At 73.1% G+C, this 57671-nt stretch carries 25 protein-coding genes and 3 pseudogenes; 22 read left to right on the top strand and 6 right to left on the bottom strand.

Features of this window, described 5'->3' with window-relative positions; translation table 11 throughout:
* Window positions 1-88 precede the first annotated feature (88 nt).
* A complete protein-coding gene (locus ACWD0J_RS12700; RefSeq protein WP_451495778.1) occupies window positions 89-1240 on the bottom strand; it encodes a mannose-binding protein in 1152 nt (383 codons plus the stop codon).
* Window positions 1241-1726: 486 nt separating this feature from the next.
* On the opposite strand from ACWD0J_RS12700, the gene ACWD0J_RS12695 reads away from it, so the two are divergent.
* The 4 genes from ACWD0J_RS12695 (at window position 1727) to ACWD0J_RS12680 (ending at window position 7649) form a co-directional block, all read left to right on the top strand.
* The gene (locus ACWD0J_RS12695) at window positions 1727-2551 is read left to right on the top strand and encodes a type VII secretion system-associated protein (RefSeq protein WP_451495816.1); all 825 of its coding nucleotides are present in this window, start codon (window positions 1727-1729) and stop codon (window positions 2549-2551) included.
* Window positions 2548-2940, top strand: coding sequence for an RICIN domain-containing protein (locus ACWD0J_RS12690; protein ID WP_451495777.1), 393 nt, complete (start codon window positions 2548-2550; stop codon window positions 2938-2940). Before ACWD0J_RS12695 ends, ACWD0J_RS12690 begins: the two co-directional genes overlap by 4 nt.
* 150 nt (window positions 2941-3090) lie before the next feature.
* Window positions 3091-6405, top strand: a complete 3315-nt coding sequence (locus tag ACWD0J_RS12685) for a right-handed parallel beta-helix repeat-containing protein (protein WP_451495776.1) — start codon at window positions 3091-3093, stop codon at window positions 6403-6405.
* Window positions 6402-7649 carry a S8 family serine peptidase gene (locus tag ACWD0J_RS12680; protein WP_451495775.1) on the top strand — a complete coding sequence of 416 codons (1248 nt, stop codon included), beginning with the start codon at window positions 6402-6404 and terminating at the stop codon, window positions 7647-7649. Before ACWD0J_RS12685 ends, ACWD0J_RS12680 begins: the two co-directional genes overlap by 4 nt.
* A gap of 95 nt (window positions 7650-7744) precedes the next feature.
* On the opposite strand, the gene eccCa is transcribed toward ACWD0J_RS12680, so the two are convergent.
* Window positions 7745-11785 carry a type VII secretion protein EccCa gene (eccCa, locus tag ACWD0J_RS12675; protein ID WP_451495774.1) on the bottom strand — a complete coding sequence of 1347 codons (4041 nt, stop codon included), beginning with the start codon at window positions 11783-11785 and terminating at the stop codon, window positions 7745-7747.
* A 455-nt stretch (window positions 11786-12240) separates the two neighbouring features.
* Here eccCa and eccD point away from each other — a divergent pair, with 455 nt between their 5' ends.
* The 10 genes from eccD to ACWD0J_RS12625 all read left to right on the top strand — a co-directional run bounded on the left by eccD (window position 12241) and on the right by ACWD0J_RS12625 (window position 42121).
* Window positions 12241-13641: a type VII secretion integral membrane protein EccD gene (gene eccD / locus ACWD0J_RS12670; protein ID WP_451495773.1), complete on the top strand. Its 1401-nt coding sequence runs from the start codon at window positions 12241-12243 to the stop codon at window positions 13639-13641.
* 118 nt (window positions 13642-13759) lie between these two features.
* Window positions 13760-15361: a type VII secretion protein EccB gene (eccB, locus tag ACWD0J_RS12665; protein ID WP_451495772.1), complete on the top strand. Its 1602-nt coding sequence runs from the start codon at window positions 13760-13762 to the stop codon at window positions 15359-15361.
* 540 nt (window positions 15362-15901) lie between these two features.
* Window positions 15902-16237 (top strand): hypothetical protein, encoded by a 336-nt coding sequence (locus tag ACWD0J_RS12660; RefSeq protein ID WP_451495771.1) that lies wholly within the window; start codon window positions 15902-15904, stop codon window positions 16235-16237.
* Window positions 16238-16327: 90 nt separating this feature from the next.
* Window positions 16328-16636, top strand: a complete 309-nt coding sequence (locus ACWD0J_RS12655; protein WP_451495770.1) for a WXG100 family type VII secretion target — start codon at window positions 16328-16330, stop codon at window positions 16634-16636.
* Window positions 16637-16789: 153 nt separating this feature from the next.
* A complete protein-coding gene (locus tag ACWD0J_RS12650) occupies window positions 16790-17260 on the top strand; it encodes a type VII secretion system-associated protein (RefSeq protein WP_451495769.1) in 471 nt (156 codons plus the stop codon).
* Window positions 17261-17390: 130 nt separating this feature from the next.
* Window positions 17391-21146 (top strand): AAWKG family protein, encoded by a 3756-nt coding sequence (locus ACWD0J_RS12645; RefSeq protein ID WP_451495815.1) that lies wholly within the window; start codon window positions 17391-17393, stop codon window positions 21144-21146.
* Window positions 21147-21368: 222 nt separating this feature from the next.
* On the top strand, window positions 21369-21827 hold the full coding sequence (locus tag ACWD0J_RS12640) for a YbaB/EbfC family nucleoid-associated protein (RefSeq protein WP_451495768.1): 459 nt from the start codon (window positions 21369-21371) through the stop codon (window positions 21825-21827).
* A gap of 2 nt (window positions 21828-21829) precedes the next feature.
* Window positions 21830-22207, top strand: a complete 378-nt coding sequence (locus ACWD0J_RS12635) for a hypothetical protein (RefSeq protein WP_451495767.1) — start codon at window positions 21830-21832, stop codon at window positions 22205-22207.
* A gap of 81 nt (window positions 22208-22288) precedes the next feature.
* On the top strand, window positions 22289-40924 hold the full coding sequence (locus ACWD0J_RS12630; protein WP_451495766.1) for a WXG100-like domain-containing protein: 18636 nt from the start codon (window positions 22289-22291) through the stop codon (window positions 40922-40924).
* A gap of 69 nt (window positions 40925-40993) precedes the next feature.
* Window positions 40994-42121 carry a winged helix DNA-binding domain-containing protein gene (locus ACWD0J_RS12625; RefSeq protein ID WP_451495765.1) on the top strand — a complete coding sequence of 376 codons (1128 nt, stop codon included), beginning with the start codon at window positions 40994-40996 and terminating at the stop codon, window positions 42119-42121.
* Window positions 42122-42388: 267 nt separating this feature from the next.
* Here the strand turns inward: ACWD0J_RS12625 and ACWD0J_RS12620 are convergent, their stop codons facing one another.
* The 3 genes and pseudogenes from ACWD0J_RS12620 to ACWD0J_RS12610 form a co-directional block, all read right to left on the bottom strand.
* Window positions 42389-43180 (bottom strand): S1 family peptidase, encoded by a 792-nt coding sequence (locus ACWD0J_RS12620; protein ID WP_451495764.1) that lies wholly within the window; start codon window positions 43178-43180, stop codon window positions 42389-42391.
* 268 nt (window positions 43181-43448) lie between these two features.
* Window positions 43449-46259 (bottom strand): AAA family ATPase, encoded by a 2811-nt coding sequence (locus ACWD0J_RS12615; RefSeq protein ID WP_451495763.1) that lies wholly within the window; start codon window positions 46257-46259, stop codon window positions 43449-43451.
* Between the two features lie 155 nt (window positions 46260-46414).
* Window positions 46415-46612 (bottom strand): annotated as a pseudogene (locus ACWD0J_RS12610) (LuxR C-terminal-related transcriptional regulator); the annotation flags it as partial.
* 130 nt (window positions 46613-46742) lie between these two features.
* Between ACWD0J_RS12610 and ACWD0J_RS12605 the strand changes: the two are divergent.
* The 6 genes and pseudogenes from ACWD0J_RS12605 to ACWD0J_RS12580 all read left to right on the top strand — a co-directional run bounded on the left by ACWD0J_RS12605 (window position 46743) and on the right by ACWD0J_RS12580 (window position 54803).
* On the top strand, window positions 46743-48413 hold the full coding sequence (locus ACWD0J_RS12605; protein ID WP_451495762.1) for an AMP-binding protein: 1671 nt from the start codon (window positions 46743-46745) through the stop codon (window positions 48411-48413).
* A pseudogene (locus ACWD0J_RS12600) lies at window positions 48410-48699 on the top strand (AMP-binding protein); the annotation flags it as partial. The gene ACWD0J_RS12605 and the pseudogene ACWD0J_RS12600, both read left to right, overlap by 4 nt.
* A gap of 131 nt (window positions 48700-48830) precedes the next feature.
* Window positions 48831-49853: a LacI family DNA-binding transcriptional regulator gene (locus ACWD0J_RS12595; protein ID WP_451495814.1), complete on the top strand. Its 1023-nt coding sequence runs from the start codon at window positions 48831-48833 to the stop codon at window positions 49851-49853.
* Between the two features lie 267 nt (window positions 49854-50120).
* Window positions 50121-51248: a GH12 family glycosyl hydrolase domain-containing protein gene (locus tag ACWD0J_RS12590; RefSeq protein ID WP_451495761.1), complete on the top strand. Its 1128-nt coding sequence runs from the start codon at window positions 50121-50123 to the stop codon at window positions 51246-51248.
* Window positions 51249-51412: 164 nt separating this feature from the next.
* Window positions 51413-53587: a glycoside hydrolase family 3 protein gene (locus ACWD0J_RS12585; protein WP_451495760.1), complete on the top strand. Its 2175-nt coding sequence runs from the start codon at window positions 51413-51415 to the stop codon at window positions 53585-53587.
* Window positions 53588-53705: 118 nt separating this feature from the next.
* A complete protein-coding gene (locus tag ACWD0J_RS12580; protein WP_451495759.1) occupies window positions 53706-54803 on the top strand; it encodes a lytic polysaccharide monooxygenase auxiliary activity family 9 protein in 1098 nt (365 codons plus the stop codon).
* A gap of 183 nt (window positions 54804-54986) precedes the next feature.
* Here ACWD0J_RS12580 and ACWD0J_RS12575 read toward each other — a convergent pair whose 3' ends face one another.
* Window positions 54987-55673 (bottom strand): hypothetical protein, encoded by a 687-nt coding sequence (locus tag ACWD0J_RS12575; RefSeq protein ID WP_451495758.1) that lies wholly within the window; start codon window positions 55671-55673, stop codon window positions 54987-54989.
* 157 nt (window positions 55674-55830) lie between these two features.
* On the opposite strand from ACWD0J_RS12575, the pseudogene gcl reads away from it, so the two are divergent.
* Together gcl and ACWD0J_RS12565 are read left to right on the top strand one after the other, a co-directional pair.
* Window positions 55831-57576 (top strand): annotated as a pseudogene (gene gcl, locus ACWD0J_RS12570) (glyoxylate carboligase); the annotation flags it as partial.
* Between the two features lie 16 nt (window positions 57577-57592).
* Window positions 57593-57671 (top strand): glutamine amidotransferase-related protein (locus tag ACWD0J_RS12565; RefSeq protein ID WP_451495813.1); only part of this gene is annotated, 79 nt, incomplete at its 3' end.

The following is a 57671-nucleotide window of genomic DNA, read 5'->3' as shown; positions in this document are numbered from 1 at the left end:
AGCTCCACCCGGATGCGGCTCTGCGGCTCGCTCCGCGCTGACCCCCGGCCGTTCTCCTCCCGGTGGGGCACGCGCCGGTCACCCGGGGTCAGGTCGACCAGACGACCCCGCCGTTGTGCACGATGACCACCTTGGCGTCGGCGCGGAGGACCAGCTGGGCGCCCTCGTGGCCATGGCTCTTGGAAGCCCAGATGGGGCGGTCGGCGGCGTTGTGGATGACGAGGTTGCCGTCGCTCTGGAAGATCGCCCGGTGGTTCTCGCCGAAGGTCATGGACGCCCAGACGGGCTTGCCCTTCTCGTTGTAGACGACGAGGTTGCCGTCGGTCTGCATGACCATGCGGATGCGGTTGGTGGTCCAGGCCTGGTCGACCTCCAGGACGCTGGTCGCGGAGACGGTCTCGGTGCTCCAGTCCGGCTGCGGGGTCGCCTTGGGCGTGGGCTTCTTCGTGGGCGAGCGGCTCGGCTCGGGCTTTGACGCGGGTGCGGGCGCGGCGGGCCTGGGGGCGGCGGACGTGGGGACGGCGACCTTCGGGGCCGCGCTCTTCGTCGCCTTCGCCTTGCTCGGGGACGGGCTGGGCTTCTCGGCCACGTAGTCGTCGAGGGCGGCGGAGGAGGGGTCCTGGTTCAGCACGGTGTCGGAGCCCTGCCCGGCCACCCCCTTGGCGGTGTCCGGGCGCGCCTCGTCCTTGGCGCCCCCGGCCAGCAGCAGCGGTACGGCGATCAGGGCGGCGCCGACGATCGCGGCCCCCGCCAGGACCGGCTTGCGGGGGCGTCCTCCGTCGACGCCGGTGCCGGCCTTGACGCCCGGGGGAGCGGTCGCGACGGCCGTCGCCAGGCCGACGCCCGCTGCGGGGACCGTGCTCGCTGCGGGCGTCTCGGATGCCTCGGGTGCTCCGGGTGCCTCGGTGGTCCCGGGTGCCTCGGTGGTCCCGGCGGCGGGCGGGGGCGGGGCTGCGGCTTTTCCGGTGGGAGCGGCGCCTGATTTCGCCTCGGGGGCGGCGGCTGATTCCGCCTCGGGGAGGGTGCCGGACTCCGCCTCGGGGACGGTGCCGGATTCCCGCTCCGGGGTGGCGCCGGACTTCGCCTCCAGGGTGGCGCCGGACTTCGCCTCCGGGGTGGCGGCAGGGCTCGGCGTTTCCTCGGGCGGTGTGGAGGGCGCGGGCGCGGACCCGGGCTCCTCCGCGTGGGGGGCGGCGGCCGCCTCCGGGTTCGCGCCGGCGGTGGGGGGCTGGGGGGACATGCGGTTCCTCCTCCTCGGTGGCGGAGCTCTCGGTGGTGGGCAGAGGGCCGCCCGCGCAGCGGACGGACCGGACGAACGCCGGTGAACGGGACGGGCGTCGGGTCAGCGCCATGTCCGGGTGAGCAGTTTCGTCCCGTCCCTCGCTGTCCGGTTCCGCGTGACCCCACACCTGCGTCGACAGGTCCGACGGCGTGTCCAACGTAACCCCTCGTGGAGAGGACAACCGCCCCAACTGCCCCTACGGACCCGTTCCTTTGTCCATCGTCGCCTCACTGCTCCCGGTACGTTCTCCAACCGGGCGGCAAACGGGCACGTCGGCGCCCGATACGGATCTTCCGCGGGCCCCCACGGACAGGGCTCGTGTGGCATTCTGTGGGCTCCCCGACTGGTCAGCGTCGGCGTGTGCGCATGCCGTTCGGCACCTTCGGCACCTTTCGGCACCTTCGGCACCCAAGATTTCGTACGGATCCAAGAGTTCAGGTGGAGATGCGGCCCGGAGAACGGCAAGAGGCCACGCTTGGCGCCCCGCCGGTGTCGCCCGAGGCATCCGGCCCGGCCGCCGCCGGCGCCGCCGAGGCCGCCGACACCCCTGAAACACCCGAGATACCCGAGGCCGTGCGGGCCGCTGCCCGCCGCGCGCCAGGGCACTGGATCGGCATGGTGGACCCGGAGTGGACTGAGGAGCGGACGCCGCCGGAGTGGGCGGTGCTGGGGGAATGGCAGTCGGACGAGAGCGGGGGCGTGGGGGAGTACCGCGCCAACCCGGCGTACCGGCCCTCGGCACGGGTGCTCGGCTGGCCGGAGCCCACCGACCCGGTGGACGCGGCGGCGCAGCGGGCCGCCACCGGCTACGGCTCGGTGGACGAGGCGCTCGCGGCGCTCGCGGAGGCGGAGGTGTCCGTGGTGCGCGGCCCGGACGGCGGGCCGCTCACGGCCGCCGGGCGGGACGGGGCGCCGGTGGTGCTGTTGTTCACCTCGCCGGCACACGCGTTCATGTCCGCGGCACTTCACCATGACACGGTTCCCGCACGGGAGTTGGCCCGTTCACTGAGTGGTGCCGGCACCCTGCTGATGGTCAACGCCGGGGCCGCGGCCCCCCTGCTCGTCCCGGCGGACAGTCTTCCCGGCCCCGGCCCCGGCGCGGGCGACGAGGGAACGCCCGCGGCGGACGCCGGGACGGAGACGAGCCCCGGCGCCCCCTTAGACCCGGACCCGGTGGACCGTACCGGCCCTCCAACCGCGGGCCCCTCCACGGACCGGACCGACAGCCCTTCCGCACCCTGGCCCCGCACCACAGAGAGGACCCCGTGACGCGTCCCGCCGAGCAGTCCCCCACATCCCCGGCGGCGCGCGCGGAGTCCGGTTCCGAGGGCGGGAACACGACGGCCGTCGCGACCGCCGTGAACGTCGCTCAGGCCGACCCCGATCCCGAGCCCGAGTCCGATGCCGCCGCGGCGGCCAAGAGCCGGCTGCCCGCGCTCGTGCGGACCATGACGGTGACCGCGATCGACCGGCCGCAGCAGCGGACCCGACCGGTGGGGCGGCCGGGCAGGGCGGTGCTGGCCGGGGCGGCGGTCGTGGGAGCGCTGCTCGTGTCGGTGCCGTTCCTGGTGCTCGACGACAACAACCGGGACAACGGCGCCTGGCTGCACCTGTGGAGCTGCGCGGGCACCGACAACCAGAAGTGGAGCGTCGTCTGACCGGACGCCCCCGGACCGGGAGCATCGTCCCCGGCATTCCCGCCCCGCCCGACGGGCGCGGCATGATGGCACCGTCGGCTCGCCGACCCGCGGCCCCCGGCGAGACGGGGTGCCCGTTCCAAGACGCCGCCGAAGCAAGGAGGTTGGTGCGTGTCGCGCCAGGTACTGACGGTCGGTCCCGGGGACCGGGACCGCTACCGGACCATCGGTGAGGCGCTCGCGGCGGCCCGTACCGGCGCGCTCATCAGCGTCCGGCCAGGGACGTACGCGGAGAACCTGGTGATCCAGACCCGGGTCACCCTCACCGCCGCCGAGGGGCGGGGCACGGTGGAGATCCGCCCGCGCTCGGGCAGCGTGCTCGCGCTGCGTGCCGACGCCGTGATGCTCTCCGAACTGACCCTGCGCGGCGGCGACGCCGAGCAGCCGGCCGTGGACGTGCGGCGCGGGCAGGCCGCGCTCGACGGCTGCGAGATCGTCGGTGCCGCCTGGACCGCGCTGCTGGCCGGCGGCACCGGTTCGCTCGCGCTGCGGGACTGCCGGGTGAGCAACCCGCAGGGCGCGGGCATCGTGGTCACCTCGACCACGCCCAGCACCGTGGAGTCCTGCACCTTCGAACACCTGGGCACCAGCGGCCTGGTCCTCGCCGAGCAGGGCGAGGCACGCGTCCGCGGCTGCACCGTGCGCGACGCGCGCGGCAACGGCCTGCTCGCCAACGGCGAGGCCCGCGGCACCGTCGAGGACTGCGACATCTCCTCCACCGACAAGCCCTCCCTCGCCCTGGAGCAGAACTGCTCCCTCTCGGTGATCCGGACCGTGGTGCACGACACCAGCACCGGCGTGCACCTGAGCAGCGCGGGCCGTACGACGCTGGAGGACGTCCGGGTCACCGGGGCCTCCGGGAACGGCATCACGCTGGCCGCCGGCACCGACCCGGTGCTGCGCCGCTGCCGCGTGTCCCGCACCCGCGGCCACGGCGTGCTGGTCACCGACCGGGCGCGCGGCACCTTCGAGGACTGCTGGGTGGACGGCGCGCAGGGCGTGGCGCTGCGGGTCGCCGGGGCCGCCTCCCCGGCGCTGACCGGCCTGACGGTCCGCGACTGCCACGAGACCGGGCTGCTCCTGGAGGAGGACTCCGCTCCGGAGCTGGACCGCCTTGAGGTGATCGGCGGCTCGCCCGCGATCGCGGTGCGCGGCGGTGCCAACCCGCTGCTGCGCCGGGCCCGGCTGGTGGAGCCCTCCGGTGACGGCATCACGGCCGCCAAGGACGCCCGCGGGCGCGCCGAGGACTGCGAGATCGTCCGGCCCAAGGGCGCGGGTGTGCGCGTGGCCTCCGGCAGCACCCTCTACCTGGCCGGCGGCGGGGTCTCCGACACCGGCACCAACGGCCTGGTGGTGGAGGACGGCGGCAGCGTCACCGTCCGCGACTTCCGTATCGAGATGTCCGGCGAGGAGGGCGTGGTGGTCGCCGCGGGCGGCGAGCTGACCGCCAACCGCACCCTGGTGCACGCCCCGCAGGGCCACGGTTTCCTGCTCTGCGAGGGCGCGCTCGCCTCGCTCAGCGGCTGCGAGGCCACCGGCGGCGCCCAGGACGGCTTCCGGGTGGAGTCCACCGCGCCGGTCTCCCTGGTGAACTGCCTCGCGCGGGAGAACGAGGGCGGCGGCCTGGTGCAGACCGCGCCCGGTGAACGGCTCGCCGTGGAGGGCCTGAACAGTGTCGGCAACGGCAAGCGGGACGCCTGGGGCACCGGCAGCGCCGAGAACACCGACCCGGCCGGCTCCGGCGCCGCGGACGCGCCCCCGCCGGACCGTGCGGACGGCCCGCTCGGCGCCCTGAACGCGCTGATCGGCCTGGAGAACGTCAAGCAGCAGGTGCGCACCCTGGTCAACCTGACCCAGCTCGCCCAGCGCCGCGAACAACTCGGCATGTCCGCCCCGCCGATGAGCCGCCACCTGGTCTTCGCCGGCCCGCCCGGCACCGGCAAGACCACCGTGGCCCGCCTGTACGGGGCGATCCTGGCCGAACTCGGCTCGCTGCGCAGCGGGCACCTGGTGGAGGTCTCCCGCGCCGACCTGGTCGCGCAGATCGTCGGCGGCACCGCGATCAAGACCACCGAGACCTTCCAACGGGCGCTCGGCGGCGTGCTGTTCATCGACGAGGCGTACACCCTCACCGCCGACAGCGGTCACGGCGGCGCCGACTTCGGCCGCGAGGCGGTGGACACCCTGCTGAAGCTGATGGAGGACCACCGCGACGACGTGGTGGTGGTCGCGGCCGGTTACTCCCGCGAGATGCAGTCCTTCCTCGGCTCCAACCCGGGTCTGGCCTCCCGCTTCTCGCGGACCGTCGAGTTCGAGAACTACTCGGTGCCCGAACTGGTCGCGATCATGGAGAACATGTGCGCCCAGCACCAGTACGAGCTGGGCGAGGGCACCGCGGCGGCGCTGGCCGCGCACTTCGAGGCGATGCCGCGGGACGCCGGCTTCGGCAACGGCCGTGCCGCGCGCGGGGTGTTCGAGGAGATGGTGGACCGGCAGGCGGTCCGGCTCGCCGGCCAGCCGCAGGTCGGCGAGCACGACCTGCGGCTGCTGCTGCCGGAGGACGTCTCCGCCACGGCAGCCGCGCAGGCGACCGCGACCGCCACCCCGGAGAACGACCCGCTGACCCGCCTCGGCGACATGGTCGGCCTGGCCGAGGTCAAGCGCGACGTCGCGGACCTGGTCAACCTCATCACCACCGCCCGGCATCGGGCCGCCGCCGGGCTCCCGGTGCCCTCGCTCAGCCACCACATGGTCTTCACCGGCCCGCCCGGCACCGGCAAGACCACCGTCGCCCGCCTCTACGGGGAGATCCTGTCCCAGCTCGGCATCCTCGAACGCGGCCAGCTGGTCGAGGCGGCCCGCGCCGACCTGGTCGGCCGCTACATCGGCCACACCGCCCAGCTCACCCGCGAGGTCTTCGAACGGGCCCGTGGCGGCGTGCTGTTCATCGACGAGGCCTACACCCTCACCCCGCGCGGCGGCGGCGCCGACTTCGGCCAGGAGGCGGTGGACACCCTGCTGAAGCTGATGGAGGACCACCGCGACGAGGTGGCCGTCATCGTGGCCGGCTACACCGAGGAGATGGAACGCTTCCTCGCCTCCAACCCCGGCCTGTCCTCCCGCTTCCCGCGCCGGGTCGCCTTCGCCGACTACTCCTCCGAGGAACTGGTCACCATCGTGCGCACCCAGGCCGCGAGCATGGGCTACGAGTGCGGACCCGGCACCGGCCCGCTGCTCAAGGAGTACTTCGACGCGCTGCCCCGGGACCGCTCGTTCGGCAACGCCCGCCTGGCCCGCCAGGTGGTCGAGTCGATGGTCACCCGCCAGGCCGGGCGGCTCAGCTCGCTGGCCGCGCCCACCCTGGACGACCTGCGAGTCCTGCGCCCCGAGGACGTCACGGCCGCGGCCCCGAAGGCGGCCCGGTGAGGCCGCCCGCACGCAGGGCGGCCCGCCTGCTGTCCGGTGCCTCACTCGCCGCTGCCCTGCTGCTGCCCGGGGCCGGTCCGGTCCAGGCGGCCCCCGTGCCGGGCCCGCCCACGGCCGACGGGACCAAGGGCCAGGAACTGCCCGGGATGCCCTCCGCGTTCGATCCGGACGCCGAGCAGGTGGCCTGCACCCCCGCCTCCCGCCGGCAGGCGGAGAAGCAGGACTGGTCGCGCCAGCGCCTCGACCTGGACCGGCTGCACCGGCACGGCACCGGCGCGGGCGTGACCGTGGCCCTGATCGACACCGGGGTCGCCCCTGACGCCGCCGGGCTCGACGGCCGGGTCACCGCCCAGGGCGCCGCCGGTGACGACTGCGTCGGGCACGGCACCTTCCTGGCCGGGCTGATCGCCGGGACCGGCGGGGACAGCCCGAGCCTCGCCGGGGTGGCCCCGGCGGCGAAGATCCTGGCCCTGCGCGGCACCGACGCGCGCGGTGCGGCCGACCCCGCCCTGGTCGCGCAGGCAGTGCGCGAGGCGACCGCGGCCCGGGCCGGGGTGATCGCCGTCGCGGTGGCCCTGCCGCGCCGCGACTCGGCGCTGACCCGCGCGGTCGCCGACGCCCGCCGCGCGGGCGCGGTGGTGGTCGCCGCGGCCGCCCCGGACCCGCCGCCCCGGGGCGGCACCGACGAGATCGCGCCCCGCACGTACTGGCCGGCCGGTGAGCCGGGCGTCCTCTCGGTCGCCGACATGCTCCCCGACGGCGCCCGCCCGGACGGCTCCCTGCCCACCGACGGCATCGACCTGGCCGCCCCCGGCGCCGGAGTGGTCTCCGGCGGCCCGCGCGGCGACGGCCACTACCTCGGCGGCGGCGCCTCGGTGGCCACCGCCTACGCCGCCGGGGCCGCCGCGGTGGTCCGCGCCGTCCGCCCCGGGGACTCCCCGGACGCCGTCACCCGCCGTCTGACCGCCACCGCCTACCCCGCCGACCTCCCCCAGCTCGACCCCTACGCCGCCGTCACCACCGTCCTCGGCGACCCGGCCCCGCCCGCCGGTGCCGATCGCGGCTCCGCTCCGGTCGTCCTCCGCGACACCTCCGCGGCCGACCGGGCCACCGACCGCGCCACGCTCGTCGTCCTGTTCGGCACCGCCGGCGTCCTCGCCGTCCTGTGGGCCGCCTACGCCGTTCCGCGGGCCCGCGCCCGGGGGTGGCGTCCGGCGGGAGAGGGCGCAGCGGGGCCGGAATGACCGGAATCGCCGGGATCGCCGGAATGAACTGAGGGCCGGTGGGGCCACTTCAGGTGGTCCCGCCGGCCCCGCGTCGTGTCCGTTCCCGTGTCCGCTCAGCCGCCCTGCCCCGGGCTCTCCTCCACCAGTGCCGTCTGCATCAGCCGCTCCCGGCGGCGGGCGATGTGCAGGGCCCGGCCGGGGGGCAGGTTGCGGGGTTTGGCGTTGCCGAAGAGACGGCCTTCGGTGGGCGGGCAGGACAGGAGGACGGCGGGGTTGTTGGCCTCGTCGAGGCGGCGCAGGAGGCCGTCGCCGAGGCCGCGTCCGGCGCCCATGGCGCTGCGGGCGACGATCAGGTGCAGGCCCATCTCGAAGCCGAGGGTCAGGTGCTCGAAGAGCGGCTCGAAGGGGCTCTGGAAGGAGTTGCCGGAGACCATGTCGTAGTCGTCGACCAGGATGAACAGGCGCGGGCCGGTCCACCAGTCGCACCGGCGCATCCGGCCGGGGGCGATGTCGGCGCCGGGGACACGGGTCTTCATCGCGCGGGCCGCGCCCTCGATGGTCTCCTTGAGGTTGTCCAGGGAGATCACGTGCCCGATGCGGTACTCCTCGGGGACGGTGTCCACCAGCGTGCGGCGGTAGTCGACCACGATGATCTTCGCCTCGGTGGGGGCGTAGCGCGCGGTGATGCCCTCGGTGACGCGGCGCAGCAGGTTGGTCTTGCCGCTCTCCGTGTCGCCGACCACGAGCAGGTGCGGGGTGCGGCTGAAGTCGTGCCAGACCGGTTCCAGGGCGTCCTGGTCGATACCGAGCGGGAGGCGCATGCCGCCGCCCTCGGTCGCTTCGGGGGCGGGGAGTTCGGCGAGCGGGAGCCGGTGCGGCAGCATCCGGACCTGCGGGGCGGACGGGCCGGACCAGTGCCGGGAGACCTCGGTGACCAGGTGGGCGACGCCCTCGCCGAGGTCGTCCAGGGAGCCGCTGCCGTCGAGGCGGGGCAGGCCGGCCAGGAAGTGCATCTTGCTGTCGGCGGTGATGCCGCGGCCGCCGCTGCGTGGCACCGAGCGGGCCTTGCGGGTGTCGATCTCGGAGTCCATCGGGTCGCCCATCCGCAGTTCCAGGCGGGTGGCGGCCTGGTCGCGGACCTGGGCGGACAGCTCCACCCAGCGGGTGGTGGTGACGATCAGGTGGATGCCGTAGTTGAGGCCGCGGGCGGCGAGTTCGTTGAACTTCGGGATCAGGTCGTCGTAGTCCTGGCGGACCGTGGACCAGCCGTCGACCACCATGAACACGTCGCCGAAGGGCTCGTCGGGGAACTCCCCGGCGGCCCGGCGGCGGCGGTAGGACTGCATGGAGTCGAGGGTGTGGTCCACGAAGAACTGCTCGCGGCGGGCGAGCAGCGTCATCACCTCGGCGACCGCCCGGTGCACCCGCTCCGGGTTGAGCCGCGCGGCGACGCCGCCGACGTGCGGGAGCGCGGCGAACTGCGAGAGGCCGCCGCCGCCGAAGTCGAGGCAGTAGAACTGGATCTCGGCGGGGGTGTGGGTGAGGGCGAGGGCGCCGATCAGGGTGCGGGCGAGGGTGGACTTGCCGCTCTGCGAACCGCCCGCGATGGCGACGTGGCCGCCGGCCCCGGACAGGTCCACGATCAGGGGATCGCGGCGCTGCTCGAAGGGCTTGTCCACCAGGCCGACCGGGACCCGCAGCCGGCTGGTGCCGGGCCAGCCGGCGGCGGTCAGGCCGCGCTCGGGGTCGGGGGCCAGGCCGGGCAGCAGGGCGTCCAGCGGGGACGGCTCGTCCAGCGGCGGCAGCCACACCTGGTGGGCGGCCGGGCCGGAGTCGCGCAGCCGGTCCAGGGCCACGTCGAGCAGCGTCTCCTCGTCACCGGCCTCCTCGGTCTCCGGCTCAGGTTCGGGCGCCGCCTCCAGGGTGCGCGGCACCACCCAGCCGCTGGTCCACGGCACCACCTGGCTGGCCACCCGGGCCCGGACCACCGCGCCGGTGCGGCGCCGGTAGGTGCCGGAGGAGTAGGCGGCGCGGAACCGGGTCAGGGACTCCACACCGGACTTCAGGTAGCCGTTGCCGGGCTGGGCAGGGAGCTGGTAGGCGTCCGGCACGCCGAGCACACCGCGGCTCTCCATGGCGGAGAAGGTGCGCAGGCCGACGCGGTACGACAGGTGGCTCTCCAACTGGTGCATGCGGCCCTCGTCCAGGCGCTGCGAGGCGAGCAGCAGGTGCACCCCGAGGGAACGGCCGAGGCGGCCGATCATCACGAACAGGTCCATGAACTCCCGGTGCGCGGAGAGGAGTTCGCTGAACTCGTCGACCACCACGAACAGGCTGGGCAGCGGCGTGAGGCCGGCCCCGGCGGCGCGGGCCCGCTCGTACTCCAGGGCGGAGGTGTAGTTGCCGGCGGAGCGCAACAGCTCCTGGCGCCGCATCAGTTCGCCGTGCAGGGCGTCCTGCATGCGTTCCACCAGGGCGACCTCGTCGGCGAGGTTGGTGATGACGGCGGAGGTGTGCGGGAGTTCCTCCAGGCCGAGGAAGGTGGCGCCGCCCTTGAAGTCGACCAGGACGAAGTTGAGGGTCTCGGAGGAGTTGGTCAGGGCGAGGCCCAGCACAAGGGTGCGCAGCAGTTCGCTCTTGCCGGAGCCGGTGGCGCCGATGAGCATGCCGTGCGGGCCCATGCCCCCTTGCGCGGACTCCTTGATGTCGAGTTCCACCGGGCGGCCGTCCACGCCGACCGCGACCGGCACCCGCAGCCGGGCGGAGCCGGTGTGCCGCTCGAAGAGGGTGCGCGGGTCGTGGCGGTGCAGGTCGGGGATGCCGAGCAGGGTGGTCAGCTCGACGTCGGTCTCCAGCGGCTGCGCGATGTCGGTGCCCAGGCTGATCCGGCGGGAGGTGAGCAGCCGGGCCAGCGACTGAGCGCCGAGCGGGCCGAGCCGGTCCGGCCGGCCGAGCGGCACGGAGCGCTCCTTGCGGCTGCGGTCGGTGCGCACCAGGCTCACCAGGTCCGGCCCGACGGTCAGCCGCAGCGTGTTGCGGCCGGGCCGCCAGCGCAGCGCCCCGGAGACGTCGAGGACCACCGCGTTGCGGTAGCCGTGCCCCTCCCAGCGGTGCCCCTCGGGGACGCTGACGCCGTCCAGCACGACGACGGTGTAGGGCTCGTCACGGCCGGGGCGGGCGTCCGGGTCGAAGCCGGGGCGCTCGGCGAACTCGGCGCCGAGCAGGTCGTCCAGCTCGGTGAGGTCGGCGGTGATCCGCCGGACCTGGCCGGCGCCGTCCTCCTCGTACGGATGCAGCGCGTGCGGCAGCCACTTGACCCACTCCCAGTCGGGCCGCCGCTCGTCGCTGACGCAGACCGCGAGCCACAGCTCCTCGGGCGCGTGGAACACCGCGAGCTGGCCGAGCGCGGCGCGCACGAGGGCGCGTACGGCGTCGGCGGCGGCGGGGTCCGCGGCCGGGGCGCCGCCTTCGGCGCGGGTCTCGCCGTTCGCTCCGTACGGCGGGACGCCCGGCTCGGCGGACTCCTCGCCGGCCGCCCCCTGCGGGCGCAGCAGGACCCGGGCCGAGGAGCGCAGGTAGAGGCCCAGGGGCTGTTCGGGGATGGTGGAGTAGGCGCGGATGAAGCGGCGCAGGGCGTGCGCGCAGAGCGGTTCGAGGTCCTCCACCGGGCGGGTGGAGACCGGCTGCAGGGTGAGCGCGAGCTGCTGTTCGCCGACCGCGAGCCGGATCTCCCCGAAGTCCTCGTCGGCGGGGCGGCGTTCCCACAGCCGCGAGGTGCGGGCCAGCGAGCGCAGCGAGGCGGGCTCCGGGTGACGCCAGGCGAGGGCCCGCTGCTGTTCCACGATGGTGGCCCGGACCCGCTTGCGGGTCTGCGCCAGGTAGCGGAGGTAGTCGCGGCGTTCGCCCTTCAGGCGCTGCTTGCGCTCGCTGGAGCGGCGCATCAGCTGCCCCAGCAGCATGGCACCGGCGGAGAGCGCCATGACGCCCATCGCCAGATACATGAAGACGCCGTTCCCGCCGCCGGGGCGCAGGAACATCAGCATCATCGACACCGACATCAGCGCCATCGGCAGATACGTCCATATCGCCGAGGTGTCGGGCACCGTCTCGGCGAGGACCGGCGGCTCCTGGAGGGTCAATTGCCCCTCGGGCATCTCCGGTCCGCGTCTGCGGGCCGGCCGGCGAAAGAGCACCACACTCAAGGAACAGAACCTCCGGGTTCACTGGGCTTTCCGCCCCGCACCGAATACCGCCGCGCCCAGTGCCGGGAAAGTGCCGCACCGTACCGACTCCGGCGGTTTCCGGGCAGCGGTGAAATCCGGGTGAACGTTCCGGGCGAAAACCGCGGGGGCGGGCAACTCTCGTAGCGGTCGGCTCCGTACCGGGCGTGAGTCCGGTCCGCAGCACAATCCGGCGGGCATCGGCAGTAGTCTGCATCCACGGAACGCGACCTGTCCACGTGGGAAAGGCAGTTGCCGGGCGCACGGGCCCCATCCCCTTGCGCTGACCCGTGACTGGCCCCGCGTGCCGTCCGTACTCTTCGCCCATTCCCCCTTTCCCGGGGGAAATCCACCTGCCAAGCCCTCCACGGAAGACGAGAGTTCAGCTGATGACCGACAGCGCGGTGGCCGAACTGTGCCGCCTGACCGTACGCGCGCCGAGCGTCTCCGTCGATCTGGCCGTACCCGCCGACGTGCCGGTCGCCGACCTGTTGCCCACGCTGTTGCGCTACGTCGGGGAAGAGGCCGAGGAGACCGGACTCGACCATGCCGGCTGGGTGCTCCAGCGGCTCGGCGACGCCCCGCTCGACGAGGAGGCCACCCTCGCCCTCGCCGGGCTCGCCGACGGTGACGTGCTCTATCTGCGCCCGCACACCGAGGCGCTGCCCGAGGCCCGGCTCGACGACCTGGTGGACGGGATAGCCGACACCGCGGGCCGGCGGCTGCACAACTGGCACCCCGGCGCGGCCCGCGGCCTGCTGGTGGGCACCGTGGTGGCGACCGTGCTGACCGCCCTGGTGCTGGTGTTCTGGCCCGGGGTGCCCGCCTCGTCCCGGGCGGCCTTCGCGGGCGTGACCGGACTGCTGCTGCTCGCCGGCGCGGGCTCGGCCAGCCGCGCGGTGGGCGACCGGCTCTCCGCGACCGCGCTCGGCCTGCTGGTCGCGCCCTGTCTGGCACTGGCGGGCTGGGTGCTGCCCGGCGGCGACCTGACCGGCCCGGACGCGGCACGGGTCGCGGGCGCGCGACTGCTGGCGGCGGGCGCGGCCGGCGCGGGCGGCGCGGTCCTCGCGCTCGCCGCCACCGCGGTCGGCGCCCCCGCCCTCCTGGCCACCGCGGTGGTCGCGGTGGCCACCGCCGTCGCCGGGGCCCTGATGGGATACACCGCGCTCGACGTGCCGGCCGCGGCGGCGCTGGTGGCGACGGTGATCGCGCTGGCCGCCGGGGCGGTGGTGCCGTTCGCCTTCAAGCTGGCCGGGATGCGGCTGCCCGCCCTGCCGTCCTCCGCCAGCCAGCTCCAGGAGGGCATCGAGCCCTACGCGGGCGGCGAGGTCGCCGAGCGCACCGAACTGGCCGGACGCTGGGTCACCGCGCTGTTCGGGGCCACCGGCACCGTCGCCGCGGCGGCCCTGGTCGTCCTCGCCGAGCGCCCGGGCCTGCCCGAGGTGCTGACCGCCCTCGCGCTGAGCCTGCTGCTGCTCCTGCACGGCCGCGGCCTGGTGCACATCGCGCAGCGGCTGACCCTGGCGGTGCCCGGCATCGGGGGGCTGCTGCTGCTCGCCCGCGCCTGGGCGGTGGACAGCGACGCCGACGGGCGTGCGGTGGTCTTCGCGGTCCTCCTCGGAGCCGCGGCCGTACTCGTGATCGCCGCATGGACGGTGCCCGGCCGCCGGATGCTGCCGTACTGGGGCCGCGCGGCGGAACTGGCGCACACCGGCTTCGCGGTCGCGCTGCTGCCGCTCAGCCTGTGGGTGGCGGGCCTCTTCGGCTGGCTGCGCGGCCTGTTCGGCTGAGCGCACCCGTCACCCGTACCGGAACACCCGTACCGGAACACCCGTACCCGAACGCCCGGTCACCCGGTCACCCGGTCACCCGGTCACCCGGTCACCGAGAGCGAGTTGAGGAGAGGCTGTGCAGTCCAAACGCGACCAGGTGCAGGCCCACGGTTTCATGATGGGCAGGCTCAGCTCCGGCCTGCTGATGGCCGACCCGGACGCCCCCGAGAGCCCGCTCGGGCGCACCACCCGCGGCGTGATCTTCGGCGTGCTGGTCACCGTCCTGATCGGCGCGGGCGCCACCGTCTACGGGCTGCTGCGCCCCGGCGGCAACGACGGCTGGCGCGACGGCGAGCACCTGGTGGTCAACCGGGACACCGGCGCCCGCTACCTGTGGACCGGCACCGACGGCGTGCTGCACCCGGTGCGCAACTACGCCTCGGCGCGGCTGATCGGCGGCTCCGACCTGGCGACCGAGGACGTGGGCACCGCCTCGTTGGGGGACACCCCGGTGGGTGCCCCGGTCGGCATCCCCGGCGCCCCGGAGACCGTGCCCGAGCCCGGCCGGCTCGACGACGGCGCCTGGCACATGTGCGTCACCGGACCGGACGGAGCGTTGCCCAGCACCTCCGGCGCGCGGGTGAGCACCGAGGTGAACGAGCCGGGCGCCACCACCGTGGTCGCCGGGGCGCCGCTGGACTCCCGTGGGATCGGCGGTGACCGCGGGGTGCTGGTCCGCGGCCCGGACGGCACCGAGTACCTGGTGTGGCGGGGGAGCAGGCTGCCGTTGGACCGCGCCTCCGACGCCCGCAACGCGCTCGGCTACGGCTCGGAGCGCCCCATGCCGGTCTCCGCGGCCTTCCTGGACGCGCTGGCGCCCGGCCCCGTCCTGAGCCCGCCCGAGGTGCCCGGGCGCGGTGAGAAGGGCCCCCAGCTCGGCGGCGAAGCCAGCCGGATCGGCCAGCTGTTCAGGATCAGCGTGCCCGGCGGCGGCAGTACGTACCACCTGCTGCGCCGGGACGGCCTGGTGCCGCTGACCCGGCTCGGCGCCGCCCTGGTGCTGGGCGATCCGGCCACCCAGAAGGAGGCCTACCAGGGGCAATCGCCCGAGGTCCGCTCGGTCGGCGCGGCCGTGCTGCGCGAGCACCGGGCGAAGGACGCGGGCCAGGCCGGTTCCGCGGAGCTGCCGGACGCGCCGCCGGTCCCGCAGTCCGCGCCCCGCGGCACCGCGCTCTGCGCGAAGGTGGACGGCGGCGACGGCGGCGCCCGGATCAGCTCGGTGCTGGCCCCGCTGGCCGGGCTCGCCCCGGTCACGGTGCCGGAGGGCACCGACCAGCCGCTGGAGCAGGCCTGCACCCCGCCGGACGCCGCGGTGGTACGGCCCGGGCACGGCGCCCTGGTCCGGGCCCTGCACGCGAGCGGCGCCGCGCACGCGGGGACCACCTACCTGGTGGCGGACAACGGCGTGAAGTACCGGGTCTCCTCCACGGACGCGCTGGCCGCGCTCGGCTACGAGACCGGGGACATCGGCTCGGTCCCGGCGCCGCTGCTCGCGGCCTTCCCGACCGGCGCGGACCTGGACCCGGCCGCCGCCTCGGGCGCCACGCGGGCCGAGGTCACCGCTCCCCAGTGCGGTACCGCCGAGCGAACGGAGGAACGCGCGGCGGCCGGCGAGGCGGCCGGGACCGGCACGGCGGGCGCTGCCGGCTCAGCCCGCACAGCGGGCACAGCGGGCTGAGCCGGACCAGGGGCACATAAAACGCCCAACGAAAAGGAAAAGGGCGGGAGCGGGGGAACATCGGCCGAACCCGGCGCCGACGGTGCGGAGTCGGCCCGTTTCGTCACGGGCCCGGGTGCGGGGAATCCCCCGCTGTGGGGCCCGCACCCACCGGAGGGCGGCGGCAGGAATGCCGGGAGCGCGCAGGGAAACCTCAGAAAAAGCTCAGAGAATACGGTGGCCCGGTCCCGCGGAATCCCCGCCGGCGGCGCGGACATTGCGGAAACGGGCGGCTCCGGTGACCGTTTCCCTTCTTCGCGCGCCCGTTTCCCGCCCGCTTCGCGGCGCCCGCGGGGACCGTACACGTACCGCTTCCCCGGTGGGTGAAGCAGGCTGTTCACCCCGGTGAAACCCTCGGACAACTTCCGTGGTACGCAAGCATTTTGACGAGCTGTCCGGAAGCTCAAATTTTCCCTGCACGCGTTGCGCGGAACACGTGCTTCTCTTTAGCCTCAGCGGGCAACGCTGCGACGAGACTCGCTCGAACGAAGGGAGCGCGACATGGCGGACAGTGCCGCGAGGAAAGCGGATTATGCCAAGGGCTTGGGGGGCGTCTCGTCCCTGGAGTCGGCCCGGGACCGGGTCGAGAAGATCCAGAACAACGTCGCGGAGATCGCGGCGCGTTCGGGCGTCGGCGGCGACGAGGGCCAGGCCCTGCTGAAGCTCTTCCGCAGCTGGAACGGCGAGGCGCAGAAGGTCGTCATCCAGATCAGCAAGATGATCGACGCGCTCCAGGAGAACGTGACCTCCGCCGACCGCCTGGCGAAGGAGAACCAGGACCTGACCGAGGTCCTCAACAGCAAGACCACCCAGGGCGTCTTCGAAGCACTGCTCTGACCCGCCCCTTCCGGCGCCGGCCCTCTTCGGCGAGGCCGGACTCCGTGAGCTTCCCGGGCCCCGGCGCCCGGCCACCCGAGAGGAGACGTCATGGCTGACGGCATCATCGACGTGCAGTACCCCGTGGTCCAGAACGCCATCGAGGAGCTGAAGAACCAGACCCAGCAGATCATCACGACCCTCAACAACCTGGAGGACGAGCTGAAGCCGCTCGTCAGCTCCTGGGAGGGATCGGACCAGCAGATGTACATCCAGGTCCAGGCGGAGTGGGACCAGGCCACCAAGAACATGGCCATGCTGCTCGGCGACAGCGGCGAGCTGGTCCAGAGCATCCACGACAACCACTCCCGCGACGAGCGCAAGAGCGCCGACAACTGGGGCAACGTCAGGGCCCGTTAGTACCGGCCCGGCGCCGCACCGCGCGCCCGGCTGAGGCCCGCCGGTCCGGCCGTCCGCGCACCCGGCGCCGGCCGGTCCGGCGGCCCCTCGCCCTCCCCGTCTCGCCCTTCCCGTCCCGATCCCCGTCCGGCACCCAGCGCAGGAGGACGTCCCATGGCCGGTGAGAAGGCCGACGTCAAGCATTTCGACCTCAAGCAGATGGAGAACTTCCGGGACAACGAGGTGCAGCCGGTGCACACCGCCGCGAAGAAGCACCGCGAGGTGGGCGACGGCTCCCACATCCGTCCGCTCGGCCACCTCATCGACGGGCACACCACCCCGGAGAACCTCGCCCAGGACAAGCAGCTCCTGCGCATCGGCAAGATGGTCACCGACCCTCTGGTCTCGGGACCGAAGCTGATCGAGGACGTCCGCGCGGCGGCCGAGTCGATCGACAAACTGCTGGGTGACCAGATGGAGCTCTTCAAGGAGCTCAAAGAGGCACTCACCGAGACCATCGACGCGGCCAACAAGACCAAGGAGAAGAACCTCGACGCGATCGACGCGCAGACGCTGCTCACGACGCTCGACGAGGTCGACACCCTCACCGCCGGCGGCACCGGCGGCACCGACGACGACACCTGAGCCCGTGCCGCGCGGGCCGGCCGGGACCACGACCGCCCGGCCCGCCCGCGCTGGACCGCCCGGCCGCACACCCGCGTGAGGACGCCGTGCGCCGGCACGGATGACAGGCACCGACCAGAAAGGGCCCCCGGTGGCCGACCGCTACGATCCCAACTCCGTCGCGAACCTCGACGCGTTCGACAACTCCGGCGACCCGTCCACCGACACCTGGGCCACCCTGGTCACCCACATCACCGGCTATCCGGTGCCGGACCGCGCCACCGTCTTCGACACCCTCCGCTCCGACCACGGCGGCAAGCTCTTCCGGATGGACATCAAGGAGCGCAGCCTCAGCCTGCTCGTCAAGGACTCCGGCTTCCTGACGAACAACGGCGAGGACTACGACATCTGGTTCTTCGACCGGGGCAAGAAGACCAAGATCAAGCAGGCCCGGATCGTCTTCGAGGGCCGCGTGAAAGCCGGCAACGAGATCACCTTCGCCGGTCCGGGCACCGACAACGTCCACGACGCCCAGGTCCGTGAGGGCAACGAGTTCACGGACTACAACAAGGCCAAGATGAGCACCGTCCCCCTCGCCCGGTACATGAACGGGCCGCGGGCGGCGCTCCTGGCCCTGCTGGGCGGCAACACCCAGGACGCCCGGTTCAGCAACCTGGGCGTGCCCCCGACCGACGCGGTGGACCTGAACTCCTTCACCACCACCGGGGAGTCCTTCGACTACGCGGCGAAGTTCTTCAAGGACCACGCGGTGGTGCTGAAGGACTGGGAGGACCGCTTCGGCCGGGACGACGCGAGCTGGAAGGGCGAGGCGGCGGAGGTCTTCCGCAACCTGCTGAAGAAGATCCGCGAGAACTACGACGCCTATGTCGAGACGTTCAACGCCACGGCCGGCACCGGCGACCAGCACGGCACCGGCGGCACGGTCTACTCACGCGCCCTGTCCCTGGGCCGCACCTACCTGGCGAACGCCGCGAACACCCTGTTGCAGGCATGGCTGGACTGGGCCAAGTCCCCGTACTACGACCCGCATCAGGTGCTGCGCTACGTCCTGGACGACCTCGCCCAGTGGGTGGACGCGAACAACGTCGCCAAGACGGAGATCCAGGTCTCCTCCTCCCGCTACAGCAGCTCCACCTACCACACGCCCCAGGCCGGCTTCCTCCAGGAGCACCCGGAGTACGGCGACCTCAACGACGTCGCGAACTGGGCGAAGGTCGGCGACAAGGCGGCCAGGATCTGGAGTCAGGGCATCGACAGGTATCTGGGCAAGCCGGCCGCCCAGGTGCAGTCGGCACTCAACAACCAGTTCCTCGACCTGGGCAAGGACTTCTCGGAGAACCTGCCCGAGCCGAAGTCGACCACCACGGCCGCCGACGACTACGAGAAGAAGAAACTGGAGGACGAGAAGAACGAGATCAACCAGCAGAACGAGGACAACCGCAAGTACCAGGACGAGCTGCGCGCGGAGCAGGCGCGGCAGCGCGAGGAGGACCGCAAGTACCAGGAGGAGCTGCGCAAGGAGCAGGAGCGGCAGCGCGAGGAGGACAAGAAGTACCAGGACGAGCTGCGCAACGAGCAGAACCAGCAGCGCGACGAGGACAAGAAGTACGCGGACGAACTGCGCGACGAACAGAAACGCGAGCAGGAGGAGGCCAAGAAGTACCAGGACGAACTGCGCGCGGAGCAGGAGCGCGAGCAGGAAGAGGCCAAGAAGTACCAGGACGAGTTGCGCGACGAGCAGAACCAGCAGCGCGACGAGGACAAGAAGTACGCGGACGAACTGCGCGACGAACAGAAGCGCGAGCAGGAGGAGGCCAAGCGCGAGGCCGAGGAACAGCGCGTGGCCATGGAGGAGAGCCTCGGAGGCCTCAACGATCCCGACGCGGTCACCACACAGGATCTCGGCGACCTCGGGAATCTCGGCAACCTCGACGAACTGCTGAATCAGAACATCCCGGTCACCGAGAGCCTGGGCGATCTCGGGGACGTGAACAGCCAGGGCGGCGGCGACCAGAACTCCACGACCGAGGTGCCGCCGATCACCCAGAGCCTGGGCAGCCTCGGCGGCCTCGGCGGCCTCAACAGCGGTGCGGGCGGCGCCCTCAGGACCCCGAGCGGCGGCACCACCCAGCTCACCGACTCCAAGCTCACCACCGGCTTCCCGGACGGCAGCAGTACCTCGTTCGACCCGGACAGCGGGGTGCTGACCACGACTCACCCGGACGGTTCGGTGACCACGGAGAGCCTGGGTGACGGCGTCAAGGTGACCAACCCGGACGGTTCGGTCACCTCCCTCGGTGAGGACGGGAAGCTGACGACGACCTTCCCCGACGGCACGACCCAGACCGTCGACCCCACCACCGGCCAGGCGACCACCACCGACCCGGACGGCACCGCCACCACGACGGATCTGGGCAGCCTCGACGGCCTCAACGCAGGCCTCGGCGGCGGCGACGGCGTGCTCGACACCCCGACCGGCGGCACCACCCAGCTCACCAGCGGCGGCGATCTGACCACCGATCTCCCGGACGGCAGCAGTACCTCCTTCGACCCGGACAGCGGGGTGCTGACCACGACTCACCCGGACGGTTCGGTGACCACGGAGAACCTGGGTGACGGCGTCAAGGTGACCAACCCGGACGGTTCGGTCACCTCCCTCGGTGAGGACGGGAAGCTGACGACGACCTTCCCCGACGGCACGACCCAGACCGTCGACCCCACCACCGGCCAGGCGACGGTCACCGACCCGGACGGCACCACCACCACCACCGAGAACCTCGGCAGCCTGGGCAATGTCAACGGCCAGAACACCGTCGGAGGTCAGGGCGACTTCGGTGACCTGGTCGACATCCCCTCCGACCTGCCCACCGAGTCGATCGGCGACCTGGGCGACCTGGGCGACCTCGGCGGTCTCAACAGCGATCAGCCGGGTCTTGAGACCCCGACCGGCGGGTACACCGCCCTCGACGACGGCGACTTCACCACCACGTTCGCGGACGGCAGCAAGGCCACCTTCGATCCGGACAACGGGATGCTCACCACCACCCGCCCGGACGGCTCCACCACGATCACCGACCTCACCCACGGAGCCGAGGTCACCCATCCGGACGGTTCCACCACCGTCCTCGACAACGGCCAGCTGACCACGACCTTCCCGGACGGCAGCACCCAGGTCATCGACCCGGACACCGGGATCGCCACCGTCACCGACCCGCAGGGCAACACCGAGACGGTGGACCTGCACGACCTCAACTCGCCCGGGGAGTTCGACAGACCGGACTTCCTGGACGGCCTCGGCACCGTCGGCGACGGCGGCGGCACCACCTCCCGGGACGTGCCGCTCTCCGAGCTGGGCCTCGGCGGCGGCAACGGCGCCGGGACGGGCAACGGGAGCACCGCGGTCCCGGTCGGCGGCGTCTCAGGGGTGGGCACCTACTCCGCGGACGGCTTCGACGGGGCGGGTGTCGCCCCGCTCTCGGACGGTGCCGCCGGCAGCGCGGCCACCGCGCTCACTCCCGCCGCCGGGGCCGGTACGCCCGGTACCCCCGGCATGCCCGGCAGTCCCGGCATGCCGATGGGCGGTGGCATGGGCGGCATGGGCGCGGGCGGCGAGAAGGGCAACGGCGAGCGGGTGCGCGCCGTCCTGGTCGACGCGGCGGAGGAGAGCGAGCGCCGCAACCGCCGTCGGCGCAGCCCGTGGAACCGACAGGAGGACAGCGACACCTTCCTGGCCCCGGCCTCCCGGGTGGCGACCACCGGCGGCGACTCGCCCGAGCAGGAGGCGGAACCGGGCCGCAGGCCCACCAGTTCCGCCGACTACCTGGAGGAGGACGCGGACGTGTGGGGCACCGACGAGGGCGGCACCCCGGCCGTCATCGGGCGGTGACCCAGCGCGGAGAGACGCATACCGTCCGGCCCCGGCTTTCGCCGTGGGCCCCTCACCGGGCAAGATCAGCGGGGCAGTTGACCGACCGGAGACCAGGCCCGGACGCACGGACCGGACATCCGCACACCGGACATCCGCACACCGGACATCCGGACGTACGAAGAGACCGACAGACCGACAGACCGATAGACCGACAGACCGACGGAGAAGGGCGGGGCGGGCGTGACGGAACCGCTGGAGAAGCGCCTGGAGAAGGCGATGGCCGAACTCCAGTCAGCCCAGGAGGCGGTCGCGCGCACCGAGCGCGAGCTGCGGCAGGCGTCGTTCGCGGTGCTCTCCTCCGACCGCGCGGTCCGGGCGACCGTGGGTCCGCAGGGTGAGCTGACCGGGATCGAGTTCCTGGAGAACAAGTACCGCGAGATGTCCCCCCAGGAGCTGGCCGCCAGTGTGCTGGAGGCGGCGAGCGCGGCGCGCCGGAAGATGAACCGGCACGTGATGAAGGCGATGGCTCCCTTCACCGAGCCCAGCAGCAACCTGCCTGAACTGAAGGGCTTCGAGCTCGACTGGGAGCGGATCTTCGGCCCCGACGTGCTGCGCGAGGACGAAGAGGACACCGCACGCGCCGGCCAGGAGGAGACGCCTGTCTGGCGCGACGCGCTCGGCGAGGACGGGGAGGACTGACGGTGGGACAGCGGTACTACGTGGACCCGCACCGCATCGAGGCCCTGGCGGGGCAGCTGGAGGAGATCGGCTCCCTGGCCAGGAGCATGACCGAGGAGTTCCTCGACGAACTGGCCCCCACGGTCAACTGGCCGGGCACGGAGGGCGAGTTCGCCGAGAAGGCCAGGCCGCAGGAGCAGAAGGAGCGGCAGACCACCAAGGACACCATGATGTCCATCCGCGACGCGGTGGTGGCCATCAGCGACGCCACGGTCAGCCAGGTCCGGATGATGAAGGACACCCGCGACCGCAACATCGAGGACATCGAGCAGGGCAACAGCCGCATCGAGACCGACGGGCTGAACGGCGAGGGCGGTTCAGGCGGGCATGGCCGCCGCTGACCTCCGCACCGCCGGCCGCTCCCGCACCGTGCCGGGAGCGGCCGACCCGTGCTGCCCGCGTGACCTGGAGGACGGCCCCCGATGAGCATCATGGCGTCGCCCGTGGTCAACGCGATGATCTTCATCCTCACCGGGGAAAAGCTGATCGACGCGGACGAGGACCTCGCCTACGACAGCCGCCGGCCCTACTCCGGCCTGGGCCGCAAGCTCGACAAGCTCTCCTCGCTGATCGACAAGTCGATCCACGACATCGCCGAGTCCATGCCGGACGATCTGGCCAAGTCGTACGCCAAGGCGATGGGCATGCTCATCGACGACGGCGGCAGGAACTACCTGCGCGAGTTCGCCGAGCAGCTCGACAAGATCGCCGAGGGCCGGCGCAAGACCTCCATGGACATCATGGAGTCCAAGTGGCAGGTCATCGCCGAGGTCATCCGGCTGCTCATCGAGATCGCCATCTACCTGGCGATGTCCTTCTTCACCGGCGGTGCCTCGGCCAGCCAGATCATGATGGCCAAACTGCGCAGCCGGTTCATGATCCTCACCACGCTCAGCCACCTGCTCCAGCGGCTGCACCTCGCGCCCGCGCTGACCGAGGCGTTCGCCGAGGCGTTCACCACCTTCGCGGTGCGGCTGGCGATGATGAACTTCGCCCCGGACGGCCGCCGCCCGGACGGCTTCGACTGGAACGACATCCTCAAGTCCGCCGCGTTCGGTGCCGCGGCGGGCTTCCTCACCAGCGTCTTCGACGACTTCGCGAGGAGCATCGTCAGGAGTTACGACAACAACTTCCTCAAGAACGGCCCGGACCTCGACTTCAAGTACAACCCCAACCCGCGGAACACCCCGAACCCCGGCCCCGGCCCCGGGAACAACTCCCCGAACCCCACCCCGAATCCCGGCCCCACCCCGAACCCCCACCGCGACAACTCCCCGAACGACCGCCCCGACCCCAGCCCGTACGGGAACAGCCCCCATCCGGCGAACAACACCCCGCTCACCTTCCGCGACACCCCGCTGTCCTTCCGGAACAACCCCGAGCTGTGGCGGAACAACCAGCTGCTGCGGTACAACGCCGACCGGCCGGGCGCACTGGCCGGGCACTACGGGCTCAAGGGGACCGCCGACTTCCTCGCCGCCGGCTCCGGCGAGGCGCTCGCGGAGATCCTGATCAAGGGCGCCTTCGACGGCGACTGGTCCACCAGCTGGTCCACCTTCGTCGGCGCGGGCATCAGCAGCCAGGTAGAGGCGACCCTCACCGACGCCGCCGTGAACAGTGGCGCCGAACTGCGCCACGCCATCGACAAGTTGCGCGTCCAGCCGGCCACCGTCTCCGGCGGCGACAGCGACGCCGGCGCGCGGGACTCCGCCGGCTCCTCGCGCTCCCGCGACGGCGACGGTGCCGACCGTACCGACGGTCCTCCGCGTACGGACACCACGGGCGGTGCCGGCATCGCGCCCGTCTCGTCCCCGCCTGTCACCCGGCAGACCACCGGACAGGGCGATGCCACCGGCAGCGAGTCGCCTCCGCCCTACGCCGGTGGCAGCGAGATGCCCCCGCCCTACGCCGGCAGCGAGATGCCCCCGCCCTACGTCGGCAGCGAGATGCCCCCGCCCTACGTCCCGGAGAACCCGCCGCCGTACTCACCGGGCCCGCTGCCGGTGACCGCCGCCGAGAACGAGCTGTGGCAGCAGGTCCACAACGGCTCCGCCGAGGTCCGCGAGCAGGCGCTGCGCGACCTCGGCGCCCTGCGCGGCACCCAGGCGCCCGGCAGCAACGAGATCGGCGTCCGCGACAGCCTGCACGGCAACCTGTCGCAGCTGCCCGAGGTGCGGGTGGTGCCCGCCGGGGACGGCCCGGCCGCCCGGGTCGACACCGACGCGGTCCGCCGCGCCCTCGACGGCTTCGGCACCCCGATCACGGTGGAGACCCCGCTCAGCGCCGGCCCGGGGTCCTCCGGCGGCACCTCCACGACCACGGTCGACCCCGCCGCCGGCGCCCTGTCTGCGGAGAACGCCGTCGGGGACTCCCCGCAGAGTGCGGTCGAGGACTCCCCGGAGAACACCGTCCGGAACTCACCGGACGAGAGAGCCGAGCAGGACGACCGTACCGCTGCGGGGCAGGGGCAGGGGCAGGGGCAGGGGCAGGGCCAGGGCCAGGGCCAGGGACTGGGACAGGGGCAGGGACAGGGGCAGGGCGCCGGTGGTCCGGTTGCCTCCCATGCCCCGAGCACCCCCGGTACTGGCAGCACTCCCGGCACCTCCGCCACGCCTGGCACGGGCGCCGGCACCCGGGCGGGTGGTGTTCCGGCCGCCGGAGGCACCCCGGCTCCCTCCGCCACGCCGTCCCAGGGCACCCGTACCCCGGACGGCACGGCCTCGGCGGACGACGCACGGATCACGACGACGGACGGCTCCGCGCAGCCCTCGCAGTCTCCGGACACCGCGGCCTTCCCGGAGACCAGCACCTCTGCGGAGACCAGCACCTCTCCAGAGACCGGCATCTCCCCGGAAGCCCTTACCTCTCCGGCGAGTGCCGCCTTGTCCGAGAACGACAACTCCCGTGCTGTCTCCGGAACTTCGGGCGCGGCCGAGAGTATCCCCGCCCCGGCCGTCGACATCGCCCCCGCCCCGTCGAAGGTCAGTACCACCGGTTCGTACGCCGACATGGACGCCGACATGGACACCGGCGCCGTACGCGACACCGGCGGTCCGAACGGCACCGGCGGGGTGAGCGAGGCGAAGGCCGGTCCCACTCCGGCCGGGACCCTCGCGCCCGCCCAGGCGCCACCGCTGACGATCGTGGTCTCGGAGGTGCCGCCGCCGGGGGAGGGGGCGCCGGAGGCGGCCGAGCTGCTGGACCGGGCCGGGGCCGACCGGGCCGTGGTGCTCGGGCCGCCGGTCGCGTCGGACGGGGCGGGGCGTCCCGTACGCGCCGCCGTCGAGCTGACCCGCGAGGGACCGGGCGCCCCCGTCCGGGTCCGCCCGCTCGCCGGCCCGCCGCCCGTTGTGTCGCCGGACGGCATCGCGACCACCGCGGACGGCGCCTTCCCCGGCGCTGACGTGCTGCTGCCCCTCGCCGACGCCCTCGGCCCGGCCCTCGCCACCCCAGCACCCGCCACGGACGCCCCGGCGCCACGCCCCGCGACCCAGAGCACCGCGACCACCGACAGCGATCCGGTCACCACCCCGACCACGCGCCCGAAGGTGCTCTCGGATGCGCCAACTCACGTATCCCGCAACGGAGCAGGTACGGACGTCACGGTCACCACCACTCCCGCCGCCGCCAAGCTCGCCACCTTGTCCCGCCCGTGGACCGAGACGGCCACCGACGTGCACCTGGAGTCGGGCAACGGCAACGGCAACGGCAACGGCCACGAAACCCGTAGCGGCGACGAAACCGAAACCGGCGACGGAACCGGCGGGCACGTTCCCGGCCTCGGCGGTGGACGTGCGCCCGGGAGCGGTGGCACCACGCCGCCGCCCCCGCCCCCGCCTCCGCCCGCCACACCGGACAGCTCCCCGCAGACGCCTCCCGTGGCGCCCCCGCCGCCGGGGCGGATCGTCGTGCGGCCCGCGGACAGCGGCCGCACCTCCGACGACGGAGACGGCCCCGCGCGGCTCTGGGGCGCGCCGGTCGTCATCACCCTGGACGGCCACACGGTGCCCGTCGCGCAGCTGCGGCGCTGGGTGCCGGACGCGGCCGTGAAACCCGGACCGGGGCGCGCGGTACAGACGTTGACCATCTCGCAGAGCCCGGCAGAAGACGGTACGAGCCAGAGTGCGGGCCGTCGCGCGCTGCTTGGCCAGGACACCTTCCGCGGTGTGCGCACCACCTCCGCTTCCCCGGCCCCGGCGACGGCCACGGCGCCGCCCGCCCCCCGTACCTTCTTCACCGGCCCGCCGGCCGCGCTCCCCGGTTTCGGCACCGAGCAGGGCGCCGACTACTCCGTGCAGCACGGCACCTCCCGTACCGTCACACTCGGCACCGACGACGCGGCGCGCCCCACCGTGAAGCTGAGCGGCGTGCAGTTCGGCGAGGTGCTCAAGTTCTGGGCGCGCGACGGCGATCAGAACCGGCCGCTGGTCCTCTTCTCCTGCGAGACCGGGCGGCAGCCGGAGGTGGCGGGCCTGCCGGTGGCACAGCACGTGGCGAACCGGACCGGACGGCCGGTGTACGCGCCGACCACCGAGGTGGGAACGGCCCGGGACCGGGACGGCGAGGTCCGCGCCGTGCTGGCCGAAGGGCCGGACGGGCCGGGCCGCTGGCGGCTCTTCACCCCGGAGCCCTCCGGTGCCGACCTGGACGCGCTGGCGCGCGACGCCGGGCTGCACGCGGGCCCGGAGCCGGCCGACGTCTTCGCCCGGGCCCGTACCCTCCAGCAGATCCGTACCCTGCGGGACGCGCTCGGCCCGGACGCCGAACAGCGTTTGGAGAACCGGGAGTTGCTCGCCGGGCTTGCCTTCGTGGACGGCCTGCGCTGGCTGACCCCGGACACCGCGGCCCGCTACGGCGACGGCCGGATGACCCCGGACCTGCTGCGCCGGATGGTCACCGACTGGCGTACCGCGACGGGCGGCACGACCACCGGTCCGGAGACCGGCGCCACCACCGGTCCGGAGACCGGCGCCACCACCGGTCCGGAGACCGGCGCCACCACCGGTCCGGAGACCGGCGCCACCACCCACCCGGCGACCGATCCCACCGCTGACCCGGCGGCCGGTCCCACGATCGACCCGGCGGCCGAACCCACCCCCGAGGAGTACGCCGGATTCCTGCGGGCCGCGGCCGGACTGCGCTCCACCGCCGGGCCCGACACCACGCTGGACGCCCTGCTGCCCCCGCCGCCGCCCGCGCTCCCGCCGACCACGCTGGTCTCGCCGCAGGACGTGCGCGGCCTCTCCTACGCGCCCTCCGCGCAGATCACCTGGTCCCTCTCCAGCGCCCCCCTGCCGCTGTCCGAGCTGGCCCTGAGTCCCGAGGACGCCGCCGAACTCGCCCGCCGCAGGCCCGACCTGGCGCCCGCACCGAGCCGACCGGAGAGCCACGCCGAGAATCTGGCCCTGTTCAGCGAGGGCGCCACGACGCCCGGCCCGGCGGACACGGTGCACGCGGACGGCCTGGCCCTGCGGCGCTTGCGCACACCGGGCGGCGGCAACTGTCTCTTCCGGGCGCTGCTCGACAGCGCGCGCAGCCGGGACGTACCGCCCGCCTGGGCCGCGCGGAACGTCGCCGGGCTGCGCGGTCTGCTGCGCGACCGGATCGCCGGGTCCGAACTGGGCGCCGCCGCGGTCACGTTGATCCCGGATCCTGTGTACACCGTGGTGGACGACCTGCGGGTACGCGCCCTCGCCGGAGTGCGGGACCCGGACGAACGCAGCCGGATCACCGACGAGTGGAACCAGCTCGCGCGGGCGGTCGTCACCGACGGCGACCCCGACCGGTGGCGGCAGATGCTCCGGGACAGCGACTATCCGCAGCTCGCCGAGGTGGCACCCACCCCCGCCGAGGCGCGGCGGCTCGGCTCCGGTGCCCTGCTCGCCGCAGCCGCCGGGCGCCCCGAGCTGTGGTCCTCCCCGTTCGCCGACCTGCTCCCGGAGGCGCTGGCGCACACCCTCGACCTCGACCTGCGGCTCGTCGGCGCCGACCCGCGGTCACCGGGCAACACCCTCGTCACCTCCCTCCACCCGGGCGGCCGGAGCGGCACCCTGCACCTGGCCTACAACGGCACCGACCACTACGACGCCTTGGTCCCGGCGTCCGCCCCGGTCACCGACGAGCCGATCCAGCCCATCGCCCAGGACCCGGCCCCGCAGGACCCGGCCCCGCAGGACCCTGGCGGGTCCGACCCCTTCGGGGAGTGGCTGCGCGGCATGGGCGGAGTCACCGACCTGTACGGCCCCGACACCGAGATCCCCGACCGGGGCGACCCGGTGCCGCTGGAGACCCAGCTTGAACGGCATCGCCCGGCACGGCTGCTGACCGGCGAGGACGTCCGTCCGCCGGGCCCGGTACCGCGCACCGTCACCTTCGACGACGGCAGCCGGCTGCCCACGACCCTGATCAGCCCGGACGCCGACCCGGCCGACGGCACACCGGGCGACGGCACACCGGGCGGCCGGACGGACGGGACCGCGCCCAGTCGTCCGACCGGACTCTTCACCGGCCCCGGCAAGACCACCCTGCGCTCGCCCGAGCAGGTGGCCGAGGAGATCCTGAGCAAGCTGCCGAAGAAGCTGCGCGCCCAGTTCGACGAAGTGGAACTGCTGCGTCTGCTGACCGAACAGCCCGGCGCCTTCACCGCCCCGCGCGGCGCGCGCTTCGTGGGCCGGGAGAAGTCCGGGGTCGGCCACGAGATGACGGTCGAGGCCATCCCGTACCACCGCTGGGAGCGCTTCTCCGACGTGAACGGCGGAACCGTCCGGCTGGACACCATGCGACGCGGCCAGGCCGGTACGGGGGGCGGGCGCAGCGTCGGCTTCGGGCGCCGGATCGCCGGGGGGCTGAGCATGGGCCCACCGCTCAACTGGCTTCTGAAGATCGGCGTTTCGCTGGGCTGGACCCGCAGGACCGACCATGCCCTGGGCACCCAGGCGTACAACCAGTCCGAGTGGCGCGCCCACGAGGGCTCGCACCTGCACCTGGACGACGTCTACTACCGGGTGCGGGTGGACCGTGTCACCGAGGCACCGAAGACCACCCGCCAGGACCCTCCGGATCGCTCCAACCCGGTCGGCCGGGGCGGGGTTTCGGGCAACCAGCCCCACACGTCGCCGCCGCAGCCTCATTGGCAGCGTGCGCAGGTGCACTCGGCCGAGTTCGCGATGCGCGACGGACTGAGCTGGCGGCTGCCGGACGACCTCACCGTGCCGTACAAGGGACCGCGGCGGGCACCGAAGACGCTCACCTTCCCGAACGGCGTCGAGCCGCGGATCACCGACACGACCGGGCTGCACCTGGTGGACCCGCCGGAGGACGTGGCGCTGGCCATCTCCGGGGCCCGGCCCGGGAGTTCGGCACACCGCACGCTGGTCTCGTACGTCCGTCCGGGGCGGCTGCTCGCCCTGTTCGGCCGGTTCTCCGGGCCGGTCACCGGGCCCGAGCTGACCCGGGGCAGCGGACAGCATCCGCTCGGGCACCTGATCGTGGAACGGTCGGTACCGCACCGGGCCACGCTGGTCACCGAGTCGGTCAAGGCGGAGTTGCGCGACCTCACCCAGACCACCTACCAGAACGAACGCGGCCACGTCCGTGACACCCGCCTGGGCATCCAGGTCACCGCCGGGCCGAACTACACCCTGGTCGGCCCGGAGACCGACGTACGCCTCCAGGGCGGTCCGCTGGTCCGCGCGGACCTCAGCGCCGGGCGCGGCCACTACCTCGGCGTCGACGCGGCCCGCAAGACCACCGGCCGGGTCCGCAACCACCCGATCGCGCTGTACCGGGTGGAGCGCACCCTGATGGTGCGCAAGCCCGGCGAACCGCCGTCGGCGGCCCGCCCGGTCCGGGTGGTGAGCCTGGACTGGATCTCCACCCAGGACGCCCGCCGCCTCGCGGGCTGGGACAGCCGCACGCCCGGCCAGGCGGGCCCCGACCCGGACGCCGAGCCGCCGGTGCCGTGGTACCTCACCCGTCAGGACCCGGTCCACCTCAGCGGTCAGGTCCGCGCCGAGGGCTTCCGTCCCGTCCGCCCACCGACCCAGGCGCAGCCGCAACCCCTGGGGCAGACCCACGTACAGCCGCAGCCGCAGCCGCAGAGCCAGAATCAGGCGCAGAGCCAGAATCAGGCGCGGCCGCAGGCCCAGCCGTCCGTTCCCCAGGACCCGATGCGGGCCTTCGCGGACACCGTCCTGGACACCCTGCACCGCTCCTACCCGTCGCTGTTCGTCCCGCCGTTGATGCTGCGGCACCCGCGGCTCGCCAAGTTCTGGTACGGCGACGGGCGGATGCGGACCGCGCTGCACAACGACCGCCAGGTGCGCGAGGCGCTGAACCGGCCCAGTCTGGCGCAGAGCCTGGACGACCTGACCACCACCGGGGTGCCGGTCACCCTCACCGAGGACGGCAAGGTGCGCCGCGGGCACCACACGCTCATCCTCCGGGCGCGCCTCACCGACCGGCAGTTCGAGACCACCATGAGCGAGCGCTCACTGCGCAACGCGGTGATCGGCACCGAGGTCTCGGGCCAGGGGCAGCAGGCGTCCCTCACCCTCTCCGGAGGCGTCGAACTGGGCGTCTCGCCGCGCGACCACGACAAGGTGCCCGACGTCGGACTGCCCCGTCAGGCCGGCAACGTGACCGTCGGTGTCCGGCACGCCAGGACCGACCAGAAGGCCACCAGGAACACGGTCGCGATCACCCACGACCATTTGATGTTCCAGACCGGCGCCGACCTCTACAGCTACCAGGTGGAACTGGGCGCCTCCTTCGAAGGCCACCGCCGCCCGCGCGGCTGGGCCCGGCTCGCCTCGGTCGGCCTGCTCGGCGCGGGCGTCTTCGTCAGCAAGGTCGAGGAACGGCCGCTGTTCACCCGGGGCAACGAGACCGTGGGCCGGGTGGAGCTGGCCGTGCCCGCCGCGCACGGCTCCGACCGTTACGCCCCCGCCGACCCGCCGCCCACCGGGCCGGCCCCGGCGCCCGCGCCCGTACCGCAGCAGCTCTCCTCCACCGAGGCGGACCAACTCCTCGACGGCACCCGCCCGTTGCCCGGGACGGACTCGCCCGACCGGCGACTCGCCACGAGGCTGCTGAGCGTCCCGCACGTGGTGCTCAGCGCCGAGGGCGGCCCGCAGCGCCAGCAGCTGATGCAGGACACCGCCGACCGTGCGTCGGGCACCTCCTGGCACGTCAGCGCACCCGGCGCCCCGGTGCGCACCGCGCTGCGCCGGGCGATGGCCAACCTCAGCGTCGCCGGACAACTGGGCCAGTACCTGGGCCCGTTCGGCTCCCGCGTCGCCGGACTCAACGGCGCCGGACCGTTCCGTACCCACTACCTCAAGGCGGCGGTCCGCGGCGAACTGGGCAACTTCCGGGTCATGAGCGACCCGAAGCCGGCCAGTCTCGAGGCCACCATCGGCAACGAGCACCGCGTCACGGGCAGCACGGGCACCGTCTCGCGGACCACCGTCGGGCTTCAGGGCGCCGACATGCCGCTGCAGCAGGCCCCGGGCCGGGCGGCGGTGGTCGGTTCCTACTCGACCGCCCTGCAGTACGCCTGGGGCAAGGGCCACAGCGTCTCGCAGACCCTCACCCGGGGACGCAACACCACCCTCGCCTTCGCCGGACGCATGTACCTGGTGGTCGCCGACGCCGCGGAGACCGTCGCGGTACGGGACCGCTGGACGGCCGCCCTGGGCACGATGGGCACCCGCGCCGGGGCCCGGATCAGCTCCGCGGCCGGGCGGCTCTCCGGGCGCCTCGGCGACAGCCTCGCCCCGCGCCGGGCCGCCGCCGCACTCCAGCGCGTCCGCGACGCGGTGATGTTCCACCTGCCCATGCAGGACGTCATCGAGGCCGGGCTCGCCCCGGACGGCCTGGGCACCGACACCCCGCACAACCTCGGCGGCGGCTACCGGGTGCCCCCCTACCTGCGCAACCGCCGCTTCCCGAGCCACCCCAGCGGCCAGCTCGACGCCGGCCCCGCGGCACAGCGGCTGATGGGGCAGCTGGAGAAGATCGGGGTGCCCTCGCACGACCGGGAGCAGGTCCTCCAGCGGCTCTCCCCGGACTTCCTCCGCGGCCACCTGCACGAGCTGACGACCGACGGGATGAACCTGCCGGTCCGCTACCGCGCCTGGTCCAGCCCGCACCACCTGCCGGTCGGCGGCAGCCCCGGACAGGTCCGGTTCGAACTGACCCCGGTCACCACCACCGTGGACAGGCTGCGTACCGGCTTCGAGCTGGAGGACTACCGCACCATCGCCCGCGACGACGCCGACGGCACCTCCCAGGACCGCGGCGCCGACGTGACGCTCAGCGCCGGCCAGCGCGCGGCGGAGAGCGGCATCCTCGTCGCCAACCCCTCGCTCCAGGGCACCGCCGCCAAGCAGCGGTCGAGCGCCCGGACCCGGACCGCCGGCACCACCGCGATGCCGAACATCGCCACCACCCAGGCGCACGCCGAGATCGTCACCAGCTACGTCCTGACCGTCACCATGACGGACACGACCGGCGATCCGCTCACCCCCGGCGTCACCACCCCGGTCGGCAGTCTCCACGAGATCCTCCCGGTGAACCTGCTCACCCCGGACGGCGACGGCGCCGACGGCGCCCTCACCGAGCAGGACGTGCCGGAACCCGAACGCGCGGTGAAGATGCTGACCGCCGCCCAGGCCCGCCCCGAGGGCGTCGCCGCCTGGCGCACCTCGACTGCCGCGGACGGTACCGGCGGCGCCGACCCGGACATCCTGCCCTTCGACGACCGGATCGGCTCCGGCATCCTCGCCGTGGACATCCGCGGTGCGGCCAACGTCCGCGACGCCCTCACCCTCGCCACCGCGCGCGCCGACGGCCTCGGCGACAGCGACCTCGGCAAACGGCACACCGGCAAGGTCCTCGACGCACGCGTGCGCATGGCCCGCCAGACCCCGCTCACCGGCCTCGGCACCGCGCCCGCCCAGGCCCAGCAGGAGGCCACCGCGCAGGGTGCTCTGACGGCCGGTTTCCGCGAGGCGCTCGGCGCCGACGGCTCACCGCTGCCCGCCCAGGCCTCCGCGCGCCTCTTCGGGCAGTACCACACCGCCGACTCCCGCCTCTACGCGAAGATGCACCGCCGCGGCGCCCGTCTGCTCGCCGTGGAGAACAAGCCGCGTATGGAGGCCATGCAACGGACGAAGACCTCCGACGCGCTGGAGGCCGGCATCACCGACAACGTCGAGGGCGCGGTGGGCACCGCGCCGATGGCGGGCAACAGCAACGCGGGCGTGACCAACCCGGGTGCCACGGTCCCGATCGGCGGCTCGAACGACGGCACCGTGCTCAAGGGCACCGCGGACACCACTCTCGGCACCCACGTCAAGGTCGTCACCGACCGGAGCATGCTCTTCGCGCTGCCGGTGAGCTGGCTGTCCGTGGCCGAGGCGGACCACCGCATCACCGACAGCCGTCCGCTGCACGCCCTCGGCAAGGCCAAGCGCGGGCCGCGCGCCGCCGAGGCCGAGACCACCGCACTGGTCTGGCTGCGCGAGGACATCGCCCGCGACCACGGCCTCCTGGACGACGCCACGTTCCCCGACGCGGTCCTCGCGGCCTGGGACGACCTGTCCAAGGCCGCGGGCGACCTCGCGGCGGCCGAGAAGGGCTACTACGACGCCCGGGCGCGGGCCCGGGAGACGTGGCTCGACCTGACCACGGAGGAACAGGCCGCGCTCGGCGACGACAACTCCGGCCCGCCGGCCGATCTGCCACAGGACATGGTCTGGTCCCCGGCCGTCGTCGCCTGGCAGGCCGCCCGCCAGGAGGTCCACCGGTGGGAGCTGCGCACCGACGCCGCCGCCCGGGACCACCACCGGCTGCACTTGGCCGCCTCCCGCCTCACCGCCCACCACCAGGGTTCGGCCGCGGTCACGGTGCCGGACCGGCCGCAGGAGTACACCGAGCCCCAGTGGCGCTCCGAGGCACCCGAGCCGTACGCCGTCGCCGACGGGGCCGATTCCGCGCCGCGCACCATCACCTCTCCCGACGGCGCCACGGTGCGCGAACTGCACGACGTGCCGCACGACGGCGCCTCGTTCTTCCACGCCCTGCTCGCCGCCGCCCAGGACCGGGGCCGGCTGTCCCAGCTGCTCGGCGGCGACCTCGCCGACCGGTTCGCGGCCGACCCCGGCGATCCGGTGGTCACCGCCGAGGCCATCGGCACCGCCCGCGACCGCCTCGCCTGGGCGCTGGGCGAGGACGGCAACGAGGATCTGCTCGACGCCCTCGCCCTGGACGCGGCCGACACCTTCACCCAGGACGAACTCGACGCGGCGGGCGTGCAGTTCACCCCGGAGCAGCAGGCGGAGTTCGACGCCCTCGGCCGCCTTCCGCAGACGTTCTGGCCGACCACGGCCCAACGGGTGGCGCTGGCCACCGTGGCCCTGTCCCGCCCGTTCGCGAGCGAGCCGCGCCAGGACGGCGGCACGGAGCGCCCCGACGGCGAACCGGCCCCGCCCGGGCGCCGCGCGGGCGACCACGGCGGCGCCGACCTGCTGCCCGCGCTCGCCGCCCGGGTCCTGGGCACCCCGCTCACCGTGGTCACCGCCGAGGGCCGCGAGCAGCTCTTCCTCCCGCACGGCGTCGACCCGGCCGCCGTCCGCCCGGCCACCGACCCGGTCCTCTTCGCCGCCGGGGACTTCTTCCACGCCGCTCTCCCGCCCGGCACCCCGCCTCCGGTCGCCACCCCGCTGCCGGCCCCGGCCGACTCGGCCCCGGCCGCGGGTACTTCGGGGGTGGGTACGTCACAGGCGGACCCCTCGCGCCCGGCGCCCGAGCAGCCGCCCGCGAAGCCGCCCGCGCACCGCAGCCACCCCACCCCGCCATGGATGCCGCCCGCCGACAGCACCGGCCCGCGTTACCGCCTCGACCGGAACGGCGTCCTCACCGCACCCGACGGCGCCACCTACACCCAGGGCACTCCCACCGGCCGCGGCAACGGCTTCTTCGGCGCGCTCTCCTCGGCCCTGCGCCAGGCAGCGGAGCAGCCCGGCCTGGACAGCCAGGAGGCGGCACGGCTGCGCATGCGCGCCGAGGCGCCGCCCGCCCGGTTGCTGCGCCTGAACGGTCTGCCCGCCGACCCGGCGGAGCGCGACTCGCTCTTCACACCCCCACCCCTTCGGACCCACCCCGGCGAGCCCGAGCCGAGCCAGGCCGCCATCGAGGGACATCTGCGCCGCCACCTCGCCGAGGCCCCGTGGGGTCCCGGGGCCGACCGTGCGGTGGCCCGGTGGGCCGCCGCCGCGACCGGCACCACCGTCACCCTGATCGAGGAGAACGGCACCGCCCACACCTACCCCGGCCCGTCCGGCGACAGCGGCCCGCACCTCCGGCTCCGCCGCCGGGGCGGGGACTTCGTCCCCTTGAACCCGCACACGCCCGCACCCGCGCCGAAGGCTCCCGCGCCCAAGGACACGGGGTCGACGGCAGCGGAACCGAAGGGCTCGAAGACGCCGGAGACGAAGGGCCCGGAGCAGGTGGCACCGGAGCAGGCGGTCCCGGAGCGGAAGGCTTCGGCGCTTGCGGACGCGGCGGAGGCTCCGGCGCTGGAGAAGCCCGACCAGCTGCCGACGCCGCCGGAGCAGAGGACCGGGGAGCCCGGGCGTCCGGAGCCGGAAGGCGCCGAGGCACAGGGCACGACGTCCGTGGACACTGCTCCGCCGGTCCCGCCCGTGCGGGACCCCGCCCCGCGGGACGCGTTCCCGCAGGACGCGATCCTTGAGGACGCGGCCACCCTTCCGCTGCCCCCGTCACCGACGGACAGCGACCTCCCGGGTCTCCTGGAGGAGGAGGCGTACGAGCTGAGCACGCTGTCCGGCACCGGCGCGGGCCCCGACGCCCCCACGGCCCCGGACACGGTGCCCGCCGCACCCGAACCGGCCCTGCGGCCCTTCACGTTGGGGAACTTCGAGTTCACCAACCTGAACCAGACGGAGAGGTACGTCGACAAGGCGGTCCGGATCGTCGAGCTGCTCGACGAGCACAGCACCATCAAGGACTACGTCGGTGGCCGCCCTGTCCGGATCACCCTGCACCTGCGCACGACCGAGACTCCGGCCGATGTGCGTGACCTGGGTGATGACGGCGTCCAGATCAACCTCGCCAGCTACTACTTCGAGAAGTACGACATCGGTTACGTCATGGGGATGCTGGCCCATGAGATCGGTCTGCACCCGCTCGCCTCCCGCAACGCGGAGATTCCGGAACAGGAGGAGGCGTACCGGGGGATGCCCCTGCCGGTGCCCGGGCTGACCGACCTGCGGACGCCGCGCACCATGAACACGGAAGGGGCGGGCCAGGCCGACCACATCATGGCCGCCTACCCGCACACCATCCGGCACGGCATCTACCGGGACATCGTCATGGAGATGGCCCAGGTGCTCGCGCGGCACGCGCGGGTCGGCGTGAGGGGAGCCAAGTCCCAGGACGTCACCGACCTCTTCGACACCTATCTGATGGACCTCGCCTCCATCGCGGTCACCAGCGACTACCGGATGAACGCGGTCAAGGAGCCCAACTACACGGCCAGGGTGTACAACGCCTACAAGGAGATGCTCAGCGCCCAGCTGGCGGAGAACACCGCTCTTCGGGCCCTGCTGCCGTCGAACAAGACCCTGTTCGGCGTCGCACGGTCCTTCACCCAGCTCGCCACCAGCATCGCGACCAACAACCGCGGCGACAGCATCCAGCAGCCCGTCGCTCCGGACCAGGCCGGAGGCGACGCCGGGGAGGCACGCCCCCGACTTCCCGAGGCGGGTGGAGGCACCGCGCCGCCAACCGCGCCGTCCGGCACCTCGCGGCCGAGGGGACCGCGCGACAGCCGCCCCCGGTTCGTGGTGCGGTCGGGCTTCGACGCCCGGCGGTTCTCGTACCGGGGCCGGCCGGTCACCGACCTCACCGTCCGGATGGCGATACGAGGCACGGACGGCCAGGCCTCGCGGGTGTTCGACCAGCTCGACGCGGGCGTGAGCGAGTTCCTGAACGCCCCGGACTACCGCCTGCCCAATGGCGACCGGCTGCACGTGACCGTCGAGCGCGTCGATCACACCGATGCGCCGCACCTGACCGTGGACCTGGCGGGCCGGGACCAGGCGATGAACCAGACCACCTGGTGGTCCGACGCCGCCCCGGTGCAGATGGTGCACGAGCTCACCCACCAGCTCGGCCTGCGCGACGAGTACCGGGATGCCGACTCGCCGCACCGCCCCCACATCCTCGGCAGCCTGCTGGGCGACCTCGACGGAGATCCCGAAGACACCTCCCTCTCGCCCGCCGGCCTGCGCGACCGGCACCTGGCCCTGCTCGCAGCGCTCATCGGCGACGTGCCCCCAGCGTCCGAGCAGAACGGCGACCGGGCCGACCAGAGCTGGGCGGCGGCCCGGAGTGCTGCCACCGCGGAGACCCGCGAGTCCATCTGGGTCGACCCGGTCTCCCTGCCCCGATCTGCCGACGGCACGGCAGTCACCGAGGTTCCGGCTCACATGCAGCAGGCCCCGGACACGGTGCCCGCCGCACCCGAACCGGCCCTGCGGCCTTTCACGTTGGGGAACTTCGAGTTCACCAACCTGAACCAGACGGAGAGGTACGTCGACAAGGCGGTCCGGATCGTCGAGCTGCTCGACGAGCACAGCACCATCAAGGACTACGTCGGTGGCCGCCCTGTCCGGATCACCCTGCACCTGCGTACGACGGAAACTCCGGCCGACGTGACGGACCGCGGGGACGCCGGTGTCGACATCAACCTCGCCAGCTACTACTTCGAGAAGTACGACATCGGCTACATCATGGGGATGCTGGCCCATGAGATCGGTCTGCACCCGCTCGCCTCCCGCAACACGAGGATCCTCGAGGAGGAGGACCTGTACCGGGGCATGCCCCTGCTGGTACCGGGACTGGAGAACCTGAACACGCCGCGCTTCATGAACACCGAGGGCGCCGGTCAGGAAGACCACATCATGGCCGCCTTCCCGCACACCATCCGGCACGGCATCTACCGCGACATCGTCATGGAGATGGCCCAGGTGCTCGCGCGGCACGCGCGGGTCGGCGTGAGGGGAGCCAAGCCCAAGGACGTCACCGACCTGATCGACACCTACCTGATGGACCTCGCCTCCATCGCGGTCACCAACGACCACCGGGCGAGAGCGATCAGGGACCCCAACTACACGGCAAGGGTCTACAACGCCTACAAAGCCCAGTTGGCCGACCGCCTCCCCCAGGACAGCCCTGTCCGCCCCCTGCTGCCTCCGGACAAGGGGAGGTTCGGTGTCCTGGGGGACTTCGCCGCACTCGCCACCAGTGTCGGAACCAACAACCGCGGCGACAGCATCCAGCATCCCGTCGCTCCGGAGCAGACCGGCACCGGCACCGGCGAGGCACGCCCCAGGCTGCCCCAGACCGGCACCGGCACCGGCACCGACGGTACGGCGACCACCGGCGTCCCGGCCCGCATGGCACAGCACACCGACACGACTTCCCCAGCACCGGAGCCGGTCCTCATCCCCTTCACGTCGGGGAACTTCGAGTTCACCAACCTGAAGCACACGAACGAGGGGTACCGCGACAAGGCGGTCCGCATCATCGAGCTGCTCCAGAAGCACGACACGATCCGTGACTACGTCGGTGGCCGCCCTGTCCGGATCACCCTGCACCTCCGTACGACGGAAACTCCGGCCGACGTGACGGACCGCGGGGACGCCGGTGTCGACATCAACCTCGCCAGCTACTACTTCGAGAAGTACGACATCGGCTACATCATGGGGATGCTGTGCCATGAGATCGGTCTGCACCCGCTCGCGTCCCGGGACAGGAACATCCCCGACGAGGAGGAGATGTTCGCGGGGATGCCGTTGACGGTTCCGGGGCTGGCCGACCTGAACACGCCGCGCTTCATGAACACCGAGGGCGCGGGTCAGGCCGACCACATCATGGCTGCGTTCCCGAGCAGTACGAGGCACCGGATCTATCGGGACATCGTGCTGAGCATGGCCGGTGTGCTGGCGGAGGATGCGCGGACGGGGGAGGCGGGCGCCAGGGCCAGGGACGTCACGGATCTGGTCGACACCTATCTCATGGATCTGGCCACGATCGCGCTGACCAATGACAAGCGCAAGGACGCGGCGTGGGAGCCGCGGTACACGGCGAAGGTGTACAACGCGTACAAGGCGCAGTTCGCAGCGCAGTTGGCGCAGGACAGTCCGGTGCGGGGTCTGCTGCCGGCCGACAAGAGCTGGTACAACGTCACGGGCAACTTCCTGGGCCTGGGCAGCAGCGTGGCGTTCAACAATCAGGGCGACAGCATCCAGTTCCCGCTGCCGGCACAGGCCGGCGGCGACACGGGCGGGACCCGCCCGCGGCTGCCGCAGGGCAGTATCGACACCGGGCCGCGGAGTGGTCCGTCCGGCACCTCGCGGCCGACGAAGCCGCACGACAGCCGGCCTCGCTTCGTGGTGCGTTCGGGCTTCGACGCGCGGCGGTTCAGCTACGACGGCGATCTGGTCACCGACCTCACCGTCCGTATCGCGCTGCGCGGCGCGGACGCGCAGGCCGCGCACGTGTTCGGCCAACTGGCGGCGGGTGTGAGTGAGTTCCTCAACGTTCCCGGCCACCGGCTGCCCAACGGTGACCTGCTGCACGTCACCGTCGAGCACGTCGACCCCGCTGACGCTCCCCACCTGACGGTGGACCTGGTCGGTCGGGACCGGGTGATGGATCAGAACACGTGGTGGGCGGACGCCGATCCGGTGCAGATGGTGCACGAGCTGACGCATCAGCTCGGGTTGCGGGACGAGTACCGCGACGCCGACTCCCCGCACCGTCCGCACATCCCGGGCAGTCTTCTCGGCGACCTCGACGCCGAGCCCGAGGACGCCTCGCTTGCTGCCGCGGGTCTTCGCGGCAGGCATCTGGCCCTGCTGAGCGGACTGATCGGCGAGGTGACTCCTCAGCCGCAGCAGAGCGTGCCGCAGGACAGCGAGCAGACATGGGACGCGGTGCGTACCGGTACCGATCCGGTGCTCCGGGAGGCCGTGTGGGTCGACCCGGTCTCCCTGCCCCGACCGTCCGGCAACGGCGCGGCAGTCACCGAGGCCTCCGAAACCGCCGAGGCCTCCGAAACCGCCGAAGTCCCGGCCCGTATGCCGCAGGACCCGAACGCGACCCCCACCGCTGCCGCTGCCGCTGCCGCCGAACCGACCCTCACGCCCTTCAAGTCGGGCACGTTCGAGTTCACCAACTTGAGGCACACGGAGGAGAAGTATCGTGACAAGGCGGTCCGGATCATCGAGTCGCTGCGCAAGCACGACACCATCCGGGACTACATCGGCAACCGCCCGTGCCGTATCACCCTGCACCTGCGGACGACGGAGACCCCGGCCGACGTGACGGACCGTGGCGAGAACGGCGTCGACATCAACCTCGCGAGCTACTACTTCGAGAGATACGGCATCGGCCACATCATGGGGATGCTCGCCCACGAGATCGGGCTTCATCCCCTGGCCTCCCGGAACAGGGCGATCCCCGACGAGGAGGAGATGTTCCAGGGGATCCCGATCCCGGTCCCGGGGCTGTCCGACCTGAAGACCCCGCGCACCATGAGCACGGAGGGCGCGGGCCAGGCCGACCACATCATGGCCGCCTTCCCCAGCAGCACACGGCACCGGATCTACCGCGACATCGTCCTGGGGATGGCCAAGGTGCTCGGGCGGGACGCGGAGACCGGGGAAGAGGGCGCGAGGCCCGAGGACGTCACGGACCTGATCGACTGCTACCTCATGGACCTCGCCTCCATCGCGATCACCAACGACTACCGGATGAACGCGGCCAAGGAGCCCGGCAACACCGCCAAGGTCTACAACGCCTACAAGGAGATGTTCCAGGCCGAGTTGGCGCAGGACCCCTCTCTGCGGACCCTCCTGCCGCCGAACAAGAGCATGTTCGGTGTGATGAACGATTTCCGGCGGATCGGAACCTACATCGCGCTCAACAACCGCGGCGACAGCATCCAGCAGCCCGGCACGACCTGAGCCCACGAGGAGAGACGCGGACAGAGTCGCGGACCGAACCTGTCCGCAACCCCCGCTACCGTGCTGAGCATGACGAAGACGACGAAGCGCGGCACCCCGCGCTCGGCCGCCACGGCACCCGTGCTCGACGCCCGCGCCCTCAACCGCGCCACCCTCGACCGGCAACTGCTCCTGCGTCGCGCCCCGCTGTCCGCCAAGGCCGCCGTCGAGCACCTGCTCGGCCTCCAGGCGCAGAACGTGAAGCCCCCGTACTACGCCCTGGCCGCCCGCCTCGACGGCTTCACCCCGGGGGAGCTGTCCGGGCTGATGGCCGACCGCGAGGTCGTCCGGATCGTCACCATGCGCTCGACCATCCACACCCACACCGCCGAGGACTGCCTCACCCTGCGCCCCCTGGTGCAGCCCGCGCGGGACCGTGAACTGACCGCCTTCCGCAGGGGACTTCAGGGCGTCGGCCTCGGTCGGCTCGCCGCCCTGGCCCGGGACCTCGTCGAGGCCGAGCCGCGCACCATGAAGCAGCTGCGGGAGGCGTTGCTGGCCGAGTGGCCGGACGCCGATCCGCAGGCCCTCGCGATCGCCGCCCGCTGCACACTGCCGCTGGTCCAGGTGACCCCGCGCGGACTGTGGGGCCTCAGCGGCCAGGTCGCCCTGACCACCGCCGAGCACTGGCTGGGCCGCCCCGCGCGGCCCACGCCCGCCCCCGACGCGACCGTGCTGCGCTACCTCGCCGCCTTCGGCCCGGCCTCCGTCAAGGACATGCAGACCTGGGCCGGCCTGACCCGCCTGCGGGACGCCTTCGAACGCCTCCGCCCGGGACTGGTCACCTTCCGCGACGAACACGGCGTCGAACTCTTCGACCTCCCCGACGCTCCCCGCCCCGCCCCGGACACCCCGGCCCCGCCCCGCTTCCTGCCCGAGTTCGACAACCTGCTCCTCTCGCACGCCGACCGGAGCCGCGTGGTCCCGTCACAGCACCGGGGCCGTTCCTGGCAGGGCAACCAGGCCTACCGCACGCTCCTCGTCGACGGCTTCCTGGCGGGCGTGTGGAAACTGGAGGACACCACCCTCGTCATCGAGCCCTTCAGCCGGCTCACCGGCGACCAGCGACGCGAGGTGACCGAAGAGGGGGAGCGCATGCTGACCGTGATGCACCCGCAGTCGTCGTACGACATCCGCTTCGGCACGGTCGTCCGGTAACCGCCGACGGTCGTCCAGCCGTCACCTGTCATCAGCGCGCCGCCACCCGTCCAAGCGACCTGTCACCGGCCGAGACGTCACGGGTCGAGACGTCACCTGTGCAGGGTCACCTGTCACTTCCCCGGCGTGCGCCGCTCCTGACCCGACAGCATCCCCACCTCGCTCCGGCGCGGGGAACGCATGGACAGAGGGCGTTGCGGGCCGCTCGTGGAGGCCCGCAACGCCCCCTGGTTCTTCACCTGAGGGGTACTCAGGAAAGCTTTCCGGTCACGAGTTGACCTGCGTGGTCACCAGGCTGGAGAAGGTGGTCAGCCGGGTGTAGACGCCCGGGTAGCCGGCCGCCGCGCACCCCTCGCCCCAGGAAGTGATCCCTGCCAGGACGCCCCCGATGAGCAGAGGACCGCCGCTGTCGCCCTGGCAGGTGTCGACGCCGCCGGAGGTGTATCCGGCGCAGACCATGTCGCTCGCGATGAAGTCGGAGCCGTAGGAGCTCGCACAGCTGGTGTTGGACACCGTCGGGACGGTCGCCGTGCGCAGCTGGTTGGAGGAGCTGCCGCCCGCGGAGGTGGTGCCCCAGCCGACGATGCGGGCGGTGGTGCCGGCCGCGTACACGCTCGTCTGGGTGGAGGAGACGTACGACGCCGTGGTGTACGGCATCGACGTCGACAGCGTCAGCACGGCCACGTCGTCGCCGTTGGTGGCGTCGGTGTAGCTCGGGTGGACCCAGATCTTGCTGACTCGGGCGACCGTGCCGTTCGTGCCGTTCAGGTAGGTGCGGCCGCCGACCACGCGGACGCTGCTGGTGGTCTCGCCGACCATGCAGTGGGCCGCGGTGACGACCTTGGTGGGTGACACCAGGGTGCCGCCGCAGAACTGGTTCTGCGACGCGTCCGTGATCTGCATCATGAACGGGTACGCGGTCGTCGTGGTCGTCGTACCGCCGACGATGGGTTGCGGTGCGGCGACGGCGGCGGGTGCGCCGAGCAGGGCGGTCGCGGCGGCGGCAGCGGTGGCCGCCACGACGGCGGCGGACTTCTTGGCGCGGTTGAGCCCGAGCATGACTCTCCTCATGGGGAATTGCCGGTGGGGGGTCGCCCGGGTGGGGGGAGCACGAGGGTCGCGGGACCGGCCCTCGTGTACCGGGCGAGCGGCACGTCCCTTACGCTAGGACCCGGCCGTTGCCTTCCCAATGAGGGAACCCCCTAAGGGAGTTGGGCAGGGAAAACCCTCGGTCAACCCCGGTCAAACCCCGCGCGACGGGAAGCAACACACCGGAAATCCGCGGGACTCACGTCACATCCGGGGACTCATGTCACATCCGCGGGACTCACGTCGTACGACGGCCCGCCGCCAGTCTGACGATGTCGACGCGGGACCGGATCCCGAGCTTGCGGTAGACCCGGGTCAGGGTCGCCTCCACCGTCTTGACGCTGATGAACAGCCGTCCGGCGATCTCCCGGTTGGTCGCGCCCTCCATGACCAGCGCGGCGACCTGACGCTCCATCGAGGCCAGCCCGTCCAGCGCGTCCAGCGCGGGGGAGGGGGCCACGACCGGCTCCGCCGGCGGCGGTACCGCGGCGGCCTCCACCTGTCGCAGCCAGGGCAGCGCCCGGCAGCGCCGGAACAGCCGCGCCGCCTCGTCGTACGACGCCGGCCCGGTCCGGCGCGTGCGCAGCGCGGCCAGCGCGAACGCGGCCCGCGCCTCCTCCAGGCCGTAGCCCAGCTTGGCCAGCCGGTCCTGAGCCGACGTCAACTGCACGAGTGCGGCCTCGTGTTCGCCGCGTGTCGCGCGCACCTGCGCCTCCGCCCGGTCCAGGACGGCGAGCACGCCCTCGCGGCCCAGCCGCGACGCGTGCTCGCGGGTGACCGTGATGAGGTCCCGCGCCTCGGCGAGCTCACCGGTGCGGACGAGGGCCTCGGCGAGGTCACCGTGCCAGCGGCCCCGGGCCGGGTCGGTGATGCCGAGCCCCAGCTCCAGCTCCCGCACCCGGCGCAGCGACCGGACCGTTCCGGGGGCGTCCCCGGCCACCAGCTGGGCGTGCCCCAGGGCGGCCAGGGCGCGCGAGACGTACATCTGGTCGCCGTCCACCTCGGCGTGCTCCGCGGCCTCCCGGGCCAGGGCCAGCGCCCGGTCCACGTCCCCGCCGGCCGCCTCCGCGAACGAGGTGAGCAGTGCGGAGGCCACCTCGCCGATGCCGGAGTCGCGGGCCAGCCGCAGGCTCTCCCGGGCCAGTTCCAGGGCCCGTCCGCAGTGCCCGGAACGCAGTTCGGTCTCGGCGAGCAGCCGCAGGAAGTGCACCTCGCTCTCGACCATGCCGCGCCGCCGCACCTCGCGCAGCAGCGCGGTGACGGTGGTGCGGGCCTCGGCCAGCTGGTCGCTCATGAGCAGCCAGCGGAACCGGACCAGGCCCGGCCCGTTGTGGTGGCAGGCGACCTGCGGGTCCTGCGGTTCCCGCAGCGCCCGCTTGATGGTCGCGGCCGCGTCCGGGTGGCCCATCAGCGTCTCGGCCTGGGCCTGGAAGGCGAGCGCGAGGAGCTCGCTGCGCCGGTCACCGGCCCGGGCGGCCAGCTGGGCCGCGTGCGCCGCCTCCTCCCGGCCCTGCGCGAAGTCGCCCTGCACGACCAGGCCGCGCCAGGCCAGCTGGTAGTGGACCAGGGCGAGCAGCCCGGGGTCGTCGCCCGCGTCGGCGAGCGCCTGCGGGAACACGGCGTCGACGTCACCGAGGGCCTGGCCGGCCGCCTCGATCACCACCATCCAGGCCCGCACCCGGTCCGCGGGCACGGTCGCCCGGGTCAGCACCTCGCGGGCGATGTCCCGCGCGAGGTCCACCTCACCGGCGGTGATCGCGTCCTCGGCGGCTTGCAGGCGGCGCTCGTCCGGGCCCGGCACGGTGTCGGCCGGGGCGTGCCGGGCCGCCAGCAGCCCGAGGGACGCGGCCACCGACGGAGCCCCCCGGTCCCGGGCCTGCGCCGCCGCCTCGGCGAGCCGCGCGGCCACTTCGGGGTCGGTGCCGGTGGTCGCCAGCGCCAGATGCCGGGCCCGCTCGATCGGATCGGAGGCGGCCGTGGACAGCGCGGCGTGCACGGCCCGCCGCTCCTGCGCGGGCGCCTCCGCGTACAGGGCGGCCGAGATCAGCGGATGCGCGAACCGTACGGCGGGCTCCTCCGGATCCGTCGCCAGCAGCCCGAGGGCCGCCGCCTGCGCGGTCTCCGCCTCCGCGTTGTCCCGGCCGGCCGCGCGCAGCAGCGCCAGCGTGGGGCGCGCGCCGGCGCTGGCCACCAGGAGGGTGCGGCGAGCCTCGGCGGACAGCATCTCCAGCCGGCTGAGTACCAGGGCCCGCAGCGAGGTGGGCACGTGCAGCGGCTCGCCCGGCCGGGGCGGGGTCGGGTTCTCGGCCAGCGCCCGGCCCAGTTCCAGCGCGAACAGGGGGTTGCCGCCGCTGGTGCGGTGGATGTCCCGGACGGTGGAGCGGGGCAGGCCGGTGTAGCCGCGGTGGTCCAGGAGCTCGGCCACCTGGACGCGGGAGAGCGGGTTGAGCCGGACGGCCACGCTGTCCGGGGGCAACGCGCGTAGATGACGGTCGTACTCCTGTCCCTCGGTCCGCACCGCGCACAGCAGCTGCACCGAGGTGTCGCCGAGGCGGCGGGCGGCGAACCCCAGGAGTTCCGCGCTGGCCGGATCCAGCCACTGGAGGTCGTCGGCGACGACCAGGACGGGTCCCTCGGCGGCGAGCGCGCGCAGGGCGGACAGGACGGCCAGGCGCAGTGCCAGCCCGTCACGCTGGAGCGTCGACTCTCCGCGGCCGGTGAGCGCCGATTCCAGGGCGGTGCGCTGGGCGGCGGGCAGCCGGCCGGACACCCGGTCGACGACCAGGCCGAGGAGGTCGGCGAGGGCGAGGAAGGGGAGGTGGGATTCGGACTCGGTCGCCGAGCAGCGCAAGACGGTGCGGGCCGCGGCGGCGTATTCCGCGGCCAAAGTCCGCAGCACGGTCGACTTTCCTATTCCGGCCGGGCCGTGGAGCAGCACGCTGCCGCCGCGGACGAGCTGCTCACGCGCCGCCGTGAACAGCTCCTCCCTGCCGATCAGCAGCTCGGGGCGGCACCTGGCAGGCTCCTTGAGGTCCCGTCGCACGGTCACCGCTCCCTCCGTGTGTCGTGTCCTGGCCAATATTAGGCATCGGTCTTTGGAATTCGGATGGACGAGGTGGTGAGGGAAATAACAACGTGACCGCATGGACAAATTCAGAGCGCGCGAGCATGGATAGCCGACCGACCGATCGATTCGAGCCAGTCCTACGGCAGCCAGCCCGCTCGGCGTGCCCCGACGACAGCCTCCCCACGCGTACGCGCCCCAAGCTTCCGCATGGCCGATCCGAGGGAGGCCTCGACCGTCTCGACGGTCACCCCCGGCCGTTCGGCGGCCTCCGCGTTCGTCGCCCCGGCGGCCACCCACGCGAGGACATCCACCTCCCGGGGTGCCGGTCGGGACCCCTCCGCTGCCACGTACTCGCCCCTTCACCGCGGCACACACCCCCGTTCGGGGGTAGTGAGACCCGCGACACGGATTACACGATGGCAGAGAGCCGCCCGGCAACGGTGCCGGGACCGAGGAGGACGACAGATGACGAAGGCGACGGAGCTCTTCCGCAGCGCGCGGGACTTCCTGCTGGAACACCGCGAGGACTACGCCACGGCCTACGAGGGCTTCGCCTGGCCCCGCCCCCGGCACTTCAACTGGGCGCTCGACTGGTTCGACGAGATCGCGCGGGGGAACGACCGGACCGCGCTGCACATCGTCGAGGAGGACGGCAGCGAGGTCCGGCTCTCCTTCGCCGAGATGTCCGAGCGGTCCGACCGGGTCGCCCACCTGCTGCGCGAGCGCGGGGTCGGCGCCGAGGACCGGATCCTCGTCATGCTGGGCAACCAGGCCGAGCTGTGGGAGACGGCGCTCGCCGCCATGAAGCTGCGGGCCGTCGTCATCCCGGCGACCCCGCTGCTCGGCCCGGCCGACCTGCGCGACCGGGTCGGGCGCGGACGCGTGCGGCACGTCCTGGCCCGGGCCGAGGACGCCGGTAAGTTCGACGAGGTGCCCGGCGACTACACCCGCACCGCCGTCGGCGGCGTACCGCCGGGCTGGCAGCCGTACGAGGACGCGTACGCCTCCTCCGCCGAGTTCCTGCCCGACGGCCCGACCCTGGCCGACGACCCGCTGATGCTGTACTTCACCTCCGGCACGACGGCCCGCCCCAAGCTCGTCGAGCACACCCACGCCTCGTACCCGATCGGGCACCTGGCGACCATGTACTGGATCGGCCTCATCCCCGGCGACGTGCACCTGAACATCTCCTCGCCGGGCTGGGCCAAGCACGCCTGGTCCAACCTGTTCGCGCCGTGGAACGCGGAGGCGACCGTCTTCGTGCACAACTACACGCGCTTCGACCCGGCCCGGCTGATGGCGGAGATGGACCGCGCGGGCGTGAGCACGTTCTGCGCCCCGCCGACCGTGTGGCGCATGCTCATCCAGGCCGACCTGACCCAGCTGCGCGTCCCGCCGCGCGAGGCGGTGGCGGCCGGCGAGCCGCTCAACCCCGAGGTCATCGAGCAGGTCCGCCGGGCCTGGGGCGTCACCGTCCGGGACGGCTTCGGGCAGACCGAGACGGCGGTCCAGGTCTCCAACAGCCCGGGACAGCCGCTGAAGACCGGCTCCATGGGACGGCCCAGCCCCGGATACCGGGTGGAGCTGCTCGACCCGGTGTCGGGCGCGCCCGGCGCCACCGAGGGCGAGATCGCGCTCGACCTGTCCACGCGGCCCGTCGGCCTGATGACCGGCTACCACGGCGACCCCGACCGTACGGCGGAGGCGATGGCCGGCGGCTTCTACCGGACCGGGGACATCGGCTCCCGGGACGCCGACGGCCACCTCACCTACGTCGGGCGCGCCGACGACGTCTTCAAGGCCTCCGACTACAAGATCAGCCCGTTCGAGCTGGAGAGCGCGCTGCTGGAGCACGAGGCGGTGGCGGAGGCGGCCGTGGTGCCCGCGCCGGACGAGCTGCGGCTCGCCGTGCCGAAGGCCTATGTGGTGCTGGCGGAGGGCTGGGAGCCCGGCCCCGGCACCGCGAAGGTGCTGTTCGAGCACTCCCGTGACGTCCTCGCGCCCTACAAGCGGGTCCGCCGCCTGGAGTTCGCGCCCCTGCCCAAGACCGTCTCCGGCAAGATCCGCCGGATCGAGCTGCGCGAGGCCACGGCCGCGGGCTCGGACGCCGAGTACCGAGAGGAGGACTTCCGGTGAGCGCGCCCCCGTATACGCACGGAACCAGCGGGACGGCGCTCCTCGGCGACACCATCGGTGCCGCCCCGGACCGCGCGGGTGGCGGCCCGGCCGGACCGCAAGGCCCTCGTCGACGTGCCGTCCGGGCGGCGCTGGACCTGCGCCCGGTTCGCCGCGGACGTCGACGAACCGGCGTACGCCCTGCTCGCCGCCGGGGTCCCGGGGCGACCGGGTGGGCACCTGGGCGGTGACCTGCCCCGAGTGGGTGCTCGTCCGGTACGCCACCGCCCGGCTCGGCGCGATCATGGCAAGGGGCGGAAGGCGGAGCTGCGGGAGAGGTACCGCGACTGACGCGCGTCCGGCGGCGTCCGAAACCGGTGCCCGAGCGTTCGATCATCAAGGGCGCGGCCCGTAGGATCGAGGGCTCTGGGGGTGTCTATGGTCAGGCGGCGTCCCGGCACGCCGACGCTGGAGGAGGTGGCCGCCCTCGCCGGTGTGGGGCGGGGCACGGTCTCCCGCGTCATCAACAACGCGGCGGGCGTGAGGGAATCCACCCGCCGCACGGTGCAGCGCGCCATCACCGAACTGGGATACGTGCCCAACCTGGCGGCGCGTTCCCTGGCCGGGCGGCGCGCGGACGCCGTCACGCTGGCCGTGACGGAGACGGACTGGCGGCTGTTCGGCGAGCCGTTCTTCTCCGAGGTCGTCCGGGCGGTCGGTGACGCCCTGTCCGACACGGCGGTGCAACTGCTGCTCACGCTCGTCCGCACGGACACCGAACGCAAGCGCTTCGTCGAGTACGCCCGCGGCGGCCGTGTCGACGGAGTCCTGCTGATGTCGGTGCGGGCCGAGGACCGGCTGCCGGACATGCTCGCCGACGCCGGGCTGCCCACCGTGCTGCTGGGCCGGCGCTCGGACGACGAGCAGGTCACCTACGTCGACGCGGACAACGTCGGCGGCGCCCGTGCGGCGGTCGCCCACCTGGTGCGGGGCGGTCGCGAGGCCATCGCCACCATCACGGGCCCGCCCGGCATGTACGTCGCCCAGTGCCGACTGCGCGGATACCGGGAGGCGCTGGCCGGCGCCGGGCTCGACGCCGGTCCCTCCCTGGTCGCCGGCGGCGACTTCAGCGAGGCCAGCGGGCGCCGGGCGATGGCCTCGCTCATCGAGCGGCACCCGCGGCTCGACGCCGTGTTCGCCGCGTCGGACACCATGGCCGCCGGAGCACTGGAGGTGCTGCGCGCGGCGGGCCGACGGGTGCCGGACGACGTCGCGGTGATCGGCTTCGACGACTTCGCGCTCGCCGAGCACACCGAGCCGCCGCTGACCACCGTCCGCCAGCCGCTGGAGGAGATCGGCCGGACCCTGGTGCGCCTGCTCCTGGAGGAGATCGAACAGCCCGAGGTGGCCTGGCGCCACGTCATCCTGCGGACCCGCCTGGTGGTCCGGGACTCGGCCTGAGCCGCCGCCCCGCCGCGACCCCCTTTCTCGGGAGCGCTCCCAGTCGTCCCGGGCGCGCGGGAGCTGATCCCTTTCCGGCCGCACTCCGGTGAGCTGGCACTTCGAAATCCCGTCGAACGTAATGGCTCCCGCAGGGTTGTCAGGGTCATGAGTGGGCTCCTACAGTCCGAGCGAAACCACTCAGTGGGAGCGCTCCCACCCACTGTGGGTGGGAGCGCTCCAGAGTGCGCGTCACCCGACCCGGTCGTCCCTCCCAGAGAGGCCCCCATGCGATCGTCACCCCACCGTCCCCGAACCGTCCGCGGCCTGTGCGGCGCGCTGCTCACCGCTCTCGCGACCGTGGCTGCCCTGGTGACCGCCGCGCCGGCGGCGCAGGCCGACACCACGCTCTGCGAGCAGTACGGCACCACCGTCATCCAGGGGCGCTACGTCGTCCAGAACAACCGCTGGGGCACCGGCGCCACGCAGTGCGTCACCGCCACCGACACGGGCTTCCGGCTCAGCCAGGCCGACGGCTCGGTGCCCACCAACGGCGCCCCGAAGTCGTACCCGTCCGTCTTCAACGGCTGCCACTACACCAACTGCTCGCCCGGGACCAGCCTGCCCGCCCGGATCAGCGGCATCTCCAGCGCGCCCAGCAGCATCTCGTACGGCTACGTCGACGGCGCCGTGTACAACGCCTCGTACGACATCTGGCTGGACCCGACGCCCCGCACCGACGGGGTGAACCGCACCGAGATCATGATCTGGTTCAACCGGGTGGGCCCGATCCAGCCGATCGGCTCCCAGGTCGGCACGGCCACCGTGGGCGGGCGCAGCTGGCAGGTGTGGACGGGCAACAACGGCTCCAACGACGTGATCTCCTTCGTCGCCCCGTCGGCGATCACCAGCTGGAGCTTCGACGTCATGGACTTCGTCCGGCAGACCGTCTCCCGCGGGATGGCGCAGAACGACTGGTACCTGACCAGCGTGCAGGCCGGGTTCGAGCCCTGGCAGAACGGCGCGGGGCTCGCGGTGAACTCCTTCTCGTCGACCGTCAACACCGGTACCCCGGGTGGTCCGGGCGATCCCGGGGAGCCCGCGGCGGCCTGCCGGGTGACGTACGCGACGAACGTCTGGAGCGGCGGCTTCACCGCCGACGTCACGGTCACCAACACCGGTCCGTCCCCGGTGGAGCCCTGGCGGCTGGCCTTCACCCTGCCCGCCGGACAGCGGATCACCCAGGCCTGGAACGCCACCGTCTCCCCGTCCTCGGGGACCGTGACGGCGAACGCCCTGGCGCACAACGGGACGATCGCGCCCGGCGGCAGCCGCACCTTCGGCTTCCAGGGCACCTACAGCGGCACGTTCGCCCAGCCGGCCGGGTCCGCCCTGAACGGCACCGCCTGCGCCTGACCCGGTGCGGCACTCCGCACCGGACCGCACTCCGCACCGGACCGCACTCCGCACCGCCCCGGGGTCCACGCCCGTCACTTCCCTGCGCCGACAGGGTGGACCCCGGGGCGGACACCCCGCGCTTGCCCGCTCCTGCGGCCCGCACCCGGAAAGGCTGCCTTGCCATGAGCCCGAGCCCCCTACCGTCCGCGCGCCGGCCCGCCCTCGTCGCGGCCCTGTGCGCCGCCGCCCTCGCCGTGACCGGCCTGACCGGCGCCGCGCCTCCCGCACCGGCGGTGTCCGCCGCTCTGCCGTACCAGAACCCCGCCCTGCCGGTGGCGGACCGGGTCACCGACCTGCTGTCCCGGATGACGCTCGACGACAAGCTCGGCCAGATGACGCAGGTCGAGAAGGACGCGCTGGTCCCGCAGTCCGACCTCGCCGCCCACCGCATCGGCTCGGTGCTCTCCGGCGGCGACTCCACGGTCAGCCCCAACAACCCCCAGACCTGGGCCGACACCTACGACTCCCTCCAGCGCACCGCCCTCGGCACCCCGCTCGGCATCCCGGTGATCTACGGCATCGACGCGGTGCACGGCCACAACGCGGTGCGCGGCGCCACGCTCTTCCCGCACAACATCGGCCTCGGAGCCACCCGCGACCCGGCGCTGGTGCAGCGCGTCGGGCGCGCGGTGGCCGAAGAGGTGGCGGGCACCGGCATCGACTGGTCCTTCGCGCCCTGCCTGTGCGTGGCCCGCAACGACCGGTGGGGCCGCACCTACGAGTCGTTCGGCGAGAAGCCCGAACTGGCCGCCTCCATGGCCACGTTCGTCACCGGCATGCAGGGGCAGAGCCTGGGCGGCGACGCGGCCTCGGTGCTCGCCACCGCCAAGCACTACCTCGGTGACGGCGGCACCGCCGGCGGCGTCGACCAGGGCGACACGCAGCTGTCCGAGGCCGAACTGCGCGCCGTCCACCTGCCGCCCTTCCAGGAGGCGGTCCGGCGGGGCGTCGGCTCGGTGATGCTCTCGTACAGCAGCTGGAACGGGGTGAAGTCGCACGCCCACCGGTACCTGGTCACGGACGTGCTCAAGGGCGAGCTGGGCTTCGGCGGGTTCGTCGTCTCCGACTGGGCCGCCGTCGACCAGCTCGACGGGCAGAGCGGCTTCACCGGCGCCGAGATCACCACGGCCGTCAACGCCGGCGTCGACATGGTGATGGTCCCGCACGACTACCGGAGGTTCCTCACCCTGCTGCGCGGCGAGGTGAGCGCCGGACGGATCGCCCAGGCGCGCGTCGACGACGCCAACCGCCGCATCCTCACCAAGAAGTTCGCACTCGGCCTGTTCGAGCGCCCGCTCACCGACCGCTCCGCCACCTCGGGGGTCGGCTCCGCCGAGCACCGGGCGCTGGCCCGGCAGGCGGTACGCGCCTCCCAGGTGCTGCTGAAGAACGACGGCGGGGTGCTGCCGCTGGCGAAGGACGCCAAGCTGTTCGTGGCCGGGAAGTCCGCCGACGACATCGGCAACCAGAGCGGCGGCTGGACCCTGGGCTGGCAGGGCCGCAGCGGCCCGGTCACCGAGGGCACCACCGTCCTCCAGGGCATCCGGGCCGCCGCCACCGCTCCCTCCCGGGTCACCTACGACCGCTACGGCAACGGCATCGACTCCAGCTACACGGCCGCCGTCGCGGTCGTCGGGGAGACGCCGTACGCCGAGATGCGCGGCGACCGGCCCGGCGGGATGGGGCTGGACCAGGAGGACCAGCAGACCCTCGCCCGGCTGAAGGCGAGCGGCGTGCCCGTCGTCGTGGTGCTGGTCTCCGGCCGCCCGCTCGACATCGCCGCCCAACTGCCCGACTGGCGGGCCCTGCTGGCCGCCTGGCTGCCCGGCACCGAGGGCGGCGGCGTCTCCGACGTGCTCTTCGGCGACCACGCCCCGACGGGCAGACTGCCCGTGACGTGGATGCGAGCCGCCTCCCAGCAGCCGGTCAACGACGGCGACGGCAAGAGCCCGCTCTTCCCGTACGGACACGGCCTGACCTACGGCACGCGCGCCGGCCTCGTCACCGGCGGGCCTGCGGCAGGTCCCGGGCCTGGGGCGGTTCCCGGGCCTGCGGCGGGTCTGAAGTCCGCGGCGGGTCCCGAGTCCGTAGCGGAGTCCGTGGCGAGCCCCGAGTCCGTGGCGGAGTCCGCGGCGGGTCCTGAGTCCGTGCCTGAGGCGTGTACCGCCCCGTTCACGGCCGCCGTGTCCCGGACCGTCGCCGGTCACGGCGTCCTGCGACCCGGCGCCACCACCTCGTCCGGCCGCACCGCCGCCGGTGACGCGGGCACGCCCACGCCGCGGTGCACCGGCTCCTGACACCCCTCGCCCGTCCGGCGGCCCTTTCCCGGACGGGCGAGGGCCGCAACCCGGCAGCGGACCGCAAGGAGAGAAGAAAGACCCGACAAAAGATCCCCACGAAGGCACAGGAGACCCCATGGCTCGAGGCAAGAAACAACTGGTTTCACTGGCGGCGGTGCTGGCGACCCTGCTCGGCGGAATCGGGCTGGCCCTGCTGGGCCAGGGCAACGCGCAGGCGCACGGTGTGACGATGATGCCCGGATCGCGGACTTACCTCTGTTACCTGGACGCCAAGACCAGCACCGGCTCGCTGGACCCGACGAACCCGGCGTGCCGGGCAGCGCTCGCCGAGAGCGGCGCGTCGTCGCTGTACAACTGGTTCGCCGTGCTCGACTCCAACGCGGGCGGACGCGGCGCGGGTTACGTCCCGGACGGCAAGCTGTGCAGCGCGGGCGACCGCTCCCCGTACAACTTCACCGGCTACAACGCCGCCCGCGCGGACTGGCCCCGTACGCACCTCACCTCCGGGGCGACGGTCAGGGTCCGGCACAGCAACTGGGCGGCACACCCGGGTGACTTCCGGGTGTACATGTCCAAGCCCGGTTACTCACCGGCCTCCCCGCTGGGCTGGGGCGACCTGGAGCTGATCCAGACGGTCACCAACCCGCCCCAGTCGGGCTCGGTGGGCTCCGAGAGCGGCCACTACTACTGGGACCTGAAGCTGCCCTCGGGCCGCTCGGGCGACGCGGTCATGTTCATCCAGTGGGTGCGGTCGGACAGCCAGGAGAACTTCTTCTCCTGCTCGGACGTCGTCTTCGACGGTGGCAACGGCGAGGTGACCGGGATCCGCGGCTCGGGCGGAACCCCGACCCCGACCCCGACGCCCACGCCGACGCCCACGCCGACGCCCTCCGATCCGCACACCGGCTCGTGCATGGCCGTGTACACCGTGACGAACTCCTGGAGCGGCGGCTTCCAGGGCTCCGTCGAGGTCATGAACCACGGCACGGCACCGCGTGACGGCTGGGCCGTCCAATGGAAACCGGGCACCGGCACCAAGATCAGCAGTCTGTGGAACGGCGCGCTGAGCACCGGCTCCGACGGCACGGTCACGGTCAGGAACGTCGACCACAACCGGACCGTCGCGCCCGACGGCAGCGTCACCTTCGGCTTCACCGCCACCTCGACCGGCAACGACCATCCGGTCGGCACGATCGACTGCGTCACCCCCTAGGAGTCTCCTGAAGATCTTGCTTCGAGCACCCGGTACACCCCAAGTTGCCGGTAAATGTCAATCAGGTTGAACTGGGGCAAGCCGGACGCGTTTTCAAGATCTTCATCGGACTCCTAGCGCCTTCGGCGCGGCATAGGGCGGGGCCGGTGTCCGCATCGCGTGGGGCCGGCCCCGCCGTGCGGGTCAGACGCCGGTGGCGTGCAGTTCGCCGGCGGGGTCGTTCACCGGCCGCGGCGTGCCCGTGAGGTCGAGGACGAACAGGGGGATGCCCAGTGCGTCGGCGCGGGCGCGGGCGTCGGGGGCGTACCCGGTCAGGGAGAAGTAGACGCACGCGGCGGACTCCGTCATGGCCGTCAGCCACAGGCACTCCACGTCCCGCAGGGAGGCCGGCCGTACGGCTGGGTCGACCTGCGCGACCAGACCGCGGGCGGCGATGCCGATGCCGGCCGGGGGCCGCTGGTCGGCGCGGCGGATGTCCCGGTAGCCGAGCCAGCGGAGGTAGCGGGCGGTGGCGGTGACGGCGTCCCGGGCGGTGCGGATGGTGACGGGCCGGAAGGGGCGGCGCGGCGAGCCGTCCGTGGGCTGGGCCGGAACGGCGCCGGCCGGCGCCACCGGTATCCGCAGCACCGTCCCGCAGGGGCAGCCCAGTTCCGGACGCGGCCACTGGCCCTCACGGTCGCACGCGGCGCAGCGCACGGTGATCCACTCGTCGTCCCAGACCCGACGGGTGACGGCCGTCGTCGTCCCGTGCGGATCGAGCGTCGGCGCGACGGGCGCCCCGCACGCGCACGGATACGAGGGTGCCGCGTAGAGATGCTCGCGCCGGCAGGCCGGGCAGGGCACCGGGACGCTCTCGGACATGGCCCACATCGTCCTCCAGGAACCCCCCGCCTGTCCCTCTCTTGACGGTCTTCACGCGCCCCTCTACATTAATTCCAGATAGCAGAAGAATATTTCCACCATACGGAATTCCTCACCGCGGGGCGCGACGGGAGTGCGAATCCGGCAGTCGAAGCAGGAGTACTCGATGGCTCGAATGACCGCTGCCCGCGCGGCAGTTGAGATCCTCAAGCGCGAGGGCATCACCGACGCGTTCGGTGTCCCGGGCGCGGCGATCAACCCCTTCTACGCGGCCCTCAACGCCTCCGGCGGCATCCACCACACCCTCGCCCGGCACGTCGAGGGCGCCTCGCACATGGCCGAGGGCTACACCCGGACGCGCCCCGGCAACATCGGCGTCTGCGTCGGCACCTCCGGCCCCGCCGGCACCGACATGATCACCGGTCTGTACTCCGCGACCGGCGACTCCGTCCCGATCCTGTGCATCACGGGCCAGGCTCCGACCGCCGTGCTCCACAAGGAGGACTTCCAGGCCGTCGACATCGCCTCGATCGCCGAGCCGGTCACGAAGATGGCGGTCACCGTCCTGGAGGCCGCGCAGGTTCCGGGCGTCTTCCAGCAGGCCTTCCACCTCATGCGCTCCGGCCGCCCCGGCCCGGTCCTCATCGACCTGCCGATCGACGTCCAGCTCACCGAGATCGAGTTCGACCCGGAGACGTACGAGCCCCTGGCGGCCTACAAGCCCGCCGCGAGCCGCGCCCAGATCGAGAAGGCGCTCGGGATGCTGCACGCGTCCGAGCGCCCGCTGATCGTGGCCGGCGGCGGTGTCGTCAACGCCGACGCGTGCGACCTGCTGGTGGAATTCGCCGAGTTGACGGGCGTCCCGGTCGTGCCGACCCTCATGGGCTGGGGCGTCCTGCCCGACGACCACGAGCTGAACGCCGGCCTGGTCGGCCTCCAGACCTCGCACCGCTACGGCAACGCGACCTTCCTGGAGTCCGACTTCGTCCTCGGCATCGGCAACCGCTGGGCCAACCGCCACACCGGAAGGCTCGACGTCTACACGGCCGGACGGACGTTCGTCCACGTCGACATCGAGCCCACCCAGATCGGCAGGATCTTCGCCCCGGACTACGGCATCGCCTCCGACGCCAAGGCCGCGCTGGAGCTGTTCGTGACGGTGGCCAGGGAGCGGAAGGCGGCGGGCGCGCTGCCCGACCGCTCCGCGTGGGCCGCCGCCACGCAGGAGAAGAAGGCCACGCTCCAGCGCCGTACGCACTTCGACGACATCCCGATCAAGCCGCAGCGCGTCTACGAGGAGATGAACAAGGCCTTCGGACCGGAGACCCGGTACGTCTCCACGATCGGCCTCTCGCAGATCGCCGGCGCCCAGCTGCTGCACGTCTACAGGCCGCGCCACTGGATCAACTGCGGCCAGGCGGGCCCCCTCGGCTGGACCGTTCCGGCCGCGCTCGGCGTCGCCAGGGCCGACCCGGAGGCCTCCGTGGTCGCGCTGTCCGGCGACTACGACTTCCAGTTCATGATCGAGGAGCTGGCGGTCGGCGCCCAGCACCGCATCCCGTACGTGCATGTCCTGGTGAACAACTCCTACCTGGGCCTGATCCGGCAGGCGCAGCTGGCGTTCGACATCGACTTCCAGGTCAGCCTGGAGTTCGAGAACGTCAACTCGCCCGAACTGGGCGTCTACGGCGTCGACCACGTCAAGGTGGCCGAGGGCCTCGGCTGCAAGGCGATCCGGGTGACCGACCCGAACGAGCTGGGCGCGGCCTTCGAGCAGGCGAAGAAGCTCGCCGCCGAGTACCGGGTGCCGGTGGTCGTCGAGGCCATCCTGGAGCGGGTCACCAACATCGCGATGTCGAGGACGAACGACATCGGCGAGGTCGTCGAGTTCGAGGAGATCGCGACCGAGCCACGGTGTCTGCGTCGAGATGGTGCACCACTGCGCCGACACCGGCGTTCCCGTCTTCGGCGTCTGCCTCGGCATGCAGTCGATGCAGGTGGCGTACG

The organism is Streptomyces sp. NPDC003011 (genome assembly GCF_053591515.1).
The sequence above is the reverse complement of the archived record's forward strand: the minus strand, read 5'-3'. Positions and strand labels throughout refer to the sequence as shown.

What these genes read in the sequence shown, in the direction of transcription:
- ACWD0J_RS12660 (WP_451495771.1), top strand. Translation starts at nt 15,902, where the DNA reads ATGGCGGACAGTGCCGCGAGGAAAGCGGATTATGCCAAGGGCTTGGGG.
- ACWD0J_RS12580 (WP_451495759.1), top strand. Translation starts at nt 53,706, where the DNA reads ATGGCTCGAGGCAAGAAACAACTGGTTTCACTGGCGGCGGTGCTGGCG.
- ACWD0J_RS12650 (WP_451495769.1), top strand. Translation starts at nt 16,790, where the DNA reads ATGGCCGGTGAGAAGGCCGACGTCAAGCATTTCGACCTCAAGCAGATG.
- ACWD0J_RS12625 (WP_451495765.1), top strand. Translation starts at nt 40,994, where the DNA reads ATGACGAAGACGACGAAGCGCGGCACCCCGCGCTCGGCCGCCACGGCA.
- ACWD0J_RS12590 (WP_451495761.1), top strand. Translation starts at nt 50,121, where the DNA reads ATGCGATCGTCACCCCACCGTCCCCGAACCGTCCGCGGCCTGTGCGGC.
- ACWD0J_RS12700 (WP_451495778.1), bottom strand. Translation starts at nt 1,240, where the DNA reads ATGTCCCCCCAGCCCCCCACCGCCGGCGCGAACCCGGAGGCGGCCGCC.
- eccD (WP_451495773.1), top strand. Translation starts at nt 12,241, where the DNA reads ATGACCGACAGCGCGGTGGCCGAACTGTGCCGCCTGACCGTACGCGCG.
- eccCa (WP_451495774.1), bottom strand. Translation starts at nt 11,785, where the DNA reads ATGCCCGAGGGGCAATTGACCCTCCAGGAGCCGCCGGTCCTCGCCGAG.
- ACWD0J_RS12595 (WP_451495814.1), top strand. Translation starts at nt 48,831, where the DNA reads ATGGTCAGGCGGCGTCCCGGCACGCCGACGCTGGAGGAGGTGGCCGCC.
- ACWD0J_RS12655 (WP_451495770.1), top strand. Translation starts at nt 16,328, where the DNA reads ATGGCTGACGGCATCATCGACGTGCAGTACCCCGTGGTCCAGAACGCC.
- ACWD0J_RS12605 (WP_451495762.1), top strand. Translation starts at nt 46,743, where the DNA reads ATGACGAAGGCGACGGAGCTCTTCCGCAGCGCGCGGGACTTCCTGCTG.
- ACWD0J_RS12695 (WP_451495816.1), top strand. Translation starts at nt 1,727, where the DNA reads ATGCGGCCCGGAGAACGGCAAGAGGCCACGCTTGGCGCCCCGCCGGTG.
- ACWD0J_RS12585 (WP_451495760.1), top strand. Translation starts at nt 51,413, where the DNA reads ATGAGCCCGAGCCCCCTACCGTCCGCGCGCCGGCCCGCCCTCGTCGCG.
- ACWD0J_RS12620 (WP_451495764.1), bottom strand. Translation starts at nt 43,180, where the DNA reads ATGCTCGGGCTCAACCGCGCCAAGAAGTCCGCCGCCGTCGTGGCGGCC.
- ACWD0J_RS12630 (WP_451495766.1), top strand. Translation starts at nt 22,289, where the DNA reads ATGAGCATCATGGCGTCGCCCGTGGTCAACGCGATGATCTTCATCCTC.
- ACWD0J_RS12575 (WP_451495758.1), bottom strand. Translation starts at nt 55,673, where the DNA reads ATGTGGGCCATGTCCGAGAGCGTCCCGGTGCCCTGCCCGGCCTGCCGG.